Annotated in this window: 54 protein-coding genes and 1 pseudogene (1 of these 55 cut by a window edge); 35 read left to right on the forward strand and 20 right to left on the reverse strand. The window is 67.1% G+C overall.

Annotation, left to right across the window (positions count from 1 at the left end; genetic code table 11):
* The 4 genes in view from fdnG to fdhD (ABNQ40_RS01585) are tightly spaced (at most 16 nt apart) and all read left to right on the forward strand, a layout consistent with a single transcriptional unit that may run on beyond the window.
* Positions 1-36: the final stretch of a formate dehydrogenase-N subunit alpha gene (fdnG, locus tag ABNQ40_RS01570; protein ID WP_109047574.1), read on the forward strand. Its footprint begins 3,027 nt before the window's first position; the window shows 36 of its 3,063 coding nt (coding positions 3,028-3,063); its start codon lies off the left edge, out of view; its stop codon occupies positions 34-36.
* A gap of 4 nt (positions 37-40) precedes the next feature.
* Positions 41-952, forward strand: coding sequence for a formate dehydrogenase subunit beta (gene fdxH / locus ABNQ40_RS01575; RefSeq protein WP_109047575.1), 912 nt, complete (start codon positions 41-43; stop codon positions 950-952).
* Positions 949-1,623 carry a formate dehydrogenase subunit gamma gene (locus tag ABNQ40_RS01580; RefSeq protein WP_109047576.1) on the forward strand — a complete coding sequence of 225 codons (675 nt, stop codon included), beginning with the start codon at positions 949-951 and terminating at the stop codon, positions 1,621-1,623. Before fdxH ends, ABNQ40_RS01580 begins: the two co-directional genes overlap by 4 nt.
* A gap of 16 nt (positions 1,624-1,639) precedes the next feature.
* Positions 1,640-2,476, forward strand: a complete 837-nt coding sequence (fdhD, locus tag ABNQ40_RS01585; RefSeq protein WP_247879500.1) for a formate dehydrogenase accessory sulfurtransferase FdhD — start codon at positions 1,640-1,642, stop codon at positions 2,474-2,476.
* A 120-nt stretch (positions 2,477-2,596) separates the two neighbouring features.
* Here the strand turns inward: fdhD (ABNQ40_RS01585) and ABNQ40_RS01590 are convergent, their stop codons facing one another.
* From ABNQ40_RS01590 to hypA, 3 genes are read right to left on the reverse strand one after another with little or no spacing between them, the layout of a single operon-like run.
* Positions 2,597-3,175, reverse strand: a complete 579-nt coding sequence (locus ABNQ40_RS01590; RefSeq protein ID WP_109047577.1) for a HupE/UreJ family protein — start codon at positions 3,173-3,175, stop codon at positions 2,597-2,599.
* Positions 3,176-3,219: 44 nt separating this feature from the next.
* On the reverse strand, positions 3,220-3,528 hold the full coding sequence (locus tag ABNQ40_RS01595; protein ID WP_247879501.1) for a HypC/HybG/HupF family hydrogenase formation chaperone: 309 nt from the start codon (positions 3,526-3,528) through the stop codon (positions 3,220-3,222).
* The gene (gene hypA, locus ABNQ40_RS01600; protein ID WP_109047579.1) at positions 3,525-3,866 is read right to left on the reverse strand and encodes a hydrogenase maturation nickel metallochaperone HypA; all 342 of its coding nucleotides are present in this window, start codon (positions 3,864-3,866) and stop codon (positions 3,525-3,527) included. The genes ABNQ40_RS01595 and hypA overlap by 4 nt, the downstream gene beginning before the upstream one ends.
* A gap of 399 nt (positions 3,867-4,265) precedes the next feature.
* Here hypA and fdhD (ABNQ40_RS01605) point away from each other — a divergent pair, with 399 nt between their 5' ends.
* The gene (gene fdhD, locus ABNQ40_RS01605) at positions 4,266-5,132 is read left to right on the forward strand and encodes a formate dehydrogenase accessory sulfurtransferase FdhD (RefSeq protein WP_109047580.1); all 867 of its coding nucleotides are present in this window, start codon (positions 4,266-4,268) and stop codon (positions 5,130-5,132) included.
* A 71-nt stretch (positions 5,133-5,203) separates the two neighbouring features.
* On the opposite strand, the gene ABNQ40_RS01610 is transcribed toward fdhD (ABNQ40_RS01605), so the two are convergent.
* From ABNQ40_RS01610 to ABNQ40_RS01665, 12 genes are read right to left on the reverse strand one after another with little or no spacing between them, the layout of a single operon-like run.
* Positions 5,204-6,112 (reverse strand): formate/nitrite transporter family protein, encoded by a 909-nt coding sequence (locus ABNQ40_RS01610; protein ID WP_109047581.1) that lies wholly within the window; start codon positions 6,110-6,112, stop codon positions 5,204-5,206.
* Between the two features lie 43 nt (positions 6,113-6,155).
* Complete coding sequence (gene hycI, locus ABNQ40_RS01615) at positions 6,156-6,614, reverse strand: hydrogenase maturation peptidase HycI (protein ID WP_109047582.1); 459 nt, start codon at positions 6,612-6,614, stop codon at positions 6,156-6,158.
* Positions 6,611-7,078 carry a formate hydrogenlyase maturation HycH family protein gene (locus tag ABNQ40_RS01620; RefSeq protein WP_109047583.1) on the reverse strand — a complete coding sequence of 156 codons (468 nt, stop codon included), beginning with the start codon at positions 7,076-7,078 and terminating at the stop codon, positions 6,611-6,613. The genes hycI and ABNQ40_RS01620 overlap by 4 nt, the downstream gene beginning before the upstream one ends.
* A complete protein-coding gene (locus ABNQ40_RS01625) occupies positions 7,075-7,839 on the reverse strand; it encodes an NADH-quinone oxidoreductase subunit B family protein (RefSeq protein WP_109490667.1) in 765 nt (254 codons plus the stop codon). The genes ABNQ40_RS01620 and ABNQ40_RS01625 overlap by 4 nt, the downstream gene beginning before the upstream one ends.
* A 35-nt stretch (positions 7,840-7,874) precedes the next feature.
* Positions 7,875-8,450 carry a formate hydrogenlyase complex iron-sulfur subunit gene (locus ABNQ40_RS01630; RefSeq protein ID WP_109047584.1) on the reverse strand — a complete coding sequence of 192 codons (576 nt, stop codon included), beginning with the start codon at positions 8,448-8,450 and terminating at the stop codon, positions 7,875-7,877.
* 12 nt (positions 8,451-8,462) lie between these two features.
* On the reverse strand, positions 8,463-10,178 hold the full coding sequence (locus tag ABNQ40_RS01635; protein ID WP_109047585.1) for an NADH-quinone oxidoreductase subunit C: 1,716 nt from the start codon (positions 10,176-10,178) through the stop codon (positions 8,463-8,465).
* Entirely contained in the window at positions 10,175-11,809 is a 1,635-nt protein-coding gene (locus ABNQ40_RS01640; RefSeq protein WP_109047586.1) for a hydrogenase 4 subunit F, read from the reverse strand. Before ABNQ40_RS01640 ends, ABNQ40_RS01635 begins: the two co-directional genes overlap by 4 nt.
* Complete coding sequence (gene hyfE, locus ABNQ40_RS01645; protein WP_098735733.1) at positions 11,806-12,459, reverse strand: hydrogenase 4 membrane subunit; 654 nt, start codon at positions 12,457-12,459, stop codon at positions 11,806-11,808. Before hyfE ends, ABNQ40_RS01640 begins: the two co-directional genes overlap by 4 nt.
* Before the next feature lie 14 nt (positions 12,460-12,473).
* Positions 12,474-13,937: a hydrogenase 4 subunit D gene (locus ABNQ40_RS01650; protein ID WP_109047587.1), complete on the reverse strand. Its 1,464-nt coding sequence runs from the start codon at positions 13,935-13,937 to the stop codon at positions 12,474-12,476.
* A 19-nt stretch (positions 13,938-13,956) separates the two neighbouring features.
* Positions 13,957-14,895: a respiratory chain complex I subunit 1 family protein gene (locus tag ABNQ40_RS01655; RefSeq protein ID WP_109047588.1), complete on the reverse strand. Its 939-nt coding sequence runs from the start codon at positions 14,893-14,895 to the stop codon at positions 13,957-13,959.
* 12 nt (positions 14,896-14,907) lie between these two features.
* Entirely contained in the window at positions 14,908-16,935 is a 2,028-nt protein-coding gene (gene hyfB / locus ABNQ40_RS01660) for a hydrogenase 4 subunit B (RefSeq protein ID WP_109047589.1), read from the reverse strand.
* Complete coding sequence (locus tag ABNQ40_RS01665; RefSeq protein WP_109047590.1) at positions 16,932-17,525, reverse strand: 4Fe-4S dicluster domain-containing protein; 594 nt, start codon at positions 17,523-17,525, stop codon at positions 16,932-16,934. Before ABNQ40_RS01665 ends, hyfB begins: the two co-directional genes overlap by 4 nt.
* Before the next feature lie 547 nt (positions 17,526-18,072).
* Between ABNQ40_RS01665 and ABNQ40_RS01670 the strand changes: the two genes are divergently transcribed.
* The 14 genes from ABNQ40_RS01670 (at position 18,073) to ABNQ40_RS01735 (ending at position 33,329) form a co-directional block, all read left to right on the forward strand.
* Positions 18,073-18,615 carry a 4Fe-4S dicluster domain-containing protein gene (locus ABNQ40_RS01670; protein ID WP_109047591.1) on the forward strand — a complete coding sequence of 181 codons (543 nt, stop codon included), beginning with the start codon at positions 18,073-18,075 and terminating at the stop codon, positions 18,613-18,615.
* 67 nt (positions 18,616-18,682) lie between these two features.
* Complete coding sequence (fdhF, locus tag ABNQ40_RS01675) at positions 18,683-20,854, forward strand: formate dehydrogenase subunit alpha (RefSeq protein ID WP_109047592.1); 2,172 nt, start codon at positions 18,683-18,685, stop codon at positions 20,852-20,854.
* Between the two features lie 150 nt (positions 20,855-21,004).
* The gene (locus ABNQ40_RS01680; RefSeq protein ID WP_109047593.1) at positions 21,005-21,247 is read left to right on the forward strand and encodes a hydrogenase maturation nickel metallochaperone HypA; all 243 of its coding nucleotides are present in this window, start codon (positions 21,005-21,007) and stop codon (positions 21,245-21,247) included.
* 155 nt (positions 21,248-21,402) lie between these two features.
* Positions 21,403-22,302, forward strand: coding sequence for a LysR family transcriptional regulator (locus ABNQ40_RS01685; protein ID WP_109047594.1), 900 nt, complete (start codon positions 21,403-21,405; stop codon positions 22,300-22,302).
* 173 nt (positions 22,303-22,475) lie between these two features.
* The gene (locus tag ABNQ40_RS01690; protein ID WP_109490668.1) at positions 22,476-23,087 is read left to right on the forward strand and encodes a glutathione S-transferase family protein; all 612 of its coding nucleotides are present in this window, start codon (positions 22,476-22,478) and stop codon (positions 23,085-23,087) included.
* Between the two features lie 90 nt (positions 23,088-23,177).
* The gene (locus tag ABNQ40_RS01695) at positions 23,178-25,262 is read left to right on the forward strand and encodes a pyridoxamine 5'-phosphate oxidase family protein (RefSeq protein ID WP_109047595.1); all 2,085 of its coding nucleotides are present in this window, start codon (positions 23,178-23,180) and stop codon (positions 25,260-25,262) included.
* Between the two features lie 96 nt (positions 25,263-25,358).
* Complete coding sequence (locus ABNQ40_RS01700; protein WP_109047596.1) at positions 25,359-25,823, forward strand: DUF1348 family protein; 465 nt, start codon at positions 25,359-25,361, stop codon at positions 25,821-25,823.
* A gap of 353 nt (positions 25,824-26,176) precedes the next feature.
* Positions 26,177-28,108, forward strand: coding sequence for a bifunctional sugar phosphate isomerase/epimerase/4-hydroxyphenylpyruvate dioxygenase family protein (locus tag ABNQ40_RS01705; protein ID WP_109047597.1), 1,932 nt, complete (start codon positions 26,177-26,179; stop codon positions 28,106-28,108).
* A 40-nt stretch (positions 28,109-28,148) separates the two neighbouring features.
* A complete protein-coding gene (gene aroQ / locus ABNQ40_RS01710; RefSeq protein ID WP_109047598.1) occupies positions 28,149-28,598 on the forward strand; it encodes a type II 3-dehydroquinate dehydratase in 450 nt (149 codons plus the stop codon).
* Positions 28,595-29,497, forward strand: coding sequence for a shikimate dehydrogenase (locus tag ABNQ40_RS01715; RefSeq protein WP_109047599.1), 903 nt, complete (start codon positions 28,595-28,597; stop codon positions 29,495-29,497). The genes aroQ and ABNQ40_RS01715 overlap by 4 nt, the downstream gene beginning before the upstream one ends.
* Positions 29,498-29,554: 57 nt before the next feature.
* A complete protein-coding gene (locus ABNQ40_RS01720; protein ID WP_247879505.1) occupies positions 29,555-30,181 on the forward strand; it encodes a TRAP transporter small permease in 627 nt (208 codons plus the stop codon).
* 12 nt (positions 30,182-30,193) lie between these two features.
* On the forward strand, positions 30,194-31,474 hold the full coding sequence (locus tag ABNQ40_RS01725; RefSeq protein WP_391345407.1) for a TRAP transporter large permease subunit: 1,281 nt from the start codon (positions 30,194-30,196) through the stop codon (positions 31,472-31,474).
* Between the two features lie 35 nt (positions 31,475-31,509).
* Positions 31,510-32,529, forward strand: coding sequence for a TRAP transporter substrate-binding protein (locus ABNQ40_RS01730; RefSeq protein ID WP_109048825.1), 1,020 nt, complete (start codon positions 31,510-31,512; stop codon positions 32,527-32,529).
* A gap of 122 nt (positions 32,530-32,651) precedes the next feature.
* Positions 32,652-33,329, forward strand: coding sequence for a TetR/AcrR family transcriptional regulator (locus tag ABNQ40_RS01735; RefSeq protein WP_109490819.1), 678 nt, complete (start codon positions 32,652-32,654; stop codon positions 33,327-33,329).
* A 31-nt stretch (positions 33,330-33,360) separates the two neighbouring features.
* Here the strand turns inward: ABNQ40_RS01735 and ABNQ40_RS01740 are convergent, their stop codons facing one another.
* Positions 33,361-34,299, reverse strand: a complete 939-nt coding sequence (locus ABNQ40_RS01740; protein WP_109048824.1) for a LysR family transcriptional regulator — start codon at positions 34,297-34,299, stop codon at positions 33,361-33,363.
* Positions 34,300-34,392: 93 nt separating this feature from the next.
* Between ABNQ40_RS01740 and ABNQ40_RS01745 the strand changes: the two genes are divergently transcribed.
* The 6 genes from ABNQ40_RS01745 (at position 34,393) to ABNQ40_RS01770 (ending at position 39,754) form a co-directional block, all read left to right on the forward strand.
* The gene (locus ABNQ40_RS01745; RefSeq protein WP_109048823.1) at positions 34,393-34,860 is read left to right on the forward strand and encodes an ester cyclase; all 468 of its coding nucleotides are present in this window, start codon (positions 34,393-34,395) and stop codon (positions 34,858-34,860) included.
* Between the two features lie 297 nt (positions 34,861-35,157).
* Positions 35,158-36,354: an ABC transporter substrate-binding protein gene (locus ABNQ40_RS01750; protein WP_109048822.1), complete on the forward strand. Its 1,197-nt coding sequence runs from the start codon at positions 35,158-35,160 to the stop codon at positions 36,352-36,354.
* Between the two features lie 32 nt (positions 36,355-36,386).
* A complete protein-coding gene (locus tag ABNQ40_RS01755) occupies positions 36,387-37,319 on the forward strand; it encodes a branched-chain amino acid ABC transporter permease (RefSeq protein WP_109048821.1) in 933 nt (310 codons plus the stop codon).
* Positions 37,316-38,305 carry a branched-chain amino acid ABC transporter permease gene (locus tag ABNQ40_RS01760; RefSeq protein WP_109048820.1) on the forward strand — a complete coding sequence of 330 codons (990 nt, stop codon included), beginning with the start codon at positions 37,316-37,318 and terminating at the stop codon, positions 38,303-38,305. Before ABNQ40_RS01755 ends, ABNQ40_RS01760 begins: the two co-directional genes overlap by 4 nt.
* Positions 38,298-39,053, forward strand: coding sequence for an ABC transporter ATP-binding protein (locus ABNQ40_RS01765; protein WP_109048819.1), 756 nt, complete (start codon positions 38,298-38,300; stop codon positions 39,051-39,053). Before ABNQ40_RS01760 ends, ABNQ40_RS01765 begins: the two co-directional genes overlap by 8 nt.
* Entirely contained in the window at positions 39,053-39,754 is a 702-nt protein-coding gene (locus tag ABNQ40_RS01770; RefSeq protein ID WP_109048818.1) for an ABC transporter ATP-binding protein, read from the forward strand. The genes ABNQ40_RS01765 and ABNQ40_RS01770 overlap by 1 nt, the downstream gene beginning before the upstream one ends.
* A gap of 69 nt (positions 39,755-39,823) precedes the next feature.
* Here ABNQ40_RS01770 and ABNQ40_RS01775 read toward each other — a convergent pair whose 3' ends face one another.
* Positions 39,824-40,552, reverse strand: a complete 729-nt coding sequence (locus tag ABNQ40_RS01775; RefSeq protein ID WP_109048817.1) for a GntR family transcriptional regulator — start codon at positions 40,550-40,552, stop codon at positions 39,824-39,826.
* A 125-nt stretch (positions 40,553-40,677) separates the two neighbouring features.
* Between ABNQ40_RS01775 and ABNQ40_RS01780 the strand changes: the two genes are divergently transcribed.
* The 7 genes from ABNQ40_RS01780 to ABNQ40_RS01810 are packed head-to-tail and all read left to right on the forward strand — an operon-like array spanning position 40,678 to position 49,376.
* The gene (locus ABNQ40_RS01780; RefSeq protein ID WP_109048816.1) at positions 40,678-42,063 is read left to right on the forward strand and encodes a M20 family metallopeptidase; all 1,386 of its coding nucleotides are present in this window, start codon (positions 40,678-40,680) and stop codon (positions 42,061-42,063) included.
* Positions 42,060-43,634, forward strand: a complete 1,575-nt coding sequence (locus ABNQ40_RS01785; protein WP_109048815.1) for an ABC transporter substrate-binding protein — start codon at positions 42,060-42,062, stop codon at positions 43,632-43,634. The genes ABNQ40_RS01780 and ABNQ40_RS01785 overlap by 4 nt, the downstream gene beginning before the upstream one ends.
* Before the next feature lie 4 nt (positions 43,635-43,638).
* Positions 43,639-44,586 carry an ABC transporter permease gene (locus ABNQ40_RS01790; protein WP_109048814.1) on the forward strand — a complete coding sequence of 316 codons (948 nt, stop codon included), beginning with the start codon at positions 43,639-43,641 and terminating at the stop codon, positions 44,584-44,586.
* The gene (locus tag ABNQ40_RS01795) at positions 44,579-45,409 is read left to right on the forward strand and encodes an ABC transporter permease (protein ID WP_109048813.1); all 831 of its coding nucleotides are present in this window, start codon (positions 44,579-44,581) and stop codon (positions 45,407-45,409) included. The genes ABNQ40_RS01790 and ABNQ40_RS01795 overlap by 8 nt, the downstream gene beginning before the upstream one ends.
* The gene (locus ABNQ40_RS01800; RefSeq protein ID WP_109048812.1) at positions 45,406-46,992 is read left to right on the forward strand and encodes an ABC transporter ATP-binding protein; all 1,587 of its coding nucleotides are present in this window, start codon (positions 45,406-45,408) and stop codon (positions 46,990-46,992) included. Before ABNQ40_RS01795 ends, ABNQ40_RS01800 begins: the two co-directional genes overlap by 4 nt.
* 18 nt (positions 46,993-47,010) lie before the next feature.
* Positions 47,011-48,237 (forward strand): M20 family metallopeptidase, encoded by a 1,227-nt coding sequence (locus tag ABNQ40_RS01805; RefSeq protein WP_109048811.1) that lies wholly within the window; start codon positions 47,011-47,013, stop codon positions 48,235-48,237.
* The gene (locus tag ABNQ40_RS01810) at positions 48,234-49,376 is read left to right on the forward strand and encodes a Xaa-Pro peptidase family protein (protein ID WP_109048810.1); all 1,143 of its coding nucleotides are present in this window, start codon (positions 48,234-48,236) and stop codon (positions 49,374-49,376) included. The genes ABNQ40_RS01805 and ABNQ40_RS01810 overlap by 4 nt, the downstream gene beginning before the upstream one ends.
* 107 nt (positions 49,377-49,483) lie before the next feature.
* Here the strand turns inward: ABNQ40_RS01810 and ABNQ40_RS01815 are convergent, their stop codons facing one another.
* Both ABNQ40_RS01815 and ABNQ40_RS01820 read right to left on the reverse strand, forming a co-directional pair.
* The gene (locus ABNQ40_RS01815) at positions 49,484-50,977 is read right to left on the reverse strand and encodes a M20/M25/M40 family metallo-hydrolase (RefSeq protein WP_199235269.1); all 1,494 of its coding nucleotides are present in this window, start codon (positions 50,975-50,977) and stop codon (positions 49,484-49,486) included.
* Positions 50,978-51,191: 214 nt separating this feature from the next.
* The gene (locus ABNQ40_RS01820; protein WP_109048808.1) at positions 51,192-51,917 is read right to left on the reverse strand and encodes an SDR family oxidoreductase; all 726 of its coding nucleotides are present in this window, start codon (positions 51,915-51,917) and stop codon (positions 51,192-51,194) included.
* 147 nt (positions 51,918-52,064) lie between these two features.
* Here ABNQ40_RS01820 and ABNQ40_RS01825 point away from each other — a divergent pair, with 147 nt between their 5' ends.
* Entirely contained in the window at positions 52,065-52,973 is a 909-nt protein-coding gene (locus ABNQ40_RS01825; protein ID WP_109048807.1) for a LysR family transcriptional regulator, read from the forward strand.
* An 8-nt stretch (positions 52,974-52,981) separates the two neighbouring features.
* Here ABNQ40_RS01825 and ABNQ40_RS01830 read toward each other — a convergent pair.
* Positions 52,982-53,888: pseudogene (locus ABNQ40_RS01830) on the reverse strand (LysR family transcriptional regulator).
* A 105-nt stretch (positions 53,889-53,993) separates the two neighbouring features.
* Here ABNQ40_RS01830 and ABNQ40_RS01835 point away from each other — a divergent pair.
* A complete protein-coding gene (locus ABNQ40_RS01835) occupies positions 53,994-54,860 on the forward strand; it encodes an SDR family oxidoreductase (RefSeq protein ID WP_109048805.1) in 867 nt (288 codons plus the stop codon).
* A gap of 345 nt (positions 54,861-55,205) precedes the next feature.
* Positions 55,206-55,868 (forward strand): HAD family hydrolase, encoded by a 663-nt coding sequence (locus ABNQ40_RS01840; RefSeq protein WP_109048804.1) that lies wholly within the window; start codon positions 55,206-55,208, stop codon positions 55,866-55,868.
* The last annotated feature ends 35 nt before the right edge of the window (positions 55,869-55,903 follow it).

Consider the following 55,903-nt stretch of genomic DNA (forward strand, 5'->3'; position numbering starts at 1 on the left):
TTCCTCGTGAACGTCGAGAAGATCGTGGGAGCGTAACGCCATGACCTCGTCATCCCTGGACATCCAGCGCCGCTCGGCGAGCCCGACCGCGGCGGCCGAGGCCCGGAACCCGGCCGAGATCGCCCAGCTCATCGACGTGTCGGTCTGCATCGGCTGCAAGGCCTGTCAGGTCGCCTGTTCCGAATGGAACGAACTGCGCGCCGACGTCGGCACCTGCGTCGGCGTCTACGACAATCCGACCGACCTGTCGTCGCAGGCCTGGACCGTCATGCGCTTCGCCGAGGTGGAGGAGAACGGCAAGCTGGAGTGGCTGATCCGCAAGGACGGCTGCATGCATTGCGCCGAGCCCGGCTGCCTCAAGGCCTGCCCGTCGCCGGGCGCCATCGTCCAGCACAAGAACGGCATCGTCGACTACAACCAGGATAACTGCATCGGCTGCGGTTATTGCGTGTCCGGCTGCCCGTTCAACGTGCCGCGCCTCAGCCCGAAGGACGGCAAGGCGTACAAGTGCAACATGTGCTCCGACCGCGTGGCGGTCGGGCTGGAGCCGGCCTGCGTCAAGACCTGTCCGACCGGCGCCATCCAGTTCGGCTCGAAGGAGGACATGAAGGAGGTCGCGGCCACCCGCATCGCCGACCTCCAGAGCCGCGGTTTCCAGAATGCCGGCCTTTACGACCCGCCGGGCGTCGGCGGCACGCACACGATGTATGTGCTGCACCATGCCGACAAGCCGGAGCAGTATTCCGGCCTGCCCAACGATCCGTCGATCAGCACGGCGGTCGGCCTGTGGAAAGGCGCCCTGAAACCGCTGGCGACGGTCGGCATCGCCGCCGCCGGCCTGTTCGGCTTCTTCCATTACATCACGGTCGGTCCCAACCGGGCTGATGACGACGCTCACCACGACGCCCACGACGACGCAAAGGCGGACACCCGCGAGGAGGACCGGTCATGACGGACAAGGCTGAAAATCTGGCCGCGCAAAATCCGGCCGCCGAAAATCCGGCCAGGGAAAAGCTGATCCAGCGCTACAGCGCCGCCGAGCGGATCAATCACTGGATCGTCGCGGTCTGCTTCGTGCTGCTGGCGATCTCCGGTCTGGCCTTCTTCTACCCGGCCTTCTTCTGGCTGACCGGCGTGTTCGGCACGCCGGAACTGGCGCGCATCGTCCATCCCTTCGTCGGGGTGGTCATGTTCGTCGCCTTCGGCCGGCAGTTCTTCCGCTACTGGCACCACAACCTGCTGAACCGCGAGGACATCCGCTGGATGGTCGCGGTGAAGGAGGTCATGAAGGGCAACGAGGTCGGCGACATCGGCCGCTACAACGGCGGCCAGAAGGCCATGTTCTGGGTGATGGTGCTGTGCATGGCCGGCCTGCTGGGCTCGGGCGTGATCGCGTGGCGGCCCTATTTCGCCGCCTCCTTCCCGATCCCGGTCATCCGCATCGCCCTGCTGGTCCATGCGACGAGCGCGGTGGTGCTGATCTCCTCGATCATCGTGCATGTCTACGCAGCGCTTTGGGTTCAGGGCACGATCCGCGCGATGGTCGAAGGCGTTGTTACCCATGGCTGGGCCAGGAAGCACCATCCGCGCTGGTATCGCGAGACCACGGGCAAGAAGGTCTGAGCCCTAGGAGACTGACATGCCGCTCGACATGCTGACCGACCCTTCGGACGGAACCGCCTTTCCAACCGTCCACCGCACCGCCGTCCTGCGGCTGGAGCGGGGGCGGGCGGAGGCCTGCGACGACCTTGTGGTCGAGGAGGTCCCGGTCGCGCTGGTCTACAACCGCATTTCCCATGCGGTGATGCTGGCCTCGCCCGAGAATCTGGACGATCTGGGGCTGGGTTTCAGCCTGTCGGAGGGCATCCTGGCCGGTCCGGACGAACTGTTCGACATCGCCGTCAGGGAGGGCTGCGACGGGCTGGAGGTCCATATGGACATCCCGTTGGAGCGATTCATGGCCCTGAAGGACCGCCGCCGCAGCATGACCGCGCGCACCGGCTGCGGCCTGTGCGGGGTCGAGAAGCTGGAGGCGGTGGCCCGTGTCAAGGACAGGGTGGTGCGCGGCGCACCCGTGCCGGTCGGCGCCGTGACCCGCGCCCTTGCCGACTTCGCCGAGCACCAGCGCCTGCACCGCCTGACAGGCGCCGTCCACGGCGTCGCCTGGGTCGATCGGTCGGGCGCGATCAAAGCGATCCGCGAGGATGTCGGCCGGCACAACGCGCTCGACAAGCTGATCGGCTGGATGGCGCGCATGGGAATCGACGCCACCGAAGGCTTCATCCTGACCTCCAGCCGGGCCAGCTTCGAAATGGTCCAGAAGGCGGCGGTTGCCGGGGTCGGATGCCTCGTCGCCATCTCCGCTCCGACCGCGCTGGCCGTGCGGCTGGCGGAGGGGTGCGGTTTGACGCTGGCAGGCTTCGCGCGTGACGAGCGCATCGTGGTCTACAGCCATCCCGGCCATTTCATCGTGTGAAGGCCAGGGATCGCGATTGCCCGTTCTTGCAATCGACAAAACCGAACGCCCCGGTTCGATGGAGCCGGGGCGTTCGCATGTCTGGTTTGGTCGATAAGAGCCGGGGACCCGCCGATCCCATCAGCAGCGACCTGACGACGTTGACGAGTCCGGCTGCCGCCGCATCCGCGATACCAGCAGCCTGCGCGGAATATGGCGAGCCAGCCCCATGGCGATGCCGGCACCGTGCAGCATCGCGGTGGAAAGGACGAAGCCAAGCCCGTAAAGGAGCGGCTCAGCGGTCTGCGGCATCTCGGTGCCGTGGGCATGGCCATGCAGGACGGCGAAGGCGCCGACCAGGAGCGCGGCGGCGGCGACCGGCACCCGCCTGTTCAGCAGCACCAGCAGCCCGAGCACCGCCACGGAGGCGGCGATCCCGGCTTCCACTGCCGGCAGTTCGATCCCCGCCATTCCAAGCGCGGCACCGCCGGACAGCATGGCGATGAAGGCGGCCGGCAGCATCCAGATCGCGCGGCCGCCATTCTGTGCCGCCCAGATGCCGACCGCCACCATGGTCAGCAGATGGTCGATGCCGGTCAGCGGGTGGAGCACCCCCTGAAGGAACATCGCGTCGCCGGCATGGCCGGTGTGGGCGGCAGCCGGCAGAGCCAGCGTCGCCGCCAGAACGCCGGCAAGGCCGGCGGAAAGCAACCTGTTCATCGGAACGATCTCCTCGTGGGGTTCGGCCGGCCACGTCGCCCGTGTCAGGCGAGCAGGGAGGCTTTCAGGTGCCCTCTCCCGGCCTCCGCCTCGTCGATCTGGCGAAGCAGGTCAAGGGTGACCCGTGCGTCTGCTTCCTCGACGCGGGAAAGTGCGAAGCCAAGATGGACTAGGACCCATTGGCCGATCTGACCGTTCATGTCGTCGCCCGCTTCGGCGATGCAGGACAGGTCGATTTCCCGCCTTTCGCCCAGGATGTCTGCAACGGCGAGCATCCGCCGGGCATCGGCGATGGCGATGATTCTGGCCGGTACTCCCAGGCACATGGTCGGGCTCCTTCTCGCCGCGGTCACGCCACTTCCAGTTCGACGAGCGTCAGGTCGTCGCCGCCGCGGGGGGACAGGCGCAGGCCGCCGCAGATCGGGCAGGGGGAGAGGCGCGTCTGAACCTCTCTCTCGCTGGAGCAGTCTTCACACCAGACCAAACCGGGCGGCTGCTGAATGTCCACCGTCGCTCCCTCGGCCAACGTATCGCGCCTGACCACGTCGAAGGCGAAGCGAAGGGCCTCCGGATCGACGCAGGCGAACCGCCCGACCGCCAACCGGATCCGCGTGACCCGATGGAAGGCGTGGCGCTGCGATTCCTCCTGCAGCAAGTCGATCAGGCGTTCGCACAATGAGAGTTCATGCATCGTCCTTCTCCACGATGGGAGCCGGAAGTACCGAGCGACAAAAAGCATCGGCTCAAAAGACCTCCAAGGGATATCACCGACACTTGATCACCGCAAACTATAAATTGGGACAATGGCTGTTTTCATAGAACAAGATTGTCTGATAATGGATTACTATCGCTCAATAAATGGTATTTATTCAGATATATTCGGAGAATATTTGGCATGAGCCGGAATGTCGCATGTCGTTCTGCTGCGGCTTGGTGCAGAATCGGGCAGCGGGTGCTTGGCTGACCTTGCCGCCGGGTTCGATGCTCCAGGGACCGGGCCGCGCCGACGGTAGACCATGACGGACCGTCCAGCCGGCGCCCGCACCTCGCCGTCCGCAATTGCCGCCACCGCCAGGGTTTGGGCCCTACCATGGAACATGCAACCGCCTGTACCTCCCCGCCGTCTGCCGCACTTTCCCTGGGTCGCCCGCTCTCCCACCACGGACTCCGGCGGGTGCAGGCGATTGTCCGCACGGACTCCGGCTTCGACCGACGGGAAGAGAAGATCGTCGACGAAATGCCGGTCGGGCTCGTCTATGCCGACGATCTCTTCGCCGTCATGCTGGCGACGCCCACCGACCTGGAGGATTTCGCCACCGGCTTTTCCCTCAGCGAGGGAATCGTCGGCAGCGCCGACGAACTGGCCGTCACCGCCATCGATGAACTGACGGACGGCGTTCGCATCCGCATGCAGCTGCCGGTGGAGCGGCTGGCCGCCCTGCTTCGTCGCAAGCGCAACCTGATGGGTGGGTCCGGCTGCGGCCGTTGCGGCACCGACAGTTTCGCCGAAACCCTGAGACCGCTCGATCCGGTCCGATCCGCCGCCTGCATCGAACCGGACGCGATCATCCGTGCCATGGCGGCCTTGCCGGCGGGGCAGAGCCTGAACCGGGAGACCGGCGCCGTCCATGCCGCCGGCTTTGCCCGGCCCGATGGCGGACTGGTGGCGGTACGCGAGGATGTCGGGCGGCACAACGCGCTCGACAAGCTGATCGGCGCGCTTGCCCGCGCCCGGATCGATCCCACCGGCGGCTTCGTCGTGGTGTCGAGCCGCTGTTCCTTCGAGATGGTCCACAAGACGGCCGCCGCCGGCATCCCGCTGATCGCCGCCATCTCCGCCCCGACCTCGCTGTGCGTGGGCTTCGCCGAAACGGTGGGGGTGGGGGTCGTCGCCTTCGTGCGCCAAGGTCGCCTCACCGTCTACGCCGTTCCGTCACGGGTCGCGATGCCCGCCTGATCGGGTTCGGAAAAGCCTGCGGGCCGGCGATGAACCGGCCCGCAGGCTTTTCTTTTGCGTGTGCCGTATTTTCAGTGCGTCGCCGCCGTCTGCCCCATCGACGGCAGCGGCTTTTGCGCCGGCAGCGGGGTCAGGCCGCCCAGACCCTTGCGGTAGATCAGCCAATAGATGCCGCCGACGAACACCGATCCGCCGACGATGTTGCCGAGCGTGGCGAACAGCAGGTTGTGCAGGATGCCGCCCGCCGTGATCGTCGACACGTCCAGCCCGGCCGGCACATGGCCCGTCACCTTCAGCACATAGGCCAGCGGCAGGAAATACAGGTTGGCGATGCAGTGCTCGAAGCCGGCGGCGACGAAGGCGGCGACCGGCAGGGTCAGCGCCACGATCTTGTCGGTCACCGTGCGGCCGGCATAGGCGAGCCACACGGCGAGGCAGACCAGCAGGTTGCACAGGATGCCCTTGAAGAAGATCGTCACCGCGTCGGGTGCGATCTTGCCGATGGCGAGCTTCAGCACGGCGGCGCCGACCGCACCGTTGTTCATCTCGGTGTGATGCGACATATAGATGAGGAACACGAGGCCCATCGCCCCGACCGCGTTGCCGATCCAGATCGTCGCCCAGTTGCGCAACACGTGCGCCGTGCTGATCTGGCCGTTGGCCCGCGCCATCACGATCAGGCAATTGCCGGTGAACAGCTCCGCCCCGCCGACCATGACGATGGCAAGGCCGAGCGAGAAGACCAGCCCGCCCAATATGCGCTGGACGGCGAAGCTCAGAGAGGGATCGGCCAGCACGATGACGAAGAACATGCCGCCCAACCCGATGCCGCCGCCGGCGACCACCGCCAGCATGAAGCTGGGCAGGAAGGGCATCATCGCCTTCTTCACCCCCAGCTTTTCGACCTTGTCCTGGATCTCGGCGGGCGAATAGGCGTCCATGCCGAGGACCGGCGTGTCTTTCGATGCAGGATCCGCCATGGCGAATTTCCTCCACTTCTCTTGAATTGCCTCGATGTCCGGTTCAGCCGACCGTCTCGTAGGCATCGAATCCCTCGCCGCGGACCAACCGGTCATGCACGGCCTCCACGGAGTTGCGGACGGTGATGGTGACCGGTGCGAAGAAGCTGGTGTCCTGCGGCTGGATGCCGAGGAACAGGATCTCCGGGATGGTCTCCCGCAGGCTGTCGATCAGGAAATTCAGCGGGATGGCGTGGGTGGTGACCATGAACTGCTCGGCGACGCTGTCCTGCTCGATCAGGCGGACCTCGCCCGGTGGCAGCTCCATGTCGGCGGCATCGACGATCAGAACCCGGTGCGGTGCCAGCGCGCGGATGTGGTGGGTGTGGTTCTCCGGCACATCCTCGCCATCCACCACGATCCAGCCGGGGGCCGGCTGCTCGTCGAGCAGCTGGGCCAGCAGCGGGCCGGCGCCGTCGTCGCCGCGCAGGACATTGCCAACCGTGAATACGACATCGGTCATGACAGCCGTCTCCCCATCAGATAGATCGCGGGCTCGCGCCGGATGGCGTCCAGCGCCGTGCGCAACCGGTCGAGCCATGCCGCCACGTCGGGCGGGGCAGTGGGCAGCGCCGCCTCGACGGCCATAGTCAGCGGCCGGATGTGGGTGCTGTCCACTGTGATCTCGCCGAAGCGCAGCAGGCCCGACAGCTTGCGGTGCGCCTCCTCGCTGTCCTTCAGCGCGTCGAGGACGCGGTCGAACACCGCGGTGGTGCAGCGGAAGGCCGGCTTGAAGCAGTCGAACACGCCGATGTGATGCCCGATGGCCAGCGAATAATAGACCACCTGTTTGGCATCCTCCGGAATGTCCTCCTTGCGCTCCAGCACCTTGGCGTTCAGCTGGTAGAAGACGACCTCCGGCACCACGCCGCGACCGGCACGCAGACCGGGGATGGAACCGGGATCGGCCTGTACGGGCATGCTCATGGCGCGTCTCCCCGGATGGCCTGCTGCACGACGTCGGCCAGCCGGGCGATGATCTCGGCGCGGCGCGGGTCGCGCTCCGTGCCGATGGCCTCCATCATCCGGTCGGGCAGGGTGAAGTTGCCCGGCGTGTGCGCATGCCCCTCCAGCAGGGCCATGAACTCCTCGGCGATGTCGCCGCCCTGGCGGTAGCCGGCCATCCGCCGCGCCTCGCGCTCCAGCCGGACCCGGAGCGTATAGGGGATGTCGGGATGGGCCAGGGCGGCTGTCTCGCCAGCAGCCTCGACATGGGTCTCGGCCTTCAGCTTCTGTTCCAGCAGGCCCAGCGCCACGGCGAAGCCGTGGATGGTCGCGGCCGGCGTCGGCGGGCAGCCGGGGATGTAGACGTCCACCGGCACGATGTGGTCGGTGCCGCCCCACACGCAGTAGAGGTCGTGGAAGATGCCGCCGGTACAGCCGCAGGCGCCGTAGGAGACCACGATCTTGGGGTCGGGCGCCGCCTCAAAGGCGCGCAGCGCAGGCATCCGCATGGAGCGGGTCACGGCGCCGGTGAACAGCAGGATGTCAGCATGGCGCGGCGAGGCCACCACCTTGATGCCGAAGCGTTCCGCATCGAACACCGGGGTGATGGACGAGAAGATCTCGATCTCGCAACCGTTGCAGCCGCCGCAATCGACGCGATAGACGTAGGCGGAGCGCTGGATGTTCTTCAGCAGCGCCTTCTTCATCGTCGCTATCTGTTTGCTGGTGGAGACCGGCGACATCTCCGCCACCAGGGTCTTGGGGTCTACGGGGACGTTCATGGCGTGGTCTCCAGTTCCTTGACCGGTTTTCCGGCTTCCATCTGCCGGGCGATGCCCATGCCGGCGATGTGGTGGACATCCTGGGCGCGCTTGCAGGCCGGGCAGGTTGAGACGGTCAGGCGCAGCCGGTCCGCCTCTTCCGCACTGCGGGCCGACTGGCTCAGCAGGCGTGCGACATAATCGACCTCCTTGGCCGGGGCGAAGGGTTTGCCGCAGCAGGCGCAGTCGGCCAGCGTGAAGACCGCCTTGCGCGTCAGGTCGGCCTTGCTGCCGACCGCCAGTTCGAAATCGTCGGACAGGCGGATGGCGCCGGTCGGACAGGATTCCTCGCAGCGGCCGCAGAAGACGCAGCGCCCGTAATCGATCGACCAGGTGCGGCTGCCGGCGGCGGTGTCGGTCTCCATCCCGATGGCGTTGGCCGGACAGGCGACGGTGCAGGCCGCGCAGGCGATGCAGTCCACCGCATTATGGTCCGGCTTGCCGCGGAAGTCCTTGCAGACCGGCATCGGGGCGAAGGGGTATTTGACCGTCGCCTCGCCCGTGCGGAAGATTTCCTTGAGTAGCTTGAGCATCTCTGGCCCCCGTCACTTCAGCGGTGAATCCGTGCGTTCGCGGCAGTAGCGCTCCATCTCCTTGTAGGCGATGGTCTTGGAGCGCTTCTTGCGGACGTCCACCACGGTCACGCGGTCGGTGCAGGAATAGCAGGGGTCGATGCTGCCCACGATCAGCGGGGCGTCCGACACCGTATTGCCGCGCAGCATGTAGCGCAGCACCGGCCAGTTGTTGTAGGTCGAGGCGCGGCAGCGCCAGCGGTAGAGCTTCTGGTTGTCGCCGGTCATCGTCCAGTGGATGTCCTCGCCGCGCGGCGCCTCGGTGAAGCCCAGCGCGAACTTGTGCGGGACATAGGTGAAATCCTCGGTCAGCACCGGACCGGCGGGCGCCTTGTCCAGCAGCTGCTCGATGATCCACAGGCTGTCGAAGAACTCCGCCACCCGAACCAGCGTGCGGGACAGCACGTCGCAGCCCTGTTCGACATGGACAGGCATGTCGAGCAGCCTGTAGCCGCCGAAGGCATGGTCGGCGCGGGTGTCGCGGCGGTGGCCGCTACCGCGCACCACCGGCCCGACCGGGCTGTAGTCGCGAGCGATCTGCGGGTCGAGCCGGCCGACGCCCTTGACGCGGCCGCTGACGTTGGCGGTGGACAGCAGCACGTCGACCAGCCGGGTCACGTCGTCGCGCAGCTCGGCGACCAGTTCGCGGGTCTTCGCCTGCTGGTCGCCCAGGATGTCGCGGCGAACGCCGCCGATCAGGTTCAGCGCATAGGTCTTGCGCGCCCCGGTCAGCAGCTCCGCCAGCGTCATCGCCTTCTCGCGCACGCGGAAGAACTGCATGAAGCCGGTGTCGAAGCCGATGAAGTGGCAGACGAGGCCGAGATTCAGCAGATGGCTGTGCATCCGCTCCGTCTCCAGCAGGATGGAGCGGATGGCCTGCGCCCGCGGCGGCACCGTGATGCCCAGCGCATTCTCCACCGAGTTGGCATAGGCGACGCTGTGGGCGTAGCCGCAGATGCCGCAGACGCGGTCGGCCAGGAAGGTGACGTCATTGTAGCCCATCCGCGTCTCGGCCACCTTCTCCATGCCGCGGTGGACGTAGAACATGCGGTAATCGGCGTCGATGATGTCCTCGCCGTCGACGAACAGGCGGAAGTGGCCGGGCTCGTCGGAGGTGATGTGCAGCGGCCCCAGCGGGACAACGCGGGTCTCCTGCTTGGCCTCGTTGATGAACCGGTAGGTCTCGTCGTCGCTGGTCGGCGCCGGCCGCAGCCGGTAGTCCATCGAATCCTTGCGCAGCGGATACAACTCGTCCGGCCAGTCGTCGGGCAGGACGAGGCGGCGCTCGTCCGGCAGCCCGACCGGGCGCAGGCCGAACATGTCGCGCACCTCGCGCTCACCCCAGACGCAGGCGGGTACCCGCGGGGTGACGGACGGGTACTCCAGCGTATCGGCCGGCACCTCGCAGCGCACCACCACATGGCACTTGTCGCCGCCCTCCATGGACAGGACATAGTAGACGGCGTAGCCGCCGTTCAGCGGCCGTTCGTCGTTGCCGACGACCACCGACAGCCAGCCATTGTGGTCGTAATAGAGGCTGGCCACCACATCGGGCAGCGAGACGGGCTTGACCGTGATGGTGACCTGGGCCTCGGTCTGCCAGGATTCATCGAGGATCGCATGGGGCAGGCTCTCGCGCAGGGAGGCGATAGTGCCGCTCCCGACCCGGACCGGAGTGAGGATGTTCATTTGGAAATCTCCGTCTGCGAGAGGCTGCCGGTCACCAACTGTCCACCGGCGCGGACCGTGTCGTATGTCTGCCACGGGGCGGCGACCACCGGGCGGCTGTCGCCGTTCATCACCACCGCGGTCGCCTGCTGCACCAGAGTGGACAGCGGCTGCGGCACAGCGAAGCCCAGCGTCAGCACCAGCGCCGCAAGCACCCCCAGCGGGGCCAGCGCCCTCCAGCCCACATCACCCTTGGCCATCGTCTCCGGGCTCTTGCCCAGCACGCTGTCGGCGACGATCTTCACCAGACCGGCGACGGTGATGCACAGGAACAGCGCGCACAGCGCCATGATCCAGCCATAGCCTTCGTTCAGCCCGGCCATGAAGACCATGAATTCGCTGACGAAGATGTTGAAGGGCGGGAAACCGGCCAGCGCCAGGGCGCAGCCCATCATCAGCAAACCGGTGGCCGGGGCCACCCGCAGCACTCCCTTCACCGCCCGCAGGTCGCGGGTGCCGTACTTCATCAGCACGTTGCCGGCGCTGCAGAAGAACAGGGCCTTGGTGACGCTGTGGTTGATGGCGTGCAGCAGCGCGGCGGCGATGCCGAGCGGTCCGCCGACGCCGAGCGCCACGACGATCAGCCCGACATTCTCGATGCTGGAATAGGCCAGCTTGCGCTTCAGATCCTGCTGCACGAAGAACAGCAGGGACGAGACGCCGACCGACAGCAGGCCCAGCGTCAGCAGCAGCATCTGCGGGAAAGCGGTGCCGACCGTGCCGACCGTGATGACATAGAAGCGGATGACGATCAGCAGTGCGCATTTCAGTAGCACGCCCGACAGCAGGCCGGACACCGGGCTCGGCGCTTCGGAATGGGCGTCGGGCAGCCAGGCATGCATCGGGAAGATGCCGGCCTTGGTGCCGAAGCCGATCAGGGCGAAGACGAAGGCCAGCTTGACCAGCATCGGGTCCAGCTCCGCCGCATGGCCGGCCAGGGCCGTCCACAGCACCGCCTGATGCGGGTCGGCCAGCACGTCGGCGGCGTTGGAGAAGACCAGCACCGTGCCGTAGAGGCCGAAGGCGACGCCGACCGTGCAGATGATCACGTATTTCCAGGCGGCCTCCAGCGAGGATTTCTGCCCGTACAGCCCGACCAGGAAGGCGGAGCCCAGCGTGGTTGCCTCGATGGCCGCCCACATCATGATGATGTTGTTGGCGGTGACCGCCAGCAGCATGGTGAACAGGAACAGGCTGAAGAAGCCGTAATAGATCCGGACCTTGCCGGCGTCGATGGCGCCGGACTCCAGATCGTGGCGGATATAGGCGATGGAATAGAGGCCGGTCATCAGCCCGACCACGCCGACCAGCATCATGAAGACGGCGCCGAGCGCGTCGACGAACAGCCAGTCGCCGAAGGCGGAGATGGCGCCGTTCGACAGCACCTGGATCAGCGCCGCGATGCTGAGCAGGAAGACATAGCCGATGGAGCCCAGATGGATGCGCTCCAGCAGCGTCACGCTGTCCCGGTCGGTCGCGAAGGTTTCGGGCAGGGATTCCCGGAACCAGGGCAGGGTCAGCAGGAACAGCGCCACCGCCAGCGGACCGATCAGCAGAAGTGGGGGAAGGATCGAGGGTACCATGGCGGTCATCCCTTCAGGCTCGTAAGCTGGCGCGCGTCGAGCGTGTGCAGCGTGTCGAAGATCCGCGATCCCAGCGCCGCCATCACCACCACCGCGAAGATGGCGTCGGTGGCGATGCCGATCTCCACCAGTTCCGGCGCGTTGGGGGCCAGCAGGGCCAGGGTCAGGTGCGACCCGTTCTCCATCAGGCAATAGCCGAACACCTGCTTCAGGATGTTCCGCTGCGCCACGATGCAGGCGAGCCCGATGAAGAACAGGGCGAGCGACACCGCCAGCGCCGGCTTGATGGCGTCGGCCGCCGGCAGCGTCACCTTGGAGGCGACGCCGAAGCACAGGATGACGGCGACCGCGGCACCAACGATGGACAGCGCCGTCGGCATCACCGCGCCGGAGCCGATCGCCGGGTCGCTCAGCCTGCGGAAGGCGCGGTACATGATCGCCGGGACCAGGATCACCTTGGTCAGCAGCGCGGTGAAGGACCAGAGATACAGCTCGCCCGACCCGGTGGCCCCCGCCAGCGCCACGAACAGCATCACCAGGATGAAGCTCTGCAGCGCGTAGAAGCGGGCGGAGTTGGCCGGATTGCCGGCGAGCGTGACCAGAAGGGAGCTGACGATCAGCAGGCCCGACAGGCCGTTGACGATGAGAAATCCGTTCATGACCGTTCCCTCCCTCAGCCGAGCCACGAGGCGGCGATGGAGCTTGAGACCACCGTCATCGCCACCAGGGCCACCAGCACGAACTTCATGCCGGCGGGCAGCGGCGCCGCCGCGGCCATCGTGGGGGACGGTTTGCCGGGCACCGAATGGCCCAGCCATTTCAGGAACCAGGCGAAGGAGCCGACCGATTCCGCCAGCGCGATGACGACCAGCAGCATCAACGCCCAGTGATGCGCGCCGACCTCGAACCCGCCGGCGAAGATGGCGAACTTGCTGAAGAAGCCGTTGAAGGGCGGCACGCCGGTGATCGCCAGGGCGGCGCAGACGAAGGCAATGCCGAGCAGCGGCGATTTGGTGACGATGCCGCGCAGCGACGGCAGCAGGCGGGTGCCGGCGGTGTAGCTCAGCGCACCGGCGACCAGGAAGAACAGCGTCTTGGCGAAGGCGTGGTTGAAGATGTGGGCGATGGCGCCCTTGAAGGCGAGGTCGGAGCCGAAGACCGACAGCGACAGCGCCAGGAGGATGTAGGCCAGCTGCGTGATGGTCGAATAGGCCAGCAGGCGCTTCAGGTCGACCTGCGGCAGATACATGAAGAAGCCGTAGACCAGCGTCAGCACCGCCATGATCGAGCCGACCCAGCCGACGATCTCCGGCGCGCCGCCCGACGACATCAGCCCGCGGGCGAAGATGTAGACGCCGACCTTCACCATCGAGGCCGCATGCAGGTAGGCGCTGACCGGGGTCGGCGCCTCCATGGCGTCGGGCAGCCACATGTGGAAGGGCAGCTGGGCCGACTTGCCCCAGGCCGCCACCAGGATCGCCAGCAGCACGACCGCCTTCATGCCCGGCGCCAGATCGGCGATGGCGGTCAGCGCGAAGGTGCCGGTCGACAGGAACAGCAGGGCCGCCGCGACATAGAGGCCGAGCGAGGCGACATGGGTGACCAGCAGCGCCTTCGCCGCCGAGCGCAACGCCTTGGGCGATTCGTAATAGCCGATCAAGGCCCAGGAGCAGGCGCCGGTCAGCTCGAAGAAGGCGAGCTGGCCGACCACGGTGGAGCTGAAGACCAGCCCGGTCATGGCGCCGATGAACACCAGCAGGAAGGCGTAGAAGCGCCGCCGGCCGATGTCGGGATGCTCGCGGTTGCCGGCATTCAGATAGGCGGCGGAATAGATCGCCACCAGGAGGCCGATGGAGATCACCGCCAGCGCGATCAGCACGCTGACGCTGTCCACCACCAGCCCGAGGATCGAGACCGATCCGAAGGAGATCAGCTCGAAGGTGCCGCCGACCTTGCCGTCGCCGAGCAGCGACATCGCGAGGATGGCGATCACCGCGACGGTGGCCGCGGCGAAGCCCTGGCACAGCCATTTGGCCGATGCCCGTTCCGATGCCGCGATGGCCGCCGCACCGCCGAAGGGGACGAGGATGGCGGCCAGCGCCAACAGCCCGAGCGGTTCCGTGGGGAGTGTTATCATGATGCTGCCCCTCGCCGGCTCACAGGCCGACCAGATAGAAGACGAAGGCGAGCGAGGCGGCGCCGACCCCGACCCAGCTGTGCTGGGGGGTCAGGCGGAAGCGGACGCGCGCGACGCTGTTCTCGACCACGCCGACCGCGGCGAAGATCAGGACCAGCTTGATGGCGAAGGCGACCAGCCCGAACAGCAGCCCGAAGACAGTCATCCCGGTGGCACTGCCGAAGGGCAGGAAGACGCCGATGAACCAGGCGACGACGACCGTCTGCTTCAGCGCCATCGCCCACTTGATCAGCGCCAGCGACGGGCCGGAATATTCGGTCAGCGGGCCTTCCTGAAGTTCCTGCTCCGCTTCCGCCATGTCGTAGGGCAGCTTGCCCAGCTCGATGTAGATGGCGTAGGCGAAGGACAGGGCGGCGATCACCGTCGCGGTCGCCGACCGGACATGGCCGTCGGCGATGGCGCTGCCGATGGCGCCGAGGTTGGTCGAGCCGGCCAGCAGCGCCGCGACGAACAGCGACAGCAGCATCACCGGCTCCACCAGCACGCCCATGGTCAGCTCGCGGCTGCCGCCGATGCCGGAGAAGGAGCTGCCGCTGTCGATGCCGGACAGCGAGAAGAAGAAGCGGGCCAGCGCGAACAGATAGATGACCGTGATCAGGTCGCCGATGGGCGCCACCGGCGTGAAGCGGGTCAGCATCGGGATGCCCATGGCGATGACCAGCACCGTCGTCAGCATCACCGCCGGCATCGCGCGGAAGGCGAAGCCGCTGTCCGGCGGGGTCAGGTCCTGGCGGGTCAGCAGCTTGGCGATGTCGCGATAATCCTGCAGCAGGCCCGGCCCGTGGCGGGTGTGCAGCTTCGCCCGGACCATGCGCGACAGGCCGGAGACCAGCGGCGCAGCGGCGAGCAGGAGGAGAGCCTGGAACAGTCCCAGGATCAGGTGTGAGAAGGTCAGCATGGCGTCCTCCCGTCAGACGGCCAGCGCCAGCAGCGCGATCAGCGCCGCGACGATGTAGAGGCAGTAGATCCGAAAATCGCCCGCCTGGATGATCTGCAGCCACTTGCCGCTGGCATCGACGGCGCCGGCGATCGGGGCGATGACGCTGCGGTCGGCCAGCGGTTCGGTGCGCCGCGCCAGCGTGACCACCCGCTCGAAGCCGAGGGCGATGCCGGTCCAGCGCCCGGCAATCGCGCGGCGCATGGTGTAGAGCGGGGCGAAGAACATGCGGATCGGCTGGGCGAAGCTGCCGGCGGTGGCGGGCATGTGATGGTCCGGCAGATAGCCGGCCGCCCAGGGAGCCGCCACCTTGCGGTCGCCACCGCGGCGGCCTGCGAAGGCCGCCTTCAGCGCGATGGGCAGGAAGGCCATGGCGATCAGCAGGATGGCGATCAGCGGGGTGGACAGCGTCGCCTGCTGGGCGTTGCCCGGCAGCAGGGTGGTGCCGACCGCCAGCGTCACCGGAGCGGTGCCGATGGTCGCCGCCGCGATGCGGCCCATCACCGGCGCCACCAGCGGGGCCAGCAGGCCGAGCGCCACGCAGGCGACGGCCAGCACCGCCATGCCGGCGACCATCGCGGCCGGCGCCTCGCGCGCCTCCTCCGCATGATGGCTGCGCGGCGCCCCGGCGAACATGATGCCGTAGGCCTTGACGAAGCACATCACCGCCAGCGCGCCGGTCAGCGCCAGCATGACGGCGGCGATGGGGGCGGCGAACTTCACCAGCGGTGTGCCGTCCAGCGCCGCCGCGAACAGCGCCTGGTAGGTGTACCATTCAGACACGAAGCCGTTCAGCGGCGGGATTGCCGAGATGGCCAGCGCGCCGACCAGGAAGGACAGGGCGGTCCAGGGCATGTTGCGGGCCAGCCCGCCCATCTCCTCCATGTCCTTGGTGTGCATGCGGAAGATGGTGGAGCCGGCGCCGAGGAACAGCAACCCCTTGAACACCGCATGGTTCAGCAGGTGATAGAGGCCGGCCATCAGCCCCAGCACCGCCAGCACCGGCTGGTGCAGCGCCATGCCGATCATGCCGGTGCCGACGCCCAGCAGGATGATGCCGATATTCTCGACCGAGTGGTAGGCGAGCAGCTTCTTGATGTCGTGTTCGGCCAGGGCATAGACCACGCCCAGCACCGACGACACCGCGCCGAAGGCCAGCACCAGCAGGCCCCAGCCCAGCATCGCCGGCCCGGCGCTGGCGCCCAGCAGGTCGATGCCGACCTTGACGATGCCGAAGACGCCGATCTTGATCATCACGCCCGACATCAGCGCCGAGGCGTGCGACGGAGCGGCCGGATGGGCACGCGGCAGCCAGATGTGCAGCGGGATCATGCCGGCCTTGGCGCCGAAGCCGGCGAAGGCCAGCAGGAAGGCGACGCTGTCCAGCGGGGCCGGCAGCGGATGGGCGCGGAAGGCGGCGAAATCGAAGCTGCCGGCCCGGTTCGCCATCAGGAAGAAGGCGGCCATGATCAGCACCGAGCCGCCATGGGCGACCAGGAAATAGAGGAAGCCGGCGCCCACCGCCTCGTCATCCTGGTCGAAGATGACCAGGAAATAGGAGGCCAGCGACATCATCTCGAAGAAGATGAGGAACCAGAAGGCGTTGTCGGCCGCCACCACCAGCATCATCGACGCGATGAAGGCATTCATGAAGAAGCCCATCGCCCCGACGCCGCGCCCGGCATATTCGCGCACATAGGCGAAGCCGTAGATCCAGGTGACCAGCGACAAGAGCGAGATGACCGCAATCATCAGGCCGGCCAGCGGGTCGAGCCGCAGGACGAAATGGGCGAAGGGGTAGGGGCCGGCGGCATCGAGCACGGCCGGCTGCCCGGCCGCGATGGCCGTCAGCCCGGCGCCGAGCCCGGCGAGCGCCGCGGCGATGCCGACGCCGCTGCCGCCAAGACGGATGTCCCCCTCCCGATGCTTCAGGAGGAGGCAGAGAATGGCACCGCCGCAGGACAGCAGCAGCGACATGATGAGCAGGGAGAGTGGAATCATGGGTCCAGCCCCTCCAGCGAGGCGAGCGGCGTTTCAGGACTGACCGGTGCCGCTGCGGCCAGCGTGCGCTTGACGGCGGCAGCCTGGCGGGTGGCATCGGCGTCTGCCGCGTAAAGGGCGGCGGTCGGGCACACGCGCACGCAGGCCGGGCCGTCGCCGGAAAAGGCGCAGAGATCGCATTTCACCGCCACGCTGCGCACGCCGATGTCCCAGGCCAGCAGCGGGTCGAGTGCCGCCGAATGGCTGGGTGTCGCGACGGCGATGCCGGCGACCCCGGCGATGCCGGTGCCGCTTGGCGTGATGGCGCCGAAGGGGCAGGCCAGCGCACACATCTTGCAGCCGATGCAGGTCTGCTCATTCAGCAGGATGGCGTCGGCCCCAAAGGTAATGGCGTCGACCGGACAGACGCGGGCACAGGGCGCGTCCTCGCACTGGTGGCAGAGGACCGGGCCGGTGTCGTCGCCGATCCGCATGACGGTCAGCCGGGGATGCGCCTGCAGCCCCTGCTTTTTATGGGACTCGGTGCAGGCCGCCATGCAGGTGTTGCACCCGATGCATTTTCTCGGTTCCGCGATAACGAAGCGATTCATATCCAGACCTCCGGCTTCCCGGGCGGGTGCGTCGAATTGGCCGATCAGGTTTCTTTGTTGGAAATCCCGATAAGAAAACCTGATCGGCCAATAAGAAGACAGTATTGGCTCGCGCACGCCCCCATACCGCCTGTCTTCACGGGCGGTGCGGCAGAAGGAGAGCCAGCTGTTGCGATTTTTGTCATGATGGCGGTCTTTCTTTGGATCGCCGTTGACTTCGCTACGCTATTCCTCTGGTTGACGCGATGTCAACTAGACACATAAAAAAAGTGGGTATAAGGTGCGCAACACAAAGACCGGGGGCCTGATGGCGTATTGACTGTCAAATGGCGCCTCGGAAACTCTGATAAGAAAAAGAATATACTCGATAGGATCGGCTTATCGGCGTCGATTACTTTTAAATATCGGGCGATAAGCGATTTCAATCGGACGTGAAGCCACCGGTGCCCACAGCGGCCAACCGGCGCGCAACGCCAGGGAACAGTGAAGCGATGCCGGGGCGGATCCGTTCGACGGCCCCCTCCGGCTGCCAACAAGGACGACGGGAATGAACAGATTCGTCACTGCCAACCCGAGCAAGTGCATCGCTTGCCGCACATGCGAGGTCGCCTGTGCGCTTGCCCATTCCGACGGGGCCGGCGTCGAAGGACTGGCGCCGGAAAGCTTCAAGCCGCGCATCCGCATGGTGAAGACGGCCGACGTCAGCACCGCGGTGATGTGCCACCATTGCGAGGACGCACCCTGCGTCAACGCCTGCCCGAACAACGCCATCGTCTATCGCCAGCACAGCGTGCAGGTGGAGCAGGAGCGCTGCCTGGGCTGCAAGAACTGCGTGCTGGCCTGTCCGTTCGGCGTCATGGACGTGGTGACGGTGCCGGCGGTCCGGCAGTTCGCCGGCATGACGCTGAGCCTCGGCGTCAAGGCGCAGGCGCACAAATGCGATTTGTGCATCGGCCGCGATGCCGGCCCGGCCTGCGTTTCGGTCTGCCCGACCAGCGCCCTGACCTTGATGGACCGGGACGTCATGGACGAGACCCTGCGCCGCCGGCGCGAGCGCGCCGCCCTGGAAGCCGCTGAAGTCGCGGCCTGACTCCCATCACTCCCCATCACTGCGGCTGTCGCACAGCCGGCACAATCGAGCGAACATCGAGGTCGAGATGGAAAAGCATATGGCGGTCTGCCCGTATTGCGGTACGGGCTGCAAACTGAATCTGCTGGTCGAGGGCGGGAAGGTCGTCGGTGCCGAACCCCTCAACGGTGTCACCAATGAAGGAGAACTCTGCCTCAAGGGCTATTTCGGCTACGACTTCATCAACGACACCAAGATCCTGACGCCGCGCCTGCGCAACCCGATGCTGCGCCGCAGCCGCGATGCCGCCTTCGAGGCGGTGTCGTGGGACGAGGCGATCCAGTACGCGGCCAAGAAACTCAGTGAGATCAAGACCAAATACGGTCCCGACTCGATCATGACCACCGGCTCGTCGCGCGGCACCGGCAACGAGACCAACTATGTGATGCAGAAATTCACCCGCGCGGTCCTCGGCACCAACAATGTCGACAACTGCGCGCGCGTCTGCCACGGCCCGTCGGTCGCCGGATTGCAGGTGACGCTGGGCAACGGCGCCATGAGCAACTCGATCCCCGAGATCGAGCACACCAAATGCGTCCTGGTCTTCGGCTACAACGTCGCCGACAGCCATCCGGTGATCGCCAAGCGCATCATCAGGGCCAAGGAGCGCGGCGCGAAGATCATCGTCTGCGACCCGCGCAAGATCGAGACGGCGCGTCTGGCCGATCTGTGGCTGCCGCTGAACAACGGTTCCAACATGGCGCTGGTCAATGCCTTCGCCAATGTCCTGATCAATGAAGGACTCTACGACAAGGAGTATGTCGCCAATCACACCGAGGGCTTCGACGAGTACAGGAAGATCGTCGACAAATACACCCCCGAATATGCCGAGGCGATCACCGGCCTGCCGGCCGAGGATATCCGCGAAGCGATGCGCATTTACGCCGCCGCTCCCTCCGCCACCATCCTGTGGGGCATGGGCGTCACCCAGTGGGGCCAGGGCGTCGATGTGGTGAAGGGGCTGTCGGGGCTGGCGCTGCTGACCGGCAATCTCGGCCGTCCGAATGTCGGCGTCGGCCCGGTGCGCGGCCAGAACAACGTGCAGGGCAGCTGCGACATGGGCGTGCTGCCGACCGAGTTCCCCGGCTACCAGAAGGTCACCGACCCGGAGATTCGCGAGAAGTTCGCCAAGGCCTGGGGCGTCCCGTCGTTGCCCGACCAGATCGGCTATCGCCTGACCGACGTGCCGCATCTGGCGGAGACCGGCAAGCTGAAGGCCATGTATGTGATGGGCGAGGATCCGGCCCAGACCGAGCCGGACCTGACCCAGGTGCGCAAGGGCTTCGAGGCGATGGAGTTCGTCATCGTCCAGGACATCTTCATGACGAAGACGGCGATGTTCGCCGACCTGATCCTGCCGGCCACCTCCTGGGGCGAGCATGAGGGCGTGTTCAGCGCCGCCGACCGCAGCTTCCAGCGCTTCACCAAGGCGGTGGACGCCAAGGGCGACGTCAAGCATGACTGGGAGATCATCAGCCTGCTCGCCACGGCGATGGGCTATCCCATGCATTACGACAACACCAAGCAGATCTGGGACGAGCTGCGCGAGCTTTGCCCGATCTTCTACGGCGTCACCTACGAGAAGATGGAGGGGCTGGGTGCCGTTCCGTGGCCGTGCCGCGACCTCGACTCGGCCGGCTCCAAGTATCTCTACGAGGGCAACGTCTTCCAGCGGCCGGGCGGCAAGGGCCTGTTGTTCGCCACCGAATGGCGTCCGCCGCGGGACCAGCTGACCGAGGAGTTCCCGCTGATCCTCTGCACCGTGCGCGAGGTCGGCCATTACTCCTGCCGGTCGATGACCGGCAACTGCGCCGCTTTGCAGACGCTCGCTGACGAGCCGGGCTATGTCACCATCAACCCGAAGGACGCCAAGGCGCTGGGCATCCGCGACCAGGAGCTGGTCTGGGTGTCGTCGCGCCGCGGCAAGGTGATCACCCGCGCCAGCGTCACCGACCGCACCAACAAGGGGGCCGTCTATATGACCTACCAGTGGTGGATCGGCGCCTGCAACGAGCTGACCATCCACGCCGTCGATCCCATCGCCAAGACACCGGAATACAAATACGCCGCCGTCCGGGTCGAGGCGATTGCCGATCAGGTCTGGGCAGAGAATTACGTCCAGCAGGAATACGCGAAGCTGAAGGGTGGCCTCAGCAATGCGGTGACCGGTGCGGCGAAGAAGGCTCCCGCCTACGCGTGAGGTTTCTCCCTCTCCCCCCCGAGGAGAGGGTCGGGGTGAGGGGGATGCAGGGCGTGGATTCTCGGCAAAGGGCCGCGGCGCCACCCCCTCACCCTAACCCTCTCCCCGGGGGGGAGAGGGTTAGGGTGAGGTTTTCGAGGGACAATGCACATGCATGAGATCGCGCTGTGCCAATCCTTGCTTGAACAGGCGATGAGGGCGCGTGAGGCCAATCCCTTCGACCGGGTGGTGCGCGTCATCGTGTCGGTCGGTTGCGCCAGCCGGGTACAGCCCGATGCCTTGCGTCATGCCTTCGACCTGCTCAGCCCCGACACCTTCCTGGAGGGGGCCGATCTGCGGATCGAGCGTCCGCCGGGCGAGGCGTTCCGGCTCGTCGAGATGGAGGTGTCGTGAGGATAAAGCTTCGTGAGCCTACGATGCGTCGCATTGCCGCTGCGGCAGCCCGCGCGGAGACGCGGACACATGTTTGGGATCATTGATGTTGCTCGGGTCGTGATCGATACGTTCCCGATCCACGCTGCGCAAGACGTGGTGGGAGGAGACCCGGCATGCAGGAAAAACTCGAATTTCTGATCGCGCTGGCGACGGAAAAGCATTTCGGCCGTGCGGCACAGGTCTGCGGGGTGTCGCAGCCCAATCTGTCCGCCGCGATCAAGCAGCTGGAATCGACCATGGGCGTGCCGCTGGTCGACCGCGGCGCACGCTTCATCGGCTTCACGCCGGAAGGGGAGCGGGTGCTGGAGTGGGCGCGGCGCATCGTCGGCGACTACAAGGCGATGCGCGCGGATGTCGAAACGATGAAGCAGGGGCTGACCGGCACTCTGCGGCTGGTGGTGGTGCCGACGGCACTGCCGATGGTCCAGCGGCTGACCGCCACCGTCTGGTCGATGCATCCCGGCATCAAGATCACCATCGCTTCCCACAGCTCGACCGAGATTCTGTCCAGGCTGGAAAATCTGGAGGCGGAGGCCGGGATCACCTATCTCGACAACGAACCGCTCGGCAATGTCGACGAGGTGCCGCTCTATCACGAGCGCTACCACCTGATCACCTCGGCGGACAGCCCGTTCGGCACGCGCGACAGCGTGACCTGGGAAGAAGCGGCGACCCTGCCGCTCTGCCTGCTGAACACCACCATGCAGAACCGGCGGATCATCGACCGCGCCTTCGCCGAGGCTGGCGTGCATGCCGAACCGATGCTCGAATCCAATTCCATCGTCGTGCTGACCAATCATCTCTGCACCGGCATGTGGTCGACGATCATGCCGCGGATCATGGCGGATTCTCTGCTGCTCCCCCCTTCGATCCGCGCCATCCCCATCGTGGCACCGGAACTGTCGACCCTGATCGGCCTTGTGGTGTGCCGGCGCGACCCTCAGCCGCCGCTGACCGCGGCGCTGATCGCCGATGCACGCCGTCTCGCTCCCGAACTGACGAATGCCGCCTGACGGCATCGCTCCGCCTGTGAAAGAACGCTCGCAGGAGCGGAGCCGGCCGGAGATTATTTCATTCCAAGAAAGAATGAACTGCGAAAGCCGGGCATTCTCTCGGCGGTGATGATCCAGCACTCTGGTGATGCGGAACGGGAATGCCCCCGTCCGGCAAATCACCGGAGCTGGACATGAAGCTGTATCATCATCCCCTGTCGGGCCACTCGCATCGCGCCCGTCTGCTCGTATCGCTTCTCGGCCTGCCGCATGAGCTGGTGGAGGTCGACCTCAAGGCGGGTGCGCACAAGAGCCCCGATTTCCTGAAGCTCAATCCCTTCGGCCAAGTGCCGGTCCTGGACGATGCGGGCGTCATCGTCGCCGACTCCAATGCGATCCTGGTTTATCTCGCCAAGCGGGCAGGGCGTGGCGACTGGCTGCCGGAAGACCCCAGCGGTGCGGCGGCGGTTCAGCGCTGGCTTTCCGTGGCGGCCGGTGAGGTGGCCTACGGCCCGGCTGCCGCCCGGCTCATCACGGTGTTCGGGGCGAAGTTCAACGCAGACGAAGTCATCGGCCGGGCCCATATCCTGCTGGCCCGGCTCGAAAGCCATCTGAGCGCGCAGGATTGGCTGGTCGGCGATCACCCGACAATCGCGGACGTCGCGATCTACAGCTACGTCGCCCAGGCGCCGGAAGGCAACGTCGATCTCTCCGGCTACCCCTCCGTCAAGGCGTTTCTCGGCCGCATCGAGCAACTGTCGGGCTTCGTTCCCTTCGTACGGACGCCTGTCGGCCTCGCAGCCTGATCCATCGAGAAGATCGGGGGCCCACCCCCACAGCCACATCCCGCTCCCGGATATTCCGTCCGACCGCCACCCAAGCACGGGACACCGACGATGACCGCGACACTGACGACACTGCCGCCCTGGCATGAGGGTGAGACGTTCATCCAGCGGAAGCTGGGGGTGGCCGAACGGATGGAGGCCGTCGGTCAGCGGGTGATCCGCGACCACATGCCCGACCAGCATCGCGACTTTTATGCCCAGCTTCCCTTCATCGTGTTGGGCAGCGTCGATCCCGCGGGCGACCCGTGGGCCACGCTCCTCGTCGGCAAGCCGGGCTTCCTGTCGTCGCCGACGCCGACGAGGCTCGACGTCGCTACCCAGGCCGATCCCGGCGATCCGGCGGGGGAGGGCATGCGGGACGGCGATCCCGTCGGCCTCCTGGGGATCGAGATGCACACCCGGCGCCGCAACCGCATGAACGGCTTCGTCACCGCCATCGGCTCGGGATTTCGGGTCGATGTCGACCAGAGCTTCGGGAACTGCCCGCGCTACATCCAGCTTCGCGATGTCGACTATACACGGGATCCGGCGGAACCGTTCACCGGCGTGGTGGAGATCCTGCCGCAGCTGGACGAACAGGCGCGGTCCATGATCGGGGAGGCCGATGCCTTCTTCGTCGCCACCTATGCGGACCGGGCCGAGCGCCGTCAGGTCGACGTGTCCCATCGCGGCGGCAAGGCGGGCTTCGTCCGTGTCGCGGAGGACGGCACCCTCACGGTGCCCGACTTCAACGGCAACCTCTTCTTCTCGACCCTCGGGAACATCGTTCTCAACGGCAAGGCCGGCCTCGTCTTCGTCGATTACGGCAACGGCGACATGCTGCAGATGACCGGCGACGCGGAGGTTATCCTGGAATCGCCGGAGATTGCGGCCTTCCAGGGAGCCGAGCGGCTGTGGACCTTCAAGCCGCGCCGTATCCTGCGCCGGGCCGGCGCGCTGGCGCTGCGCTGGTCGTTCCGCAAGGAGGGCTGGTCGCCCAGTTCGCTGATGACGGGGGATTGGTCGCAGGCGGCGGCCCGCATGCAGGCCGGCGAGCTGGCGACACGCTGGCGCCCCTACCGGGTGACGAAGATCGTCGACGAAACCCCGGCGATCCGCTCCTTCCATCTCCAGCCGGCCGACGGAGCGGGCATTCTTCCCCATGCCGCCGGTCAGCATCTGCCGGTCCGCGTGACGGTTCCAGGGTCCGACAAGCCGGTCATCCGCACCTACACGCTGTCGGCCGCGCCGTCGGACGGCCAGTACCGGATCAGCGTCAAGCGGGAAGGGCTGGTGTCGCGCCACCTGCACGACCGCATCCATGCCGGCGACATCATCGAAGCGCGCGCACCCGACGGCGCCTTCACCATCGACCCTTACGGGACTAGGCCGGCGGTCCTGCTGGCCGGCGGCATCGGGATCACGCCGCTGCTGGCGATGCTGCGCCACATCGTCTACGAGGGGCTTCGCAAACAGCGGATGCGGCCGACCATCCTCATCCAGGCAGCCCGTTCGATATCCGAGCGTCCGTTCGACCGGGAGATCGCCGAACTGGTGAACGCGGCGCAGGGGGCGGCAGGGCAGGGTGCCGTCAGATGGATCCGGGTGCTCAGCGAGCCCGGCGCGGCCAAGGAGGGCGTCGACTATGAGGCGGTCGGCCGCATCGACATGGCCCTGCTGACCCGCTTCCTGCCGTTCGACGACTATGATTTCTACCTGTGCGGCCCGCCGGCATTCACGCAGGCGCTCTATGACGGATTGCGGAGCCGCAACATCGCCGACGGGCGGATCCACGCCGAGGCATTCGGGCCGTCGTCCTTGCAGCGCACGGCCGAAGTCGGGACCGCACCCCCGCCGGTCCGTCCCCTGCCGTCGAGCAAGCCGGTGCCGGTGGCCTTCATGACTTCGCTGAAGGAGGATCGCTGGACGCCGTCGTCCGGCACGCTGCTGGAGTTGGCGGAAGCGCGCGGACTGGAGCCCGAATACAGTTGCCGAGAAGGCACCTGCGGAACCTGCCGGACCAAGCTGCTGAAGGGTGCCGTGACCTATACCCGCGAGCCGGGCGCCAGCGTCGCCCCCGACGAGGTCCTGATTTGCAGTGCCGTGCCTGCCGAAACCGGCCCGGATGAGGAAAACCGCATCCAACTCGCCCTGTGAGCCCTTCACCGACCACGTCGACCGTGGTGCTGATCGCGCCGCGCCACGCTCTCACATCACTGCCTGTATCGTTTCATCCGCAAGAAGGAGCATGCCATGTCCCGTCCGCCGCTTCCCCCCTTCACCGCAGAGTCCGCCGTCGAGAAGGTCCGGCTCGCCGAGGATGGCTGGAACAGCCGCGATCCGGCGAAGGTCACTCTTGCCTATAGCGAGGACAGCCGCTGGCGCAATCGCGCCGAATTCGTGACCGGCCGCGCCGAGATCCAAGCCTTCCTCACCCGCAAATGGAACAAGGAGCTTGAATACCGGCTGATCAAGGAACTCTGGGCCTTCACTGGAAACCGCATCGCGGTGCGCTACGCCTACGAATACCGCGACGACAGCGGCCAATGGTATCGCGCCTACGGCAACGAGAATTGGGAGTTTGCCGAGGACGGGCTGATGCGCGCCCGGCATGCCAGCATCAATGAACACCCGATCGCCGAGGCTGACCGCAAGTTCCACTGGCCGCTCGGCCGCCGGCCCGACGATCATCCCGGTCTCAGCCATTTCGGTTTCTGAAGCCGGTGTTCCCAGATGTGACGGGGCCGTCCACCGTGGCGGCCTCGTTGCCATTTGTTATTGCCAGCGCTAAACCCGACGGAAGACTGACAGTTCTATGTTGCGCTGGACTGACATTTTGACATTGCGCCTACATACCAAAAACACATAAGCACAGTTATGGAAATTAAATTGACTGCCATGCGACGTCGCATGTCCACAGCCCATGGATAATACCGGGCTGGCCGACTGGCTCGAACCAGAGATGTTGTTCGATGCACCGATCATTGGCAATCAAAGCGTCTTGCGCCAAAATGTACGAACTGGTACGTTTGTTGATGTCTACGAACCATGCCGCTGCCGAAGGGGCTCCCATGCCGTCCAGCGCCTTTACCTTCAAAAAGTCGATCGCCACCGTTTCGCTGAGCGGCACCCTGCCGGAGAAGCTCGAGGCGGCGGCCGCCATCGGCTTTGACGGGGTCGAGATTTTCGAGAACGACCTGCTGACGTTCGACGGGTCGCCGGCCGATGTCCGCCGCATCGCCGAGGGCTTGGGTCTGGAAATCACCATCTTCCAGCCATTCCGCGATTTCGAGGCGATGCCGGATCCGATCCGCGCCCGCAACCTCGACCGCGCGGAACGCAAGTTCGACGTGATGCAGGAATTGGGTACCGACCTCGTGCTGGTCTGCTCCAACGTCCAGCCCGCCGCCATCGACGATCCAGCCCGCGCCGCCGCCGACCTCGCCGAAATGGCGGAGCGGGCGCAGCGCCGGGACCTGCGCGTTGGCTACGAGGCGCTGGCCTGGGGCCGGCATGTCAACCGTTGGCGCCAGGCCTGGGACATCGTGCAGCGCGCCGACCATCCGGCGCTGGGGCTGATCGTCGACAGCTTCCACACGCTGGCCCTGAACGACGACCCGTCCGGCATCGCCGACCTGCCGGGCGACCGCATATTCTTCGTTCAACTGGCCGATGCCCCGACGCTATTGATGGACGTGCTGTCCTGGAGCCGCCATTTCCGCAATTTCCCCGGTCAGGGCCAGTTGCCGGTCCGGCGCTTTCTCGATTCGGTGCTGGCATCGGGCTATCGCGGTCCGCTGTCGCTGGAGATCTTCAACGACGAGTTCCGCGCCGCCCCTGCCCGCCTGACCGCCCTCGACGGTTTGCGGTCGCTCATTCATGTGGAGGCCGAGGCCGGATTCGGTCCCGGCCTGCCGGCTCCGCCGGTCTGCCATGGCGTGGAGTTTCTCGAATTCGCCGTCGATGCGGCGGCACGCGACAAACTGTCGGCCCTGCTCGGCAGCCTGGGTTTCCGGCATGCCGGACGCCACCGCTCCAAGGATGTCGACCTCTACCGCCAGGGCGGCGTCAATCTGGTGCTGAACAGCGAGGAGGACTCCGCGGCGTCGGAGCATTTCCAGATGCATGGCCCCTCGGTCTGCGCCATGGCCTTCACGGTGGATGACGCCGCCCGCACCATTTCCCGTGCGGAGGCATTGCGCTGTGTGTTGTGGCGCGAGCGGGTCGGCGACGGCGAACGCCGGATCCCGGCGCTGCGGGCACCCGACGGCACGCTGATCTATCTGGTCGACGGCAAGGAAGCCCACCGCAGCATCTGGGAGGACGACTTCTACCTGTTCGCGGAAGAACCGGCCGGGCAGGAACCCAGCCCATCGCCCCGACACGGCTCCCCCCTGCTCGGCATCGACCACATCGCCCAGGCCCTGCCCTTCGGGCGGATGGACAGCTTCGTGCTGTTCTACCGCACGGTCTTCGGCTTCGTGCCGGAAAGCCTGTGGGAACTGCCCGACCCCTACGGCCTGATCCGCAGCCGGGCGCTGGTCAGCCCCGATGCCGAACCCGGCCGGGGCGTGCGGCTGCCACTGAACATCTCGGAAAGCCGGCGGACCGCCACCGGCCGTTTCGTCAGCGCCACCTCCGGCGCCGGCGTCCACCACATTGCCTTCGCCACCGCCGATGCCGCCGCGCTGGTGACAGACCGCCTAGCCGCTGGCGCCCCCTTCTTGCCGATCCCCGCCAACTATTACGACGATCTGGCGGTCAAGCACCCGCTGGACGATGCGACGCTGGCGACTCTGAAGGACCGCGAACTGCTGTATGACCGCGACGAGCAGGGAGAATTCCTGCACGCCTACACCGACAGCTTCGACGACCGCTTCTTCTTCGAGGTGGTGGAGCGGCGTGGCGGCTACCGGCAGTTCGGAGCGGTGAACGCCGCCGTGCGCATGGCGGTGCAGGCCCAGCTGCGCGAAGGCGCCCGGCCCGAACTTTATCTCGACTGAAAATGAACGAAACAGTGCGTTTGTTTGGAGACGCCCCACCATGAGCCGCCCGATCATCGTCCTCAACGGACCGAATCTCAACCTGCTGGGCAAGCGCGAGCCGCACATCTATGGCCACGAGACATTGGCCGATGTCGAGGCCGACTGCCGCCGCACCGGCGAGGCGCTGGGCCTTGCCGTCGATTTCCGGCAATCCAACGCCGAACATGTGCTGATCGACTGGATCCACGACGCGCGGGAGACGATGGCCGGGCTGGTCATCAACCCGGCCGGCCTGAGCCACACCTCGGTGTCGCTGATGGATGCGCTGTCGGCCTGCGCCTTCCCCATCCTGGAGGTCCACATCTCCAACATCCACCGGCGCGAGGAATTCCGTCATTTCTCCTACGTCTCGCGCGTCGCCGCCGGGGTGATCTGCGGCTTCGGCACCCAGGGTTACACGCTGGCCCTCCAGCGCATGGCCCGGCTGCTGGAAAGTGCCGCGAAATGAACGCCCTGTCCCGGCCGGCACCCGCCGTCGGCAATTCCATCCTCGTCGGCCTGATCGGCGCCGGAATTCAGGCCTCACGGACTCCGGCGATGCATGAGCGGGAGGCCGACGCGCTCGGCCTGCGCTGCATCTACCGGCTGATCGACCTCGACCGTCTCGGCCTCGGCCCCGATGCCCTGCCGGAGCTGCTGTCGGGCGCCGAGCGCATGGGCTACACCGGGCTGAACGTCACCTACCCGTGCAAGCAGGCGATCATTCCGCTGCTGGACGAGCTTTCGGACGACGCCCGCGCCATCGGGGCGGTCAACACCGTCGTGCTGAAGGACGGCCGGCGGGTCGGCCACAACACCGACTGTTCGGGCTTCGCCGAGGGCTTCCGCCGCGGGCTGGCCGGCGTGCCGATGGACCGGGTGGTGCTTCTCGGCGCCGGCGGGGCCGGAGCCGCAGTCGCCCACGCCGCCTTCCATCTCGGGACCGGCCGGCTGGACATCTTCGACGCCGACCCGGCGCGGGCGGCACTGCTGGCCGACCAGATCAACGTGCGCTTCGGCGGCGGACGGGCCATGGCAATCCCCGACCGGGACGGTCTGCGCGCCGCCGTGGCGGCGGCGGACGGGCTGATCCATGCCACGCCCACCGGCATGGCGAAGTTCCCCGGCCTGCCGCTTCCGGCAGAGATGCTGCATCCGCGGCTTTGGGTGGCGGAGATCGTCTATTTTCCGCTGGAAACCGAACTGCTACGCGCCGCGCGGTCCATCGGTTGCCGGACGCTGGATGGCGGCGGCATGGCGGTGTTCCAGGCGGTGGACGCCTTCCGGCTGTTCACTGGGGTTTCCCCCGATGCCGAACGCATCCGCGCCCATTTCGCATCGATGGACGCCGGCCGATCCGCCGCCTGATACTGGCCCCAATCGAATAGAGATAAGCCGGCGGGGCGCCGGCACCGGGAGGACCGCATGAGACAGCTGGTCGAAGCCTATTTCACCCTCATCAAGATTCTGATGGCGCTGTGCATGGCCGGCATGGTGGTGCTGGTGTTCGGCAATGTGGTGCTGCGCTACGCCTTCAACAGCGGCATCACGGTGTCGGAAGAGATGTCGCGCCTGTTCTTCGTCTGGATGTGCTTCCTCGGCGCCATCCTGGGCCTGCGCGAGCGGGCGCATCTCGGCGTCGATACGCTGGTGGCCCGCCTGCCGCGGACCGGCAAGATGGTCTGCGCGGTGCTCAGCTGCGGCCTGATGCTGTGGGTCACCTGGCTGGTGCTGCAGGGAAGCTGGACCCAGACCCTCATCAATTGGAGCGCCCAGGCACCGGCCACCGGCCTGTCGATGGGGCTGCTCTACGGCATCGGCGTGGTGTTCGGCCTGTCGACCGGCGCCATCCTGCTGCACGAGATGTATCTGCTGCTGACCGGAAAAATCTCCGACGACGACCTCGTGATGGTCTCCGAATCGGAGGACCTGCCGGAGGCCACCGCCCATGGCGCCCACACCGGCGGCCACCGGACGCACCAGTCCACCAACCAGGGAGGCAACCGGGCGGATACTGTGCCGCTGCCTCCCCGCACCGTCTCCAGCCGCTGAGGGCGCCGGACCATGACCATCACCATCTTCCTCGGCTCCCTGCTGGGCGCCATGGCCATCGGCATGCCCATCGCCTATGCGCTGCTGCTGTGCGGCGTGGCGCTGATGATCCAGCTCGACCTGTTCGACGCACAGATCGTGGCGCAGAACCTGATCAACGGCGCGGACAGCTTTCCCCTGATGGCCGTGCCCTTCTTCATGCTGGCCGGCGAGATCATGAACACCGGCGGGCTGGCCAAGCGCATCGTCAACCTCGCCATGGCGATGGTCGGCCACATTCGCGGCGGGCTCGGCTATGTCGCCATCCTGGCTGCGACGGTGATGGCCAGCCTGTCCGGCTCCGCGGTGGCGGATGCGGCGGCGCTGGCGACCCTGCTGGTGCCGATGATGGTGGCGGCCGGCCATGACCGCAACCAGTCCGCCGGTCTGGTCTCGGCCAGTGCCATCATCGCCCCGATCATCCCGCCCTCCATCGGCTTCGTCATCTATGGCGTGGCGGGCAACGTCTCGGTCACCAAGCTGTTCCTGGCCGGCATCTTCCCCGGCATCCTGCTGGCCATCGGCCTGTGCGGCGCCTGGTGGTACGTGTCGCGCAAGGAGAACCTGTCGCCCCCGCCGCGCCGCTCCCTGCGCGAGGTGCTCGCGATCCTGCGCGAGGGCGTGTGGGCGCTGATGCTGCCGGTGATCATCATCGTCGGGCTGAAGTTCGGCGTCTTCACCCCCACCGAGGCCGCCGTGGTCGCCGCCGTCTACTCGCTGTTCGTCGCCGTCTGCGTCTATCGCGAGATGTCGCTGGCCGACATCTACCCGGCCCTGCTGGGGGCGGCGAAGACGACCAGCGTCGTCATGTTCCTGGTCGCGGCGGCGCTGGTGTCGTCCTGGCTGATCACCGTCGCCAACCTGCCGGGGATGGTGACCGATCTGCTGGAGCCGCTGATGGGCAACCAGACCCTGCTGCTGCTGGCAATGATGGCGCTGGTGGTGGCGATCGGCACCGCGATGGACATGACGCCGACCATCCTGATCCTGACGCCGATCCTGGTTCCGGTGTGCAAGCAGGCCGGCATCGATCCCGTCTATTTCGGCGTGCTGTTCATCATCAACAACGCCATCGGCCTGATCACCCCGCCCGTCGGCACCGTGCTGAACGTGGTCTGCGGCGTGTCGAAGGTCAGCATGGAGGGCGTCATCAAAGGCGTCTGGCCCTTCATGCTGGTGCAACTGTTCGTCCTTTTCCTGCTGACCCTGTTCCCGTCGCTGGTGATGGTTCCGGCGGCCTGGCTCAGCCACTGATCCCATTCCGCAAGAAAAAACCCGGAGGAAACCCAATGAAGACGCACATGAAATCCCTGCTCGCCGGCCTGCTGCTGCCCGGCCTGCTGTTCGCCGGTGCCGCTACCGCCGCGGACTACAAGGACCGTTCGGTCAAATTCGCCTTCCAGAACGTCAAGGAGCACCCTCAGGGCCAGGGCGCGCAGAAGTTCGCCGACATCGTTGAGGCGAAGAGCGGCGGCAAGATCAAGGTGAAGCTGTTCCCCGGCGGCACGCTGGGTGGCGATGTGCAGACCGTTTCGGCGCTACAGGGCGGCATCGTCGAGATGTCGGTGATGAATGCCGGCATCCTGGTGTCCCAGGCCAAGGAATTCGCGCTGGTCGACCTGCCCTTCCTGTTCAACAGCGCGACCGAGGCCGACGCCCTGCTGGACGGTCCGGTGGGCGAGCAGCTGATGGCGAAGCTGCCGGAAAAGGGGCTGGTCGGGCTCGGTTTCTGGGACCTCGGCTTCCGCAACCTGACCAACAACCGCCGGCCGGTGAAGACCGCCGCCGACATCGCCGGCCTGAAAATCCGCGTCATCCAGACACCGATCTACATCGACATCTTCAAGGCGCTGGGCGCCAACCCGGTGCCGCTGGCCTTCCCCGAACTCTACAGCGCGCTTGAAACCGGCACCGTCGACGGGCAGGAGAACCCGGCCAAGACCATCGAACTGACCAAGTTCAACGAAGTCCAGAAATACATGACGATCACGCGGCACATCTACAATCCGCAGTCGCTGATCATCTCCAAGAAGTTCTGGGATACGCTGAATTCTGATGAAAAGGCCCTGTTCCAGAGCGCTGCGGCCGAAGCCACCGTCTTCCAGCGCAAGCTGTCGCGCGAGCAGGAGGCCGATGCGCTGGCGTCGCTGAAGGCGAAGGGCTTGACCATCGATGAACTGCCGGCCGACGAACTCGCCAAGATTCGCGAGAAGGTCAAGCCGGTGGTCGACAAGTACAAGGCCGAGATCGGCGATGCACTGGTCACCCAGGCCTATGCCACCATCGAAAAGAAGCGCGCGTCGAACTGACCGGCGAGTTCAAGGTGGAGTGTGTCCGCACGCTCCACCACTCCGGCATTGAGCTTTTTGTCACGTTCGTCCATTACCTCCGTTGAAGGCGCTCTCTGCGCCGCATGAAAATGGAACAGGGCATGACGGCGGACGACGCGACCGGAACAACTCCAAAAGCCAAGCCGAGCCGCAAGAACGATCCGGAAGGCACCCGCCAGGACATCCTTGAGGTGGCGACGGAGGAGTTCGCCTCGCTGGGATTCAGCGGCGGCCGGGTCGATGCCATCGCCGCACGCACCCGCACCACCAAGCGCATGATCTACTATTACTTCGGCGGCAAGGAGGAGCTGTATCTTGCCGTTCTGGAGAAGGTCTATGGCGACATCCGCGCCATCGAGAACCGGCTGAACCTCCAGAATCTGGACCCGGAGGCGGCGATTCGCGCCCTGATCGACTTCACCTTCGACTATCAGGAGCAGCACGAGGACTTCATCCGGCTGGTCAGCATCGAGAACATCCACCGCGCCGAACACATGAAGAAGTCGAAGGCCATCGCCAACCTGAACATCACGGTCATCGATACGCTGGCCCGCATTCTGGAGCGCGGCCGGGCGGCGGGTGTGTTCAAGGCCGACATCCAGCCCATCGATCTGCATCTGATGATCAGCGCCTTCTGTTTCTTTCGGGTGTCGAACCGCCACACCTTCAACCTGATCTTCCATCAGAATCTCGCCGCCACCGACACACGCACCCGGCACAAGCGGATGATCGCCGACGCCATCGTCAGCCTGCTCAAGACGGAAGCGGCGGGCACCTGAACCGACCTCGCCGAACAGGTTCACCGCCGCATCAGGCGGCCGGTTCGGCCGGGGGACGAAGTCCGGCACGGTGCGGAACCGACGCCAGCAGGTCGCGGAACCACCGCTGTGCGGGGTGGACATCGTTGCGACGGTGCCAGGACAGGGCGAAGAGAATCGGCGGAAGGTCGAGTGGGGCCGGCATGATGCAAAGCCGCTCCGCATGGCCCGAGGCGGCGACCACGCCTTCCATCAAGGTGGCGATCAGGTCCGTTTGCGCCACCAGGGCCGGAGCGGCATAGAGCTGCGGCAGCGTCAGGGCCAGCCGGCGCTTCAATCCCTGCTTGGCCAGGGCCGCATCGACCACCCCGTAACTCTCGTTTTCCGGCGACACCAGAAGGTGCGACTGCTCCAGGAAGCCATTCAGTTCGAGCGGTGGGCGCACAGTCGGATGTCCCTTGCGGACGACGCAGACGAAACGCTCCTCGAACAGGATGCGGCTGAGAATTCTGCCGGTGGAGGTTGGCGGCACGCCGACCGTCAGATCGACCTCGCCGGAGTCCAGCATGCCGATGGCATCGTCCCGTGCGATGAAGTTGCGGATGCGCAGGGTGACGCCCGGCGCCTGTTCGCGCAGGATTTCCAGCAGGGCCGGCAGCAGGGCAAAGGTCGGGTGGTCCGACAGGCCCAGGGTAAAGCTGACGATGGAGGTCGACGGGTCGAAGCTCTGCGTGAACGCCAGTGCCTGCTGGAGTTCGGTCAGGGCCCGGCCGATCGGTTGAGCCAGGTCGAGCGCCAGCGGGGTCGGCTGCAACCCATTCGGTCCGCGGACGAACAGCTCGTCCTTCAGCAGCCCGCGCAGACGGGCAAGCGCGGCGCTCATGGCCGGTTGGGTGCGGCCGATGCGAGCCCCGGCCCGTGTCACACTGCGCTCGGCCATCAGGGCATCGAAGGCGACGAGCAGGTTCAGGTCGATGCCATGCAAATCCATGGCGTGGATGTTTTCATATATCGAGGATCGATTTCAAGCATGTCCGGTCATCGGATAGCGTCCCTTCATCGCATCCATGAAAGGAAAAGCCCCATGGCACCGAAGGACGACACAGTGACCGGAACCGGGCTCACGCCGCAGGAACTCCGCGCCGTCGAGACGCTCTACCGCGCCTTCAGCGAAGGCAACCCGGACCTTCTCGACGAGGCGGTGACCGAGGATTGGCAGGACATTCCGCTCAATCCCGGCCAGCAGCCGGGCCGTGAGGGAATGAAACCGCTGATTCGCGGATTTCTCGCAGCGTTCCCGGACACCAAAATCGAGATCCTGGACATCGTCGGTGCGCCCGGCCGTGCCGCCGTGCGGGCGGTGATGACCGGAACGCACAGCGGCGACTGGTTCGGGATCGCGCCGACCGGCCGGTCCTTCCGGGTGGCGATCCATGAATTCCATCGCATCGCCGACGGCAAGCTGACCCACACCTGGCATCTCGAAGACTGGTTCGGCTGGATGAACCAGATCGGAGCCCGCCCCGTTCTGACGGAGGAGGCCGGACGGTAGCCTCCCAACCCGATGCCCCTTCCGCCGGGAGACAATTGGAACGGATTCCCACCGCGTTCTCTTCAGTGTCGGCATGACGGCGCGCTGGCCGGGGCGAAGCATCTGCCCCCCGGAATCAGGCCATCGCCGCCATCAAGTGTCCTTCCAGACAGTCCGGTCCGGTTCGGAAGAACCGGATTTCGGATCTGGACAGTTCGCTTCCCACCACGGACAACCGGCGCACCGCACAGACACGGATGCCAAAAGCCGGACTGCGAGGGTATGCTTCCGACACATCAAGAACAGGGAAATCCACCAATGAACCGTCGCAGCTTTCTCACCACGACCGCCGCAACCGCAACCGTCGCCGCCACCGGGGGATTCGCATTCGCGCCGTCCATCGCGCGGGCCCAGAATCAGGCGGTGAAGGTGGCGTTCGTCGGCACGCTGTCCGGTCCGGGGGCGGCGCTGGGCACGCATCTGCGCGACGGCTGGCTGGCGGGGGTGACGCGGCTGAACAACCAGCTCGGCGGCCGGGCGGTCGAGACGCTGGTGATCGACGACGAGCTGAAGCCCGACGTGGCGGTCTCCAAGGTCCGCGCCGCACTGGAGCGCGACAAGGTCGATTTCGTGGTCGGCGTCGTGTTCAGCAACATGCTGCAGGCCATCGTCCGCCCGGTGACGGAGAGCAACACCTTCCTCATCACCGCCAACGCCGGCCCCTCCACCCTTGCCGGCAAGGGATGCAGCCCCTTCCTGTTCAGCAGCGCCTACCAGAACGACCAGCCGCACGCGACCATGGGGCAGGCGGCGCAGGATCTGGGCTACAAGCGCGTGTTCATCCTGGTGCCGAACTATCAGGCCGGCAAGGACGCGGTGGCCGGCTTCCGCAGCCGCTACAAGGGCGAGGTGGTCGACGAGATTTATGTGCCGTTGAGCCAGCTCGACTTCTCGACCGAGGTCACCAAGATCGCCGCCGCCAAGCCGGACGCCATCTTCACCTTCATGCCGGGCGCGCTGGGCGTCAATCTGGTGCGGCAGTACCGGCAGGCCGGGCTCGCCAACATCCCCTTCCTGTCCACCTTCACTGTCGACGAATCGACCCTGCCGGCGCAGGGCGAGTCGGCTCTCGACTTCTACACCGCCGCCACCTGGGCGCCCAACTTCGACAACCCGCACAGCCGCCGCTTCGTGCAGGAGTTCGAGGCGGCCTACGGCTATGTCCCGTCGAACTTCGCCGCCCATGCCTATGACGCCGCCCACATGCTGGACGCGGCGATCCGCCGGACAGGCGGCGACGTCGCCAACAAGACGGCGCTGCGCACGGCGCTGGAGGCCGGCGACTTCCCGTCGGTGCGCGGCGCGCTCCGGCTGGGGCCCAACCATTTCCCGATCCAGGATTTCTGGCTGTGCAAGGTCGCCAAGCGCGCCGACGGCAAGTTCCAGACGGAAACCGTGCGCAAGGTGCTGAGCGCCGACGCCGACGGCTACGCCGCCTCCTGCAAGATGGGGTGACGGGCGGGACGGGCTGACGGGGGGCTTTCGCGATGTCCATGCTTCTGGTGCAGGCCCTCAACGGCCTGCAATTCGGGGTGCTGTTGTTCCTGGTGGCGGCCGGACTCAGTCTGGTGTTCGGCGTCATGGACCTGATCAATCTGGCCCATGGCGTCCAATATATGCTGGGGGCCTATGTCGCCGCCACGCTGGGGGTATGGACCGGCAGCTTCTGGCTGGGGGCGCTGCTGGCTCTGCCGGTGGCGCTGCTGGTCGGGCTGGCGCTGGAATGGCTGGTGTTCCGCCATCTCTACCGCCGCGACCATCTGAGCCAGGTGCTCGCCACCTTCGGCGTGATCCTGACGGTGGAGGAGGCGACGCGGGCGCTGTGGGGCAGCGCTCCACAGACCGTGCTGGAGCCGTCCGGATTGACCGGCGGCCCGATGGGCGGGGTGGAGATCGTCGCCGGGCTGATCTACCCGACCTACCGGCTGGTCATCATCGGCGTCGGCATCGTGGTGCCGCTGCTGCTGTGGTTCCTGGTGGAGCGGACGCGGGCCGGCATGCTGGTGCGGGCGGGGGCGACCCATCCCGCCATGGTGTCGGCGCTGGGGGTGGACATCCGCCGCCTGTTCACCGTCGTCTTCGCCTTCGGCGCCATGCTGGCGGGCTTCGCCGGGGCGCTGGCCAGCCCGATCTTCCCGGTGGCGCCGGGCATGGGCGACACCGTGCTGATATTGTGCTTCGTGGTGATCGTCATCGGCGGCGTCGGCTCCATCCGCGGCGCCTTCATCGCAGCATTGCTGGTCGGGCTGCTCGACAGTGTGGGACGGGCAATGCTGCCGGACCTGCTCCGGCTGCTGCTCGACCCGTCGTCGGCCCGGCAGACCGGGGCGGCGCTGGCCTCCATGCTGGTCTACATCGTCATGGCCGCCATCCTGTTCTTCCGTCCGGCCGGGCTTTTCCCAGGGGGACGTTCGGCATGACGGCCCCGTTCCACAAGACCCTCCGCAAACATGCGCTGGCCCTGGTCACGCTGCTGGCGCTGGCGGCGGCCCCCTTCCTCGGCTTCGGCGACGGCTTCGCGCTCAGCCTGCTGGCGCGCGCGATGATCCTCGGCATGGCGGCGGTCAGCCTGTCGCTGCTGGTCGGCGGCGCCGGGCTGGTCAGCCTGGGACACGCCGCGACGATGGGGATCGGCGCCTATGCCGTGGTCGCCTTCGACGCCGCCGGGGTCAGCGAGGGGCTGATCGTCATCCCCGCCGCCATCGCCGCGGCGGCCGCCTATGCGCTCGTCACGGGAGCGGTGTCGCTGCGCACCAGCGGCGTGCATTTCATCATGATCACGCTGGCTTTCGGGCAGATGGCCTTCTTCACCACCTCCTCCTTTTCCAGCCTGGGCGGTGACGACGGCTACACGCTCTATGCCCGCACCGAGTGGCTGGGAAGCCGGATCCTGGACAACCGGCTGACCTTCCATTTCCTGTGCCTGGGCCTGCTGGCCCTGGTGTGGGTGGGCGGCACCCTGCTGCTGGGCAGCCGCTTCGGCCGGGTGCTGCGGGCGGCGCGGGAGAATCCGCAGCGGGCGCTGGCGGTGGGTTTCCAGCCCTACCCCTACCGTCTGGTCGCCTATGTGATGGCGGGGGCGGTCGGCGGCCTGTCGGGCGCACTGCTCGCCAATGCGACGGAGTTCGTGTCCCCTGCCCTGCTGTCCTGGACCCGGTCGGGGGAACTGCTGTTCATGGTCATCCTCGGCGGCGTCGGCCAGCTCGGCGGCGCGATCCTGGGGGCGCTCGCCATCGTGCTGCTGGAGGAAACGCTGTCGCACCTGCTGGTCTACTGGCGGCTGGTGTTCGGGCCGCTGCTGGTGCTGTCGGTGCTGTTCCTGCCGGACGGGTTGGTCGGCGCGCCGCTGCGCCTGCGCGCCGCCTTCCGGTTCGCCTCGCCCAAGCGGAGGAATGCCGATGCCTGATCCGTTGCTGGAACTGCACGGCCTGAGCAAGAATTTCGGCGCGCTGACCGTGACCTCCGACGTGTCGCTGACCGTCCTGCCGGGGGAGATCCATGCGATCATCGGTCCCAACGGGGCGGGCAAGACCACGCTGATCCACCAGATCAGCGGCACCCTGCGCCCGGACCGCGGAACCATCCGCTTCGCCGGCCAGGACGTGACCGCCCTGCCGTTCGAGCGCCGCGCCCGTCTGGGGCTGGCCCGCAGCTTCCAGATCACCAGCATCGTGCCGGGCTTCACCGCGCTGGAGAATGTGGCGCTGGCGGTGCAGGCGCGCAGCGGCTCCTCCTTCCGCTTCCTGCGGCAGGTGGCGGGCGAAGCGGCGTTGAATGGGGAAGCCCGCGCAGCGCTGGACACCGTCGGGCTGGGGCGGGTCGCCGACCGCACCGCCGCCGCCCTGTCGCATGGCGAGAAGCGGCAGCTCGAACTTGCCATCGCCATCGCGATGAACCCCCGCCTGCTGCTGCTCGACGAGCCGCTGGCCGGGGCCGGTCCGGAGGAGACCGAGCGGCTGATCGGCATCCTGCGCGAGCTGCGCAGCCGCTACGGCATCCTGCTGGTCGAGCATGACATGCAGGCGGTGTTCGCCCTAGCCGACCGCATCTCCGTCCTGGTCTATGGCCGCGTCATCGTCACCGGCACGGTGGACGAGATCCGCGGTCACCCCGAGGTCCGCACCGCCTATCTTGGAGAGGACGCGCTGGCGTGATGCTGAAGATCGACAACCTCACGGCGGGCTACGGCCAGAGCCAAGTGCTGTTCGGCGTGTCGCTCTCCATCGAGGCCGGGCAGGTGCTGGCGCTGATGGGCCGCAACGGCATGGGCAAGACGACGACCATCTCCGCCGTGATGGGGCTGATTCCGCGCTGGGGCGGCGCTGTCAGCTTCGACGGCCAAGGCATCGGCCGCATGCCGCCGCACCGGGTGGCGCGGCTGGGGGTGGGGCTGGTCCCGGAAGGCCGCCAGATCTTCCCGACCCTGACGGTGGAGGAAAACCTCGTCGCCACCGCCGCCACCCGCGGCGACGGAACAGCGCGCTGGACGCTGGAGGCGGTGTGGGAGCTGTTCCCCCGCCTGCGCGAACGCCGCCGCAATTTGGGCAACCGCCTGTCGGGCGGCGAGCAGCAGATGCTGGCAATCGGCCGGGCGCTGATGACCAACCCGCGCCTGCTGATTCTGGACGAGGCGACCGAAGGGCTGGCCCCGGTGATCCGCGCCGAAATCTGGGCGGTGCTGGAGACGCTGAAGCGCGAGGGCCAGTCCATCCTTCTGGTCGACAAGAACCTGTCGGCGGTGCTGCGCCTCGCCGATGCCTGCGCGGTGATCGAGAAGGGCCGCACGGTGTGGAGCGGCACCAGCGCGGATCTGGGTCGGGCGGCCGACATTCAGGAAACCTACCTGCACATCTGAAGCATCGGGCACCTCCGCACCGCAGGGTATCGGCCGGCCGCTGTCGACGGTGCCATGGCTTCTCGTCCGTCAGCGCACTTCGTTCACATATCTGTGGTCGTCCGTCAGCGTCCTGTGGTGGCTGATGATGGTCAGGGTTCCGGTCTGGTCGAACGCCTCCTCGTCGATGACCAGAAGCGGCGTCGGGTCGGGGACGCCAAGGTCGGCGCGATCCTCGGCAGTGGCGAGCCCGGCCGAGACCCGCTCGCGCACGGCGGAAATGCGGATGCCGTGAACGTCGAGGAGGTGGAGGTAGAGCCGCTGCGGCACCAGTGACGGTTCCAGCGGGAAATCGGGCACCCGGCGGGCCACCAGCGCGATGTGGGAGCGCATCACCGAACGCCCCTCCACCCGGCGCAGCCGCGCGATGCGGATCAGCGGCTCCCCCGGTGCCTCGCCCAGCAGGGCCGCCTCGTCGGCGGTGGCCGGGCTTTGCCCGACCTCGGTCACCACCGCCTCCGACGACAGCAATTGGCCGTCGCCGCCATGCAGGCGGTAATATTGAAAGAAGAAGCGGAGGCTGTGCTGCGGCGTGCGCCCGGTGACCACCGTCCCGGTCTTGCGCCGACGCATCAGCATGCCGTCCGCGGTCAGGTCGGCCAGCGCGCGGCGCATCGTTCCCACCGCAACCCCATAATCGGCGGCAAGCGCGACCTCGCCCGGCAGCACCATGCCGGGCGGCCATTCGCCCAGCAGAATGGCTTCCGCCATGCGGCGCTTGACGTGCTCGTAGAGCGGGATCGGCAGGTCACCCGCCATTTTTGCCGTCTTTTTGTTCACTACCGCCTCGAAAATAGCCAGAAATTGCTCGAATCTTGACGATTGACAAAGATTTGTGCGCCGGTCACATTTCTTTATAGAATATAGAAAACAGCGAGCCTGTCATGGACAATCGGCACGGAAGCGGCCAGCCCACCGGCGACGACTCCCTCGATGCGGCGATGGCCTGGATCGCGCAATCGGCGGAACCAGCCGTGGCCGATCTCGCCCGCATGATCGCTGTCGACACGTCCTTTCCTCCCGGCGCCGGCTACGACGCCTTCGCCGACCTGATGGATGAGCTGATCGCCCCGCTGGGCTTCCGCTCCAGCCGGGCCGTCGTCCCCGACGAGCTGTGGCGGGTGCCCGGCGGGCCGGCGTCCGGCCGGCGCACCAATCTCATCGGCGAACGCGAGACGGGCAAGCCGGTTCTCGGGCTTTATTTCCATGTCGACACCGTGCCCGCCGCCGCCGGCTGGGACAAGGACCCGCTCCGCCTGACCCGTGACGGCGACCGGCTCTACGGGCTGGGCGCCGCCGACATGAAGGGCACCATCGCCGCCGTGCTGCTGGCTCTGCGCGCCGCCGAGGCCTGCGGCCTGCAGCTCGCCTACGACCCGATGCTGCTGTTCTGCACCGACGAGGAGGGCGGGCTCTATCCCGGCGTGCGCTACCTTGCCGAACAGGGGCTGCTGAAGGGCCATGTCCTGAACTTCAACGGCAGCGCCGCGCCGCGCATCTGGGCGGGCTGCTTCGGCCTGTTCAACCTGCAGATCCGGCTGCACGGCCACACCGTCCATGCCGGCGAGGGCAACCGGTCCGGTTCCGGAGTCAACGCCATCGAGGCGGCGCTGCCGCTGCTCCAGGCACTGACCGACCTCAAGCCGGTGGTGGCGCAACGGACCTCGGCCCTGCCCCCGCCGCCGACCGCCTCCGGTCCGCTGGCCGCCCGGCTCGACATCGCCGCCGCCCATGGCGGCATCTGCGGCGGGCAGGTGCCCTCGCTGTTCGAGATCCTGGTCTGCCGCCGCTATGCGCCGGAAGAGGACTATGAGGAGGCGCGGGCGGAGATCGAAACGGCCGTCGCCCGCGCGATGGCAGCGAGCCCCGACATCGCGGTGGACATCCAGCTGGTCGGCCATCTCGCCCCGACCGGCGATCCGACCGGGCCGCACTGGCCGCGCTGGCAGGCGGCGCTGTCGGCCGGCTTCGGCTACCGCCCGGACGAGTTCCGCGCCTGGGGAGCAGCCAGCTGCTCCGACTTCGGCTGGGTCCAGCGCACCGGCATGCAGGAGGTGCTGCTGACCGGGCTGGGCCGGGCCGAGAGCAACGTCCATTCCCCCGACGAACACACCACCGTCGCCGACATCGTGGCCTTGGCGCAGAGCGTGCTGGCCTATCTGGCCGCCGGCTTCGCCCCCGACATGATCCCCGAAAACACCGATCAAAACACCGATCCGAACGCCGTGCCGACCCCAGGCCGCGGCCCGCAGAAGGAGTCCGACCGATGAGTTCCGTGACCCGCCGCCTCTTCCTCTCCGGAACCGCCGCCGGCCTCGGCGCCCTGTCCGCCTTCAGCCTGACCGGTGCGGCACCGGCCTTCGCCCAGCAGAGCGCCGTGCGCCGCGGCGGCGTGCTGCGCATCTCGGTCGATCAGGCCGCCAGCGTCATCCACCCGCTGCGCACCCGCGTGAACCCGGAATATCTGGTGGCCGAGCTGCTCTATTCCGGCCTGACGAGGCTCACCGCCGGCATGAAGGTGGAGCCGGACCTCGCCGAATCCTGGGCGCCCGACCAGACGCTGACCGAATGGACCTTCGTCCTGCGGCAGGGCCTGACCTTCCATGACGGCTCGCCCTGCACCGCCGCCGACGTGGTCGCCACCTTCACCGCCATCCTCGACCCCAAGACCGCCTCGCCGGGCCGCACCAACGTCGGCCCGATCAAGGAAGTGACGGCCAAGGACGAGCGGACGGTGCTGTTCCGCCTGACCTCGCCCCATGCCGACCTGCCGGTGGCGCTGGCCTACACCAACGCCCGCATCGTCCCGGCCAAGGTGATCGAGACCGACCTCGACAGCCTGTCGCGAAGCGCCGTCGGCACCGGCCCGTTCAAGCTGGTCTCCTTCGAACCCGACCGCAAGATCGTGGTGGAGCGCAACCCGGCCTATTACGACCCGGCGCGCCCCTATCTCGACCGGGTCGAGGTGCTGGTCTATCCCGACCGCACCGCCGAGGCCTCGGCGCTGATCTCCGGCGACATCGACCTGATGCTGGGCACCGCCCCCGGCGAGTACCAGCGGCTGGAGAAGGCTGCCGGCGTCAAGGCGCTGCGCGTGCCGTCGGGCCAGTTCCTGAACGTCAACATGGGCTGCGACCAGAAGCCCTTCTCCGACCCGCGCGTCCGCAAGGCGCTGGCGCTCTCCGTCGACCGCGAGGCGATGGTCGGTTTCGTCGCCGGCGGCTACGGCACCCCCGGCAACGACACACCGATCAGCCCGGCCTACCGCTTCCACCGCGAGCAGCCGCTGCGCAAGGCCGACCTTGCCCAGGCGAAGAAGCTGCTGGCCGAGGCCGGCTATCCGAACGGCGTCGACCTGACCATGATCGCGTCTGACAAGCCGGGCACCCGCACCGAACTGGCGGTCGCCATCCGCGAGATGGCGAAGCCCGCCGGCTTCCGCATCCAGGTGCAGACCATGCCGCACGCCACCTACCTGGACCAAGTGTGGAAGAAGGGCAATTTCTACGTCGGCTTCTACAACATGCAGGCGACCGCCGACGCGGTCTTCTCGCTTCTCTACACCTCCGACGCCGCCTGGAACGAGACGCGCTGGAACAACAAGGACTTCGACGCCCTGGTCGCCGAGGCGCGGGCCAAGACCGACGAGACCGAGCGCGCCGCCCTCTACGCCAAGGCGCAGCAGCTGATGCATGACGAGGTACCGTCGGTCATCCCCGTCTTCTTCGACCTGCTGGCGGCGCGGCGCGACTATGTCGAGGGCTACGACCTGCACCCGCGCGGCTCGGTGTTCCGCCTCGATTTCGTCTCGCTGGGGGCCGCAGCGCCTAAGCGGGGTTGAGGCCGTGAGCGCGTCCTGGCTCCTGCGGCGGCTGGCGCTGATCCTCTACACGGTGTTCATCGTGTCGGTGCTGGTCTTCGGCATCACCCAGGCGCTGCCCGCCGACGCCGCCGTCACCCTGCTGGGCGAGAACGCCACCGCCGAGGCGCTGAACGCGATCCGCGAGCGCCTCGGATTGGGCGACCCGATCTGGTGGCAGTATCTGCGCTGGGTCGGCCACGTCGCGACCGGCGATTTCGGCCTGTCGATGCGCACCGGCCAGCCGGTGGGACCGGAGATGCTGACGGCGCTCGGCCGTTCGCTTCTGCTGGCCGTCGCCGCCATCCTGGTCATGCTGGTGATCGCCGTGCCGCTGGGCATGCTGGCGGCGGTGCGCCAGGGCAAGCTGGCCGACATGGCGACCGGGCTGATCTCCTATCTCGGGGTCTCCTTCCCGGAATTCGTCACCGCGACGCTGCTCGCCATGCTGCTGGCCGACACCCTGCAATGGCTGCCCGCCACCGGCTACGTCTCACCGCTGGAGGATTTCGGCGGCGCGGTTCGGCACTTGACCCTGCCTGTACTGACCGCCTCGCTGATCCTGGTGGCGCATGTCGCCCGCATGGTGCGATCGGAAACGCTCGACGTGCTGCACAGCGACTATATCCGCGCCGCCCGGCTGAAGGGGCTGCCGGAGCGCACGGTGCTGGTCCGCCACGCCCTGCGCAACGCGCTGCTGCCGGTGGTCACCATCGTGGCGCTGGATGTCGGCTATCTGCTGGGCGGCATCATCGTCATCGAGGAGATCTTCGCCATCCCCGGCATCGGCCGGCAGTTGATGGTGGCGGTCACCGCCCGCGACCTGCCGTCGATCCAGGCCGGCGCCCTCATCATGTCGGCGACCTACGCCGTCGCCAACACGCTGGCCGACGTTGCCTACGCCGTCCTCGACAAGAGGATCCGCTATGACTGATCTGCTGCGCCGCCTGATGCGCACGCCGCAAGGCGCCATCGGCCTGATCCTGCTGGCGGTGCTGGCCGCCGCCTGCTTGTTCGGCCCCTGGCTGGCGCCCCACGACCCGGAGAAGATGGACTTCCTCGGCCGCTTTCGTCCGCTCGGTGCCCAGAACTGGTTCGGCGCCGACCAGTTCGGCCGCGACGTGCTGAGCCGCATGCTGGTCGGCGCCCGCTCCACCCTGCCGATGGCGCTGGCCGCCACCCTGCTCGGCACCGTCGCAGGCGCCGTGGTCGGCACCGCGTCGGCCTATCTCGGCGGGCGCTGGGACGAGGCGATCATGCGCACCATCGACGCGGTGATGGCGGTGCCCGGCCTGCTGCTCGCCCTGCTGCTGGTCAGCACGCTGGGCAATGGCGCCGGCAACGCGATGATCGCCATCGCCGTCACCTTCGCCCCCGGCATGGCCCGCGTCACCCGCGCGGTGGCGCTGACCGTACGCGGCCAGGACTATGTCAAGTCGGCCACGGTGCGCGGCGAGAATGCGTCCTGGATCATCTTCCGCGAGATGCTGCCGAATGTGATGGCACCGGTGGTGATCGAGGCGACGATCCGCGTCTCCTTCGCGGTGATGCTGTTCGCCACCCTCAGCTTCCTCGGCCTCGGCGCCCAGCCGCCGGCCTCCGAATGGGGCCTGATGGTGGCGGAGGCGCGCCAGTACGTCCATCAGGCGCCCTGGATCCTCATCGCACCGTCGCTGGCCATCGCGATGACCGCCATCGCCTTCAACCTGCTCGGCGACGGGCTGCGCGACGCCATGAACCCGCGGGACGAACGATGACCGCAGTCCTTTCCCTGCGCGACTACACTCTGGATTACCTCACCGGCAGCCGCCCCTTGCGGGTCCTGCAGGACATCAGCCTCGACATCGCGCCCGGCGAGGTGCAGGGGCTGGTCGGCGAATCCGGCTCGGGCAAGAGCACGCTGGCCTGGGCGATCATGCGGCACCTACCGAAGAACGCCCGCGAACTGTCCGGCAGCATCCGGCTCGGCGACACCGACCTGCGGAGCCTGCCGCCGCGCGAGTTGACCCGCATCCGCGGCCGGCGCATCGGCATGGTGTTCCAGGATCCCTCGACCGCGCTGAACCCGACGCTGACCGTCGGCCGGCAGGTGACGGAGACGCTGGTCAACAACCGCGGCCTGACCCGGCGCGCCGCCTGGGATCTGGCGCTGGAGTTGCTGGGCCATGTCGAGCTGCGCGATCCGGACGCGCTGATGCGGCGCTATCCGCACGAAATCTCGGGCGGCGAGAAGCAGCGCATCCTCATCGCCACCGCCTTCGGCTGCCGGCCGGAGCTGATCGTCTTCGACGAGCCGACCACGGCGCTCGACGTCATCACCGGCGCCCGCATCCTCGACCTCTTCGCCCGGCTGCGGGCCGAGACCGGGGTGGCGGCGCTCTACATCTCGCACGACCTCGCCCTGGTCTCGCGCGTCGCCGACCGGGTGGCGGTGATGAAGAAGGGCCGGCTGGTGGAGGAGGCGCCGGCCGCCTCGATCTTCGCCCGCCCCGCCCACGAGGAAACCCGCAAGCTGGTGGCGGCGGTGCCGCGCCCGGAAAACCGGCTGGTCCATGACCGTCCGGGGGACCGCGTCCTGCTCGCCGCCGAGGCGGTCTCGGTCCGCTATGCCCGGCCGCGCCTGTTCCGTCCGCCCCCGCCGCCGGCGACCCACGCGGTCGGCTTCGACATCAAGGCCGGCGAGATTCTGGGTATCGTCGGCGAGTCCGGCTCCGGCAAATCCTCCATCGCGCGGGCGCTGACCGGTCTGGCCGAGTTTTCCGGCGGCATCCGCTTCGACGGCCGGCCGATCGGCTCGGCCCGCGACATGGACGGCGCCTATCGCCGCGCGGTGCAGATCGTCTTCCAGCATCCCGACGGCTCGCTGAACCCGCGCCAGACGGTGGGAGAGATCCTGTCGCGCCCGCTGAAGCTGTTCGGCACGGGATCGGCCAATTTGAGTGGCGAGATCGGCCGGCTGCTGGAACAGGTGCGGCTGCCGGCCACCTACGCCACGCGCTGGCCGCACCAGCTTTCCGGCGGCGAGAAGCAGCGCGTCGCCATCGCCCGCGCCTTCGCCGCCAAGCCCTCGCTGGTCATCTGCGACGAGATCACCGCCCCGCTCGACGTCTCGGTCCAGGCCTCGATCATCGAGCTGCTGCTGGCGCTGCGGGCCGAGACCGGGGCCGCCTATCTCTTCATCACCCACGACATCAACCTGATCCGCCAGATCGCCCACCGCATCGCCGTGATGCGCCGGGGCGAGCTGGTCGATTTGCTGCCCATCGACGCGGTCGACGCCGACCATGTCCACCCCTACACGCGCGACCTGATGGCCGCCTCGCCGACCCCGGTCGGCTGACCTGCTAGGAACCTCCCCATGGACACCGCAGAGATTCTCGCCCGGCTCGACACCGATGCCGCCCTCGCCTTCCTCTCCCGCATGGTCCAGCACAAGAGCTACAGCCAGACCGAGGGCGAGCGCGAGCTGGCCCGCTTCATGGCCGCCTCGATGTCGTCCCTGGGGCTGGAGGCGGAGCTGACGCCGGTGCCCGGCGGGCGGGTCAACGCCGTCGGCCGCTGGCGCGGCACCGGCGGCGGCAAGAGCCTGCTGTTCAACGGCCACATCGACACCAATCCGGTGACCGAGGGCTGGACCGTCGATCCCTGGGGCGGAAAGATCGACGACAAGTTCATCTACGGCATCGGCTGCTCCAACATGAAGGCGGGCGACGCCGCCTACTTCTGCGCGGTGAAGACCCTGATGGACGCCGGGGTGAAGCTGCGTGGCGATGTCATCCTGACCTATGTGGTGGGCGAGCTTCAGGGCGGCGTCGGCACGCTGGCGCTGATGGAGCAGGGGCTGCGCGCCGACTGCTTCATCAACAGCGAGCCGACCGACCTCCAGGCGATGACGATGCACGCGGCGGCGCTGAGCTTCGTCATCGAGCTGGTCGGCGACACCCGCCACCTGTCCAAGCGCGAGGAGGCGGTCGACGCCGTCGTCGCCGCCTGCGACCTGATCCCGCGGCTGAACGCCCTCGCCCTCTCCGGCGCCAAGTCGCCGGAGCATGCGACGATCAACCGTGTCCATGTCGGCGTCGTCCACGGCGCGCTGGGCAAGGAACTGCACGAGTGGCGCTCGCCGCAGGTCGCCGACTTCGTGCGGATCAAGGGGTCCGCCCGCTACGCCACCGGCCAGAGCGAAGACGGGGCGCTGGCCGACCTGCGGCGCGAGCTGGACGCGCTGGAAACGCGCTTCCCCGGCCTGAAGGCCAGCGTCTTCTCCGAGGATCGCGGCGGCACACCGACCATGCCGACCTTCGAGGTGGCGAAGGACAGTGCCATCGTCCAGGCGGTGAACCGCGCCTATCGCGCGGTGCGCGGCACCGACCAGCCGACCGGCGCCATCACCCCGCCCGGCTTCTACGGCACCGACGCCGGCCATCTCCAGCATTCCGGCGGCATGGAAGGCATCGTCTGCGGTCCGGGAGGACGCTACAACACCATGCCGGACGAGCGGGTCGACATCGACGACTATCTCGACATGATCCGCGTCTACATGCTGACCATTCTGGAGATTTGCGGTCCGGAGATCTCCGAATGACAGCCAACGCGTCCGCAGCACGCTTCGCACCGCGGATGGCCCGGCTGCGCGAGGCCATGGCGGCCCAAGGCTGCGACGCCTTCCTGGCCGACCATGCCGAGCTGATCGCCTGGATCGGCGGCTACACCGTGTCGGAAACACTCTACCGCGCCGTCATCGTGCCGATGGAGGGCGACCCCTGTTTCGTCCTGCGCTCCATCGACGCCGGCCCCTGCCGCTCCGGGGTTTGGTTCAGCGAGGTGGCGACCTTCGACGACCATGAGGATCCGCATGGCGCGGTGGCGGATGCGCTTGCCGCACGCGGTCTCGCCGGTGGCAGGATCGGCGTCGATCCGGTCTCCTACGGCCACACCGTCGCCACCGCGCAGCGCCTTGCCGAGTTGCTCCCCGATGCCCGCTTCGTCCCGTTGCCGGGGCTGAGCGACCGTCTGCGCGCCTGCAAGTTCGCCGACGAGATCGACGCCATCGCGGCGGCGGCGGCCATCGCCGACCAGTGCATGCTGGGGTTGGAAGACCATGTGCCCTCCGGCCGGACGGTGCGGGAAGTGGCGGCCGCGGCGGCGGCGGCGCAGCTCTGGCTCGGCGCCGACGACGGCGGACCAGGGCCGATTCTGGTGTCGGGCGGCCATGGAACCGGCGGCCACGTCGATTTCCTGCACGGCAACGACCTCGACCGGACGCTGATGCCGGGCGACATCCTGCATGTCGAACTGACACCGCGGGTCGGCAACTACGGCGCCCGGCTGATGCGGCCGGTCTTCGTCAGCGACCCGCCGGCCGGGGCGCGGGAGACCTTCCAACAGCTGGCGGAGCTTCAGGACCGGCAGATCGCCGCCATGCGTCCGGGAGCGGCAGCCCGCGATGTCGATGCCCTGCTGCGGACGGCGGTGCTGGACGCCGGATTGCGGGCCGATTACGGCAACGTGACCGGCTACGCCATGGGCCTCTACGCCCGCACGCCGCGGCCGAGCGACTTCTCGCAGTCCTTCCACCCCGGTGCCGACTTCCGTCTGGAAGCGGGGCAGGTGTTCCACATGTATGCGTCGGCGCGCGGCGTTGCCGTGAGCGAGACCGTCCTCGTGACCGACGCAGAACCCCGCCGACTGACGACCTGCCCGCGTCGGCCCATGGAAGGCTGAACCCGCCACAGTGTCGGGCACGGTTCCGTCAGGTGTCGCACCAGACCTGAGCCATATGCGGAAAGCGGAGCGCCGGGCCGGGGAGCCTGGGCGCGCCGCTTCGGGGATCAGAACGGCTGCTGGAGCAGTCCGATCAGGCCCTTCACGCCCGATACGAAATTCCCGACGCGCAGGTTTTCGTCGTAGCTGTGCTGGTTGTTGTCGGCATTCACCAGCGGGACGATGACGAAGGGCACCTTCAGCGCCTCGACCGCCGCTCCGGTGGGCACGGTGCCGCCCATCATGCGGATGCGCACCGGGTCCTCGCCGTAGGTCGCCTTGAAGGAGCGGTACAGCCAGTCGCCGACCGGCGCCTGCATGTCGGTCCGCGCCGCGGAGCTGGAGGCGGAGACCTCCTCCGAAGCCAGGGAGGCCAGCTTGTCGTACTTGGCCCGGTCCTCGTCCGTCGGGTTGCCCTGGACCAGATGATAGCCCTGGGCCTCGATATGCTTCTTCAGCATGCCGATCAGCTGCTCCGGCGGCGTTTCCGGAACCGTGCGCAGGTCGAGTTCGGCGACGGCGCTTTCCGGAATGATCGTCCGCGCCTTGGCGCCCACGTCGCCCGCCGCCATGCCGCGGACGTTGAGCGACGGGTATTGCAACGCCTCCTGATAATTCTTGCCGACCTTTTCCGCCTGCGCGATGCCCAGCCGCTTGCGCAGCGCCGCTTCGTCGTCGGGGACGGCGGCCATGATCTTTTCCGCCGCCGCGTCGATCTTCACGGAGTCATAATAGCCGGGAATGGTGACCCGGCCGTTCTCGTCCTTCATGGATGCCAGCAGCTGCGCCAGCCGCATCGCCGGATTGGCCGAATAATTGCCGAAATGGCCGCTGTGCAGGCCCTGCTTGGCGCCGAAGACCGTCAGGGTCGCCTGAGCGACGCCGCGGTTGCCGAACACCAGCGTCGGCTTGTTGCTCTGGTGCATCGGACCGTCCAGCACCAGCAGCGCGTCATTCTTCAGCAGCTCGGCGTTCTGCCGGATGACCTCGCCGAGCGACGGCGACCCCTTCTCCTCTTCGGAATCGAGGATGATCTTGACGTTGACGCTGGGCTTCTGGCCGGCCTCCTTCAGCGCGTCGAACGCCGTCAGCAGCATCATGATCGGACCCTTGTCGTCCGACGACGACCGCGCAAACAGCCGCCAGTCCGGATCGACCTGCTCACCGTACAGCTTCTCCAGCGGGATCGTCTCCCACTCGCCCTTGTCGGTCTTCTGCTTCAGCGTCGCGTCCCAGGGGCTCTTCTGCTTCCACTGCTGCGGGGTGACCGACTGGCCGTCCAGATGGGCGTAGAACAGGATGGTCTTCTTGGCGGGGTCGGCGCCGGGCAGTTCCGCAAACAGCATCGGCTTGCCGTTGTTCGCCAACGCACGCGCCTGGAAGCCGCGCTTCTGGAAGGCCTGCTCCAGCCATGCAACATTCTTCTGAATGTCAGCCGGAACAACTGCATCATTGGGAATGGCGAGAAGCTCGACAAATTCCTTGTAATTCGCAGACGCATGCTTGGCCGCGAGCGTATCCGTGGACGGCGACGCGGCACCTGCCTGGACCGGCAAGAACATGCATGCGCCGATGAGAAGCGCTTGTTTAAGAGAAAGTTTCTCTCTGCCCGACATTTCTTCCCTCTCGCGTATCTATGACGCAATTTTTACGAAGGAATTGCAGGCATCGTCAAGTTTATCACCCGTTTTCACAGGTCTGACCCGTGCGTGACGCGCAGCAGGCGGCCGGGGCGAACAACCCCGGCAACTCCCGACGGATCGGCGCGCCCTGCTCTCAACTGCGGGCGACGGGACGGACGGTGATCTCGTTGACCCCGACATCCCGCGGCTGTTCGATGGCGAAGAGGACGGCGCGGCCGATGGCTTCCGGTTCGATTGCGTTGCGGCGGTATTCGACCATCGCGCGGGCAGCCGTCTCGTCGGTGATGGTGTCGGCGAGTTCGGAGCGCGTCACGCCGGGATAGATGCAGGTCGTGCGGATCGTCTCGCTTTCCTGCCGCAATCCGTCGGTGATGGCCCGCACCGCGAATTTGGTCGCGCTGTAGACGGCGGAGGTCGGCACCACCTCGAAACTGCCGACCGAACCGATGTTGACGACGTGCCCGCCTCCCTGCGCCTCCATAACCGGCAGGACGGCCGCGATGCCATGGAGGACGCCGCGGATGTTGACGTCGATCATGCGGTCCCATTCCTCGACCTTCAGGGAGGCGAGCGGGGACAGCGGCATCACGCCGGCATTGTTGACGAGGACATCGATCCGGCCGAAGCGGTCCCTGGCTTCGTCAACGAAGCCTTCCATGCTGGCGCGGTCGGTCACGTCGAGGGCGCGGGCCGCGGCCCTGCCGCCCTTCCCCTGGATTTCCCGGACAAGCGCGTCGAGCCGCCCGGTCCGCCGTGCCCCCAGCATCAGGGTGGCGCCGGCCCCGGCGAGAACGCGCGCGGTGGCTTCGCCGATGCCGCTGGACGCACCGGTGATGAGAACGACTTGGTCGATGGTCATGACGGTTTCCTGTCTCTCGATGATTGCAGCAGTTGTCAGCGGCGGTCACTGCGCCGCCCAGCCGCTGTCCGTGACCAGAAGTTGGCACCGAACCGCTGTCGAGATAACTTGCCTATTTCTGGACGCTGTGGTTAGAGCTGCTAACCAATGCAGATCGACCTGAACCTTCTGACCCTGTTCGCCGCGGTGGCGGAAACCGGCAATTTCCGTGCGGCGGCGGACCGCCTCGGGGTGACGCGCTCGGCCGTCAGCCAGGGCGTCCAGCGCCTGGAGGCGGCGCTGGGACAGGCGCTGTTCCTGCGCACCACCCGCAGCGTGCGGCTGACCGAAGCCGGGGAGCGGTTCCTGGCGCAGGTCTCCGCCCCGCTGGCCGAAATCGAGAGCGCCATCGATGCGGTGTCCGGCTCGGCGGCGGAACCCCGCGGTCTGCTGCGGATCGCCGCCACTTCGATTGCCGAGCGTTTCCTGTCCGGACCGCTGATCGCCTCCTTCAGCGAGGCCTATCCCGGCGTCACCCTCGACGTGACGGTGACGGATCTGGAATTCGATATCGTCGCTGCCGGCTTCGATGCGGGCGTGCGTCTCGGCGAGGTCATCGAGCGCGACATGATCGCGGTGCCGCTGACGGGCGACCAGCGCCAGATCGCGGTGGCGACACCCGGCTATCTAGCCCGCCACGGGACGCCGGAGCACCCGCGCGACCTCGTCCGCCATCGCTGCATCGGCTGGCGGCCGCAGCCGGAGACGGCCCCCTACCGCTGGGAGTTCGAGAAGGACGGACACGCCTTCGACGTGTCGGTCGAGCCGCAGATCACCACCAACGACATGCTGCTGATGCTTCGCACGGCGCTCGCCGGCGCCGGCATCACCTTCGGGATCGAGGAGACGTTCCAGCCCTATCTTGAGCGCGGGGACCTGGTCACGATCCTCGACGACTGGCTGCCGCCCTTCGCCGGCTTCTTCCTGTATTTTCCGAGCCGCCGCACGGTGACACCCAAGCTCCGCGCCCTGATCGACCATGTACGGCGCCACCGCGAGGGTGCAAAGTCCGGATAATCGCCCCATCACCCCTCGACATAGGCCGCAAGCTCTTCCGGGGTTCCCTGCGGAAACGCCGACTTCAGATGCTCCAGGAAGGCGGAGACGCGCGCATTGAGCAGCCGCCGTGTCGGGTAGAGCACCCACAACTCCGTCTCTGACCCGACCACATCGCCCCATCTCACCAGCCTGCCGGCGGCCAGAATCCGGGCTGGCGAGCGACAGCGGCAGGCGGGCAGCCCCCACACCCATGCGAACCGCATCGCGGACCATGACGAAGGACGAGAGGCTGAGCATCGGTTCGACCGCGATGGTCGACGGACCCGCCGGTGTCGCAATCTCCCACGATCCGGACCCGGGTCCGGCTTGACCCGGCGATCCACGGGTGACGACAGGAACGGTGTCGTTGCCGGCGGGGAACGGCAGGTCCGGGCAGGCCACCACCACGAGGCGATCCCGCAGGAAGATGCGCCCGACAAGGCCCGCGTCCGGGTCCGGATTGACGCGGATGACCAGATCATAGGCTTCCTCGACCATATCGACGGCGCGGTCCTCCGTGACGATCTCAAGCCGGACCTCCGGGTATTTGCGTAAGAATCCGGCCGCCAGCTTGCCAATGGCGGTCTGCGAGAACAGCAGCGGCGCGCTGATCCGCAACCGTCCGCGGGGGCTGTGGCCGCCGGATGCAATCGCCTTCGCCGTCTCGTCGAGTTCGGTCAGCAATGCGCCGGTCCTTTCGAACAGCGCTTGGCCCTCCGCAGTCAGCTTGAGTGTCCGGGCGCCCCGTTCGAACAGGCGGAGATCGAGGCTTGCCTCCAACTCCGCGACGCGCCGCGACAAGGTCGCCTTCGGGCGACCGGCCGCGCGCGCCGCCTTTCCGAACCCGCCATGGCGGGCGACCAGATTGAAATCGGCCAGGGCGAGCAGGTCCATCCGTTCCACCAGTGAGACAATCCGTCCAAACTCTCCGCCTATCGGACCATGTATGGATCGATAAAGTCAAGGGCGTCAACTGAACCCCAAAGCGGAGTGAACCCCATGACCATCCTCGTTACCGGAGCCACCGGCCGTGTCGGCCGCCATGTCGTCGACCAGCTGGTCAAGCGCGGCGCCGACGTGCGCGTGCTGACCCGCGACCCGTCGAAAGCCGCTTTCCCCGCCGGCGTGGAGGTCGCCCAGGGCGACATGCTGGACATCGATGCGCTGCGTGCCGCCTTCCGCGGCGTCCGCACCCTGTTCCTGCTGAACGCCGTCACCGGCGACGAGTTCACCCAGGCGCTCGTCACCCTGAACATCGCGCGGGAAGCCGGCGTCGACCGGGTCGTCTATCAGTCGGTGTTCGAAGCCGACTGTGCGGTGAATGTGCCGCATTTTGCCGTGAAGTTCGGCGCCGAGCGCATGCTCGACCGCATGGGCTTCAGCGCCACCATCCTGCGTCCGTCCTACTTCATCGACAACGAGCTGATGATCAAGGACATGATCACCGGCCACGGCGTCTACCCGATACCGATCGGCAACAAGGGCGTGGCGATGGTCGATGCACGGGACATCGCCGAGGTCGCAGCCATCGAGCTGATCCGTCGTGACCGGGCGCCGGGGAAACTGCCGGTGGAAATCATCAACCTCGTCGGCCCCGACACGCTGACGGGTCCGCAGGTCGCCGCGATCTGGTCCGATCTGCTGGGCCGCACCGTGGTCTATGGCGGCGACGATCCCAGCGGGTTCGAGCGGACAATGGCCTCCTTCATGCCGAAATGGACCGCTTATGAGATGCGCCTGATGGCCGAGCGCTACGTCAGCGACGGCATGATCCCCGAAGCCGGCGATGTCGAACGGCTGACCGGACTGCTGGGCCGCCCGCTGCACAGCTACCGCAGCTTCGCCGCCGCGCTCGCTGCGGTCTGAAACCTCACGATCCTTGGGTCGGTTGCAAAGTTCGACGGAGGTGCCTGCGGCAGCGGAGGCTTTTTACAGGTCTCCGTTTGCCGTCGAGGTTCGCAACGGAGCGGCACAAATGGCGCCTCACCCTGGACTTGCCGGCAAATTGACAGGCTTTGCCATAGCTCCCATAGTGCCAACCGATCGAGATCAGGAGCCATCCATGGCGACGGTTGACCTCGTATCGTCGAGCGAGGTGATGCGCAAGGTCGCTGCCGGCCTATTGGCGATGGCGCAAGGTGGCCCGATCCTTGACCGGCATCTCATGACCGGCATCGCTTCTCAACAATCGAGATCAGGAGACAATGCGGGATGGACGGCAGGCTTCAGGAACGGTGGGACGCGGTCATCTTCGATTTCGACGGCGTGCTGTGCGATTCCAACGACCTGAAGGGTGAAACCTTCGCCACGCTGTATGCCCATGAGGGGCCGGCGGTTCAGGACGCCATCCGCGCCTATCACCGGGACAATGGTGGCATGCCGCGGCGGGAAAAACTTGCGCGCTTCGAACGCGATATTCTCGGCCGCGCTCTGGACGAGGACCGGCTGGACCGGATGGTCGCCGGTTTCGCCGCAGCGGTGGAGGAGGCGGTGATCGCCTGCGCCGAAATTCCCGGCGCGACGGACTTCCTGGCCACCTATGCCGGCCGGCCCGCCCTGTTTATCATTTCCGCGACGCCGCATGAGGAAATGCTGCGCATCGCCGAGCGACGGGGCATGACCGACCGGTTCGTGTCCGTCCACGGCAGCCCGCCGGCCAAGGCGGAGACGGCTGCCATGCTGATCGCCCGCCACGGCCTGCGCCCCGGCCGCGTTGCCTTCGTTGGCGATGCCGTTCAGGACTATGCGGCGGCGACGGCTCTCGACCTGCATTTCGTCGGGGTGCGCGATGCCGACGGCCGCCACCCCTTCCCCGACGGAACGCTGACCATCGCCGATCTGCGTGACCTTTCCGCAGCCCTTGCCACGCTTTGAAACCGCCCGATGGGTACGGAAGGCTGGTTCAAGAC

This window comes from Azospirillum sp. A23 (assembly GCF_042938965.1).
Lineage (GTDB): Bacteria > Pseudomonadota > Alphaproteobacteria > Azospirillales > Azospirillaceae > Azospirillum > Azospirillum melinis.

Coding starts and splice junctions, on each gene's coding strand:
- fdxH (WP_109047575.1), top strand. CDS start 41: ATGACCTCGTCATCCCTGGACATCCAGCGCCGCTCGGCGAGCCCGACC.
- ABNQ40_RS01580 (WP_109047576.1), top strand. CDS start 949: ATGACGGACAAGGCTGAAAATCTGGCCGCGCAAAATCCGGCCGCCGAA.
- fdhD (WP_247879500.1), top strand. CDS start 1,640: ATGCCGCTCGACATGCTGACCGACCCTTCGGACGGAACCGCCTTTCCA.
- ABNQ40_RS01590 (WP_109047577.1), bottom strand. CDS start 3,175: ATGAACAGGTTGCTTTCCGCCGGCCTTGCCGGCGTTCTGGCGGCGACG.
- hypA (WP_109047579.1), bottom strand. CDS start 3,866: ATGCATGAACTCTCATTGTGCGAACGCCTGATCGACTTGCTGCAGGAG.
- fdhD (WP_109047580.1), top strand. CDS start 4,266: ATGGAACATGCAACCGCCTGTACCTCCCCGCCGTCTGCCGCACTTTCC.
- ABNQ40_RS01610 (WP_109047581.1), bottom strand. CDS start 6,112: ATGGCGGATCCTGCATCGAAAGACACGCCGGTCCTCGGCATGGACGCC.
- hycI (WP_109047582.1), bottom strand. CDS start 6,614: ATGACCGATGTCGTATTCACGGTTGGCAATGTCCTGCGCGGCGACGAC.
- ABNQ40_RS01620 (WP_109047583.1), bottom strand. CDS start 7,078: ATGAGCATGCCCGTACAGGCCGATCCCGGTTCCATCCCCGGTCTGCGT.
- ABNQ40_RS01625 (WP_109490667.1), bottom strand. CDS start 7,839: ATGTCGCCGGTCTCCACCAGCAAACAGATAGCGACGATGAAGAAGGCG.
- ABNQ40_RS01630 (WP_109047584.1), bottom strand. CDS start 8,450: ATGCTCAAGCTACTCAAGGAAATCTTCCGCACGGGCGAGGCGACGGTC.
- ABNQ40_RS01635 (WP_109047585.1), bottom strand. CDS start 10,178: ATGAACATCCTCACTCCGGTCCGGGTCGGGAGCGGCACTATCGCCTCC.
- ABNQ40_RS01640 (WP_109047586.1), bottom strand. CDS start 11,809: ATGACCGCCATGGTACCCTCGATCCTTCCCCCACTTCTGCTGATCGGT.
- hyfE (WP_098735733.1), bottom strand. CDS start 12,459: ATGAACGGATTTCTCATCGTCAACGGCCTGTCGGGCCTGCTGATCGTC.
- ABNQ40_RS01650 (WP_109047587.1), bottom strand. CDS start 13,937: ATGATAACACTCCCCACGGAACCGCTCGGGCTGTTGGCGCTGGCCGCC.
- ABNQ40_RS01655 (WP_109047588.1), bottom strand. CDS start 14,895: ATGCTGACCTTCTCACACCTGATCCTGGGACTGTTCCAGGCTCTCCTC.
- hyfB (WP_109047589.1), bottom strand. CDS start 16,935: ATGATTCCACTCTCCCTGCTCATCATGTCGCTGCTGCTGTCCTGCGGC.
- ABNQ40_RS01665 (WP_109047590.1), bottom strand. CDS start 17,525: ATGAATCGCTTCGTTATCGCGGAACCGAGAAAATGCATCGGGTGCAAC.
- ABNQ40_RS01670 (WP_109047591.1), top strand. CDS start 18,073: ATGAACAGATTCGTCACTGCCAACCCGAGCAAGTGCATCGCTTGCCGC.
- fdhF (WP_109047592.1), top strand. CDS start 18,683: ATGGAAAAGCATATGGCGGTCTGCCCGTATTGCGGTACGGGCTGCAAA.
- ABNQ40_RS01680 (WP_109047593.1), top strand. CDS start 21,005: ATGCATGAGATCGCGCTGTGCCAATCCTTGCTTGAACAGGCGATGAGG.
- ABNQ40_RS01685 (WP_109047594.1), top strand. CDS start 21,403: ATGCAGGAAAAACTCGAATTTCTGATCGCGCTGGCGACGGAAAAGCAT.
- ABNQ40_RS01690 (WP_109490668.1), top strand. CDS start 22,476: ATGAAGCTGTATCATCATCCCCTGTCGGGCCACTCGCATCGCGCCCGT.
- ABNQ40_RS01695 (WP_109047595.1), top strand. CDS start 23,178: ATGACCGCGACACTGACGACACTGCCGCCCTGGCATGAGGGTGAGACG.
- ABNQ40_RS01700 (WP_109047596.1), top strand. CDS start 25,359: ATGTCCCGTCCGCCGCTTCCCCCCTTCACCGCAGAGTCCGCCGTCGAG.
- ABNQ40_RS01705 (WP_109047597.1), top strand. CDS start 26,177: ATGCCGTCCAGCGCCTTTACCTTCAAAAAGTCGATCGCCACCGTTTCG.
- aroQ (WP_109047598.1), top strand. CDS start 28,149: ATGAGCCGCCCGATCATCGTCCTCAACGGACCGAATCTCAACCTGCTG.
- ABNQ40_RS01715 (WP_109047599.1), top strand. CDS start 28,595: ATGAACGCCCTGTCCCGGCCGGCACCCGCCGTCGGCAATTCCATCCTC.
- ABNQ40_RS01720 (WP_247879505.1), top strand. CDS start 29,555: ATGAGACAGCTGGTCGAAGCCTATTTCACCCTCATCAAGATTCTGATG.
- ABNQ40_RS01725 (WP_391345407.1), top strand. CDS start 30,194: ATGACCATCACCATCTTCCTCGGCTCCCTGCTGGGCGCCATGGCCATC.
- ABNQ40_RS01730 (WP_109048825.1), top strand. CDS start 31,510: ATGAAGACGCACATGAAATCCCTGCTCGCCGGCCTGCTGCTGCCCGGC.
- ABNQ40_RS01735 (WP_109490819.1), top strand. CDS start 32,652: ATGACGGCGGACGACGCGACCGGAACAACTCCAAAAGCCAAGCCGAGC.
- ABNQ40_RS01740 (WP_109048824.1), bottom strand. CDS start 34,299: ATGGATTTGCATGGCATCGACCTGAACCTGCTCGTCGCCTTCGATGCC.
- ABNQ40_RS01745 (WP_109048823.1), top strand. CDS start 34,393: ATGGCACCGAAGGACGACACAGTGACCGGAACCGGGCTCACGCCGCAG.
- ABNQ40_RS01750 (WP_109048822.1), top strand. CDS start 35,158: ATGAACCGTCGCAGCTTTCTCACCACGACCGCCGCAACCGCAACCGTC.
- ABNQ40_RS01755 (WP_109048821.1), top strand. CDS start 36,387: ATGTCCATGCTTCTGGTGCAGGCCCTCAACGGCCTGCAATTCGGGGTG.
- ABNQ40_RS01760 (WP_109048820.1), top strand. CDS start 37,316: ATGACGGCCCCGTTCCACAAGACCCTCCGCAAACATGCGCTGGCCCTG.
- ABNQ40_RS01765 (WP_109048819.1), top strand. CDS start 38,298: ATGCCTGATCCGTTGCTGGAACTGCACGGCCTGAGCAAGAATTTCGGC.
- ABNQ40_RS01770 (WP_109048818.1), top strand. CDS start 39,053: ATGCTGAAGATCGACAACCTCACGGCGGGCTACGGCCAGAGCCAAGTG.
- ABNQ40_RS01775 (WP_109048817.1), bottom strand. CDS start 40,552: ATGGCGGGTGACCTGCCGATCCCGCTCTACGAGCACGTCAAGCGCCGC.
- ABNQ40_RS01780 (WP_109048816.1), top strand. CDS start 40,678: ATGGACAATCGGCACGGAAGCGGCCAGCCCACCGGCGACGACTCCCTC.
- ABNQ40_RS01785 (WP_109048815.1), top strand. CDS start 42,060: ATGAGTTCCGTGACCCGCCGCCTCTTCCTCTCCGGAACCGCCGCCGGC.
- ABNQ40_RS01795 (WP_109048813.1), top strand. CDS start 44,579: ATGACTGATCTGCTGCGCCGCCTGATGCGCACGCCGCAAGGCGCCATC.
- ABNQ40_RS01800 (WP_109048812.1), top strand. CDS start 45,406: ATGACCGCAGTCCTTTCCCTGCGCGACTACACTCTGGATTACCTCACC.
- ABNQ40_RS01805 (WP_109048811.1), top strand. CDS start 47,011: ATGGACACCGCAGAGATTCTCGCCCGGCTCGACACCGATGCCGCCCTC.
- ABNQ40_RS01810 (WP_109048810.1), top strand. CDS start 48,234: ATGACAGCCAACGCGTCCGCAGCACGCTTCGCACCGCGGATGGCCCGG.
- ABNQ40_RS01815 (WP_199235269.1), bottom strand. CDS start 50,977: ATGTTCTTGCCGGTCCAGGCAGGTGCCGCGTCGCCGTCCACGGATACG.
- ABNQ40_RS01820 (WP_109048808.1), bottom strand. CDS start 51,917: ATGACCATCGACCAAGTCGTTCTCATCACCGGTGCGTCCAGCGGCATC.
- ABNQ40_RS01825 (WP_109048807.1), top strand. CDS start 52,065: ATGCAGATCGACCTGAACCTTCTGACCCTGTTCGCCGCGGTGGCGGAA.
- ABNQ40_RS01835 (WP_109048805.1), top strand. CDS start 53,994: ATGACCATCCTCGTTACCGGAGCCACCGGCCGTGTCGGCCGCCATGTC.
- ABNQ40_RS01840 (WP_109048804.1), top strand. CDS start 55,206: ATGGACGGCAGGCTTCAGGAACGGTGGGACGCGGTCATCTTCGATTTC.